The organism is Massilia sp. NP310, from assembly GCF_019443485.1.
GTDB classification, from domain to species: Bacteria; Pseudomonadota; Gammaproteobacteria; order Burkholderiales; family Burkholderiaceae_D; genus Telluria; species Telluria timonae.
Map to the genome: position 1 here is coordinate 5,173,241 of NZ_CP080379.1, position 55,453 is coordinate 5,228,693.

Sequence of the window (55,453 nt, forward strand, 5' to 3'; positions counted from 1 at the left end):
GACCTGGTGGCGGCGATCACGAGCGTCTATGGTTCGCGCGATCCCGGCGCGGCGGCGCGCGCATTCGGCGCGCTGTTTCCGCCCGCCTGAACCTACAATGGGCGCATCGCGATCACCGTCGTCCATCCATGCGCCCCTTGCTCCTGTTCGTCCACACCCGCCGCCACCCGTCCGCCATCCTGTTGCTGGTCCAGCTGATCGGCATGCTGGCCTATCCCTTCATCGAGGGCACGCCGGCCGGTCAGGTGGCCTTCAATGCCTTCGGCATCGTGGTGCTGGCCTTCACCATCCGCATGGTGCGGCGCACGCCGGGCGAGGTGCGGGTCAGCTGGGCGCTGGCGCTGCCGATCATCGCGCTGCTGCTGGCGCAGATCCTGTTCGGGCTGCGCGAACTGCTGGCCTGGTCGTCCGGTCTTGAGGCGCTGTTCTATTTCTATGCGGCGGGCAGCCTGATCGCCTACATGATGGACGACGAGCTGGCCACCACCGACGAGCTGTTCGCGGCCGGCGCCACCTTCACCCTGCTCGCATGGGGCTTCACCCACATGTACATCCTGGTGCAGGAACTCCATCCCGGCAGCTTCGCGGCTGCCGTCAACTCCGGCGCGCCGCGCACCTGGACCGAACTGAACTACCTGAGCTTCGCGCTGCTGTCGAGCACCGGCATCGGCGACGTGATCCCGCTGACCGTGCATGCGCGGGCGCTGGCCAGCGTCGAGATGCTGGTCGGGCTGATGTACCTGGCGGTGGTGGTGGCGCGGTTGATTGCGTTTACCACGCGTAACCGGATTGCGGTGGGGAGGGCGCGCAAGCGCCGCATGGAGGATTGGGAAAGGGATTAGGCCCGTCTCACTCCTTGACCGGCACCACGAAGGCGCGCAGTTCGGCCATCTTCCCATCCCGGAAGCGCCAGACGTCGCTATAGGCATTTTGCACCGTGTTGCCTTGCTCGTCCTTCGATTCGATGTCGCCCAAAGCGACCACGAGGTCGCCTTCCGCGACCAGTTCGCGCACGGTGAACTTGGGCGGCTCGGCATAGCCATCCACCATCCAGGCGCGCACTGCTTCCTTGCCGCGCAGGGTTTCGCCGCCGACCGTCGACCAGACGAGGTCGTCGGTGCAGAACGCCAGGAATCCTTCGTTGTCGCCGCGGGTCACCGCCGCATTCGCCTGTTGCAGGATGCTCTTGTTCAGTTCGGACATGAAGTCTCTCCTTGGTTAGAAGCTTCAATGTACCAATTGTCGTTCGTTAGGGGCGCTCGGCAATGAGCCGGATGCGGCCTGCTAAAATCGGTTTCCTGGAATAAACGAGAGTTCGTCATGACCCGCTCTGCATTCTCCATCAGGCCATTCGTGGCCGACGAATGGCAGGCCTACCGCGCGATCCGCCTGCGCGCGCTCGCCGACGCGCCGGACGCCTTCGGCAGCACCCTGGCCGCCGAGGAAGCGCTGGCGCCCGAGACCTGGGCCGCGCGCCTGGCGCGCTCGACCACGTCCGGCATCGACCGCGCGCTGGCCGCCGAGATGGATGGCGCCCTGGTCGGCCTGGCCTGGGCCAAGGAGGACGGCGACGACGCAACCATCGTCAACCTGTTCCAGATGTGGGTTGCTCCCGAGGCGCGCGGACGGGGCGTGGCCGGCGCCTTGCTGGATGACGCGGTGCGCTGGGCCACGGAGCGCGGCGCGCAGGCGATGCAACTGGGCGTCACCTGCACCAATGCCGACGCCCTGCGCCTCTACGAGCGCGCCGGTTTCGTCGAGGCCGGCGTGCGCGAGCCCTTGCGGCCGGGCTCGGACCTGATGGAGCAGCGCATGCGGCTCACGCTTCCCGGCCCAGCGCGCGCAGGCAGGCCATGACGCGCTTGCCCGGATAGCTCTCCGACGCAGGGCAAAGGTAGGGCCGGTAGCTGACGGTGCGGCGCTCGATCGTGTCCAGATAGCGCGGATTTTCGCGCACGAAGGCGGCGAGGGCGGCCCGCATGTCGGGCGCGAGGTCCGGCAGCGCCGCCTCGATCCGCTGCACGATCTCGTCTACGTATTCGCCCACCAGATGCACGATGAAGGGCGCCATCCAGCCTTGCGGCGCCGCCAGCAGCCGCGTCAGGCATGCTTCGCGCACATGGCCGTCGTGGTGGCGAGTGCCGAGGCACCATGCTATGCCGCGTCCGGTGGCGTCGCGGCCGGCATCGTCCCACAGCAGGCCGCGGTCAACGTAGAGTCGCAAAGGAATCGTCAGTGTGTCGCCGCCGAGCATGACGTGATAGGTATAGTGGCGTATTTCGGGGCGCCAGCCCGCGCTGTCGGTCAGCGCGGCGACCGCTGGCCGCAAGGCGGCGGGGAAGGCGAGTGACAGGTCGAGCGCAAGAAGTGCCGGTCGCGGGATCGCGGGCGTGGCGTCGAGATGCGCGGCGCGCACCTTCGCGGAATCGGGCATGGTGTTCTCCATTTGGCCCTGCAAAGGTGCAGGGAACGATGGTATCCCAAGAAATTCATCGGCGCCAGCCATTCCATGAATCTGACATTGTGTCGTTTCCAACTGGCGCGTTCACAATCTTGCGTGCTATATTTTTTTCATGCTCCAGCACGTCAGCGGCGCTGACGTCCCATGTATAGACAGGAGGAAGCATGAACCCACAACCACCAGCGCGCCGCCTGGTACTGATCGTCGACGACGATGCGCTGCTGCGCGAATACCTGGCCGAAGTGCTGCAGCACGCCGGCCACGATACCCTCGACGCCGGCACCGCGGCCGAGGCCCTGCGCACGATCGAGGAGCACGCGGACGGGATCGCCCTGGTCCTGCTCGACATCGAGATGCCCGGCATGTCGGGCCTGGCGCTGGCGCGCCTGCTGCGCGAAGAGACGACCATCCCCTTCATGTTCCTGTCGGCCAGCGACGATGCGGCGACGGCGCGCGCCGCCGCCGATGCCGGCGCGGTCGGTTACCTGGTCAAGCCGGTCGACGGCGCGCAGTTGCTGCCGGCGTTCGCCGCGGCGCTGGCGCGCGGCGACGACATCCGGCGCCTGCGCCGCAGCGAAGAAAGCCTGACCTCGGCGCTGGCGGCGGGACGCGAGACCAGCATCGCGGTCGGCGTGCTGATGGCGCGCTTTCACATCGACCGCCACCTGGCCTTCGACGTGCTGCGCGACGAGGCGCGTTCGCAGCGGCGCAAGATGGGCGAGGTGGCCGAGCAGGTCCTGGCCGCCGAGGAAACCCTCAACGGGTTACATGGCGCCATCGGCGAACGATTGCGGGGCCGCGGCCGGACGTGATTTCACAAGCTTGTTATCATGTCACCTTTGCGGCGCGCTCATGGACGCGCGGTTTTTCTTCAAGCAACGGGAATACGACATGAAAACGAAGGCAGCAATTGCATGGAAGGCGGGCCACCCGCTCACGATCGAAGAGGTCGAACTCGAAGGTCCGAAGGCCGGCGAGGTGCTGGTCGAGGTCAAGGCCACCGGTATCTGCCACACCGACTACTACACGCTGTCGGGCGCCGATCCCGAAGGCATCTTCCCGGCCATCCTGGGCCATGAAGGCGCCGGCGTGGTGGTCGACGTCGGTCCCGGCGTGACGAGTTTGCGCCGCGACGATCACGTGATTCCGCTGTACACGCCGGAATGCCGCCAGTGCAAATTCTGCCTGTCGCAGAAGACCAACCTGTGCCAGGCGATCCGCTCGACGCAGGGCCGCGGCCTGATGCCGGATGCGACCTCGCGTTTTTCGCTGGACGGCCAGCCGATCTATCACTACATGGGCACCTCGACCTTCTCGAACTACATCGTGGTTCCCGAGATCGCGCTGGCCAAGGTGCGCAATGACGCGCCATTCGACAAGATCTGCTACATCGGTTGCGGCGTCACCACCGGCATCGGCGCCGTGATCTTCACCGCCAAGGTCGAAGCGGGCGCCAACGTGGTCGTGTTCGGCCTGGGCGGCATCGGCCTGAACGTGATCCAGGCGGCCAAGATGGTGGGCGCCGACAAGATCATCGGCGTCGACCTGAACCCGGAACGCGAAGCCATGGCGCGCAAGTTCGGCATGACCCATTTCATCAACCCGACCAAGGTCGAGAACGTCGTCGACAGCATCATCCAGCTGACCGACGGCGGCGCCGACTACAGCTTCGAGTGCGTGGGCAACGTCAACACCATGCGCCAGGCGCTCGAGTGCTGCCACAAGGGTTGGGGCCAGTCGATCATCATCGGCGTGGCGGCGGCCGGCCAGGAGATTTCCACCCGTCCGTTCCAGCTGGTGACCGGCCGCGAATGGAAAGGTTCGGCCTTCGGCGGCGCACGCGGCCGTACCGACGTGCCGAAGATCGTCGACTGGTATATGGAAAACAAGATCAATATCGACGACCTGATCACCCACCACCTGCCGCTCGACCGCATCAACGAAGGCTTCGACCTGATGAAGTCGGGCGAGTCGATCCGTTCGGTCGTGGTGTACTAACTATCCGGAGGGCCGCCCGGCCTGCCGCATATGCACCGTTCCAGCGCGGCCTTCGGGCCGCGTCGTCGTTTTGGCGGCGGCTTCGGCGCCTGTACCACCGCCTGTTCCGCGATTTCGACCGTCTGTCGCAGCGCGCTGGGCGGCGCATGCCGTCTTGTCTACAGTGTTTTCATCGCCGGCCGCGCCCGGCCCACCACTGGAGACTAGCCCATGTCACGCACCGCATCGCCCCACTGGAAGCTGGCGCTTCCGCTCCTCGGCCTCGCTACCCTGGCGGCGTTCGCCATGCCGACCCAGGCGGCGGCCGACGGCAAGCCGCGCGTGGTGCGCGTGGCGGCGACGGACGAGCCCTACGCCCTGGTACGCGAGACGTCGGGCAGCTTCGACATCAGCGGCAGCAGCGACGACTGGGACGAGGTGCGCGCGGCCCAGCGCGCCATCCAGGGCGAATTCATCTGGTTCCGCGCCGACGGGCGTGGCTACGTGATCCAGGATCCGGACACGGTCAAGCGGGCGCGCGCCGCCTGGGCGCCGCTCGACCGGCTGGGCGAGCTGATGAAGGTCCACGGCAAGGAAATGGAAAAGCACGGCAAGACGATGGAAGCGCTGGGCCGTGACATGGAGCGCGCCGCAGCCAAGCCGGCGAACCTGCCGAGCGAGCGCGATATGCGCGAAGTCGACGACGGCATGCAGGCGCTGAGCAAGCACATGGACCTGCTGAGCCGGCAAATGGCGGCGGCGCGCGACGATGCGGAGCGCCGCATCATCCAGCAGAAGATGGCCGAGACCGGCAAGCGCATGTCCGACGCCGGGGAGCGCATCGGCGAAGCCTACAACGGCCCGCAGGCGCGCCAGCAGCGCGCCTCGATGGAAGACATCAGCCGCCAGATGGAAATCGCCAACCAGCCGATGGAAAGGCTGGGCAAGCGCATGGGCGAGCTGGGCAAGGAAATGGAACGCGAGAGCAAGGCCGCCGACAAGACGGTGCGCGCCCTGATCAGGGACGCGCGCGCGAAAGGACTCGCCAGGCCCGTGCCGACGGCAAGTTAATCCGCAACCGGCAGCATCGAACCGGTTTCGCGATACCGCACGTGCCACGAATACGCCTTCTCCAGCACGTGCGGCGTGTGGCCGCCGCGCGTGTTCGCTTCTTCGACGTAGTCGCGCAGCATCTGCTTGTACGGCTCGGCCACGCAGTGGTCGATGATGCGCTGGGCGCGTTCGCGCGGGGCCAGGCCGCGCAGGTCGGCCAGGCCGACTTCGGTCACCACGATGTCGACGTCGTGCTCGGTGTGGTCGACGTGCGAGACCATCGGCACGATGCTCGAGATCTTGCCGCCCTTGGCCACCGACTTGGTCGCGAACACCGACAGATAGGCGTTGCGCGCGAAGTCGCCCGAGCCGCCGATGCCGTTCATCATGTGGGTGCCGCCCACGTGGGTCGAGTTGATGTTGCCGTAGATGTCGAACTCGAGCGCCGTGTTGATGGCGATGAGTCCCAGGCGGCGGATGACTTCCGGATGGTTGCTCACTTCCTGCGGGCGCAGCACCAGGCGGTCCTTGTACTTTTCCAGCTCGGCGAACACCTGCCGTCCCTTTTCCTCGGACAGCGTGATCGACGAACCCGAGGCGAAATCGAGCTTGCCGGCGTCGAACAGGTCGAAGGTCGAATCCTGCAGCACCTCGGAATACATGGTCAGGCCCTTGAACGGACCGTCGATCAGGCCGGCCAGCACGGCGTTGGCGATGGTGCCGATGCCGGCCTGGATCGGCATCAAGCGCTCGGTCAGGCGGCCGGCAGCGATCTCGGCGTTGAAGAAATCGGTCAGGTGGCCGGCGATGGCGGCGGTGTCGTCGTCCGGCGGCTGGATGGTGGAAGCGCTGTCGTGCTTCTCGGTCATGACGATGGCCACGATCTTCTCGGGCGGGATGGCGATCGCCGTGGCGCCGATGCGGTCGCTGACGTTCATGAGCGGCATCGGTTCGCGCTGCGGGCGGTGCTTGGGGATGAAGACGTCGTGCAGGCCTTCGAGCGCCGGCGACTGCGAGAGGTTGATCTCGACGATCACCTTGTCGGCCAGGATCGCGAAGCTGGCGCTGTTGCCGACCGAGGTGGTCGGGATGATGGCGCCGCTCTCGGTGATCGCGATCGCCTCGATGATGGCGACGTCCACCGGCGCGAGCTGGCGCGTGCGCAGCAGCTCGACGGTCTCGGACAGGTGCTGGTCGGTAAACATCACCTCGCCGCGGTTGATCGCGGCGCGCAGGGTAGGGTCGGTCTGGAACGGCATGCGGCGCGCCAGCGCGCCGGCCTGGGTCAGCGCCGCATCGGTCTCGCCGCCGAGCGAGGCGCCGGTGATCAGGGTGATCGCCAGCGGCGCGCTGCGTGCGCGTTCGGCCAGCGCCAGCGGCACCGCCTTGGCGTCGCCGGCGCGGGTGAAGCCGCTGGTGCCGACGGTCATGCCGTCCTGGATCCATTCGGCGGCATGGGCGGCGCTGGTGATGCGCTCGCGCAGTTGCGGCAGGCGGACGCGGTCGTGGGCAAGGTGGTGATCGTGATGCATGGTTTCTCCTCAGGTTCAGGCTTGGTGTGGTCTTGTTTTTCTTGAAGGGGGGGATCAGGTCAGGCAGTAGGCGACCGGCTGCAGAGGAGGCGGCACGTGTTCGTCACGCAACGCGTTGCGCAGGTCGATCTCGATGGCGCGGCACATGGCGTCCAGCGGCAGGTCGTTGTGTTCGATGCCGAACGGCTCTTCCAGCTCGTCGCCCAGCGCATCCAGGCCGAAGAAGGTGTAGGCCACGATGGCGACCACGAACGGCGTCATGAAGCCGATCGAATCGACCAGGCCGAAGGGCAGCAGGAAGCAGTAGATATAGGCGGTGCGGTGCAGCAGCAGCGTGTACGAAAAGGGGATGGGCGTGTTCTTGATGCGCTCGCACGACGCGGCGGCGGCGGTCAGCGCCGACAGGGTGTTGTCGATGTTGGCCGCCAGGCAGGCCTCGATGCGACCCTCCTTGATGCAGCGTTGCAGATCGTCGCCCATGTGGCGCATCAGGCTGTCGGGCTTGTTGCGGGCGCGCGCCATGTCTTCGTATTCATCCGGCAGCAGGAAGGTGGCGACGTAGGGCGAGCCGGGCTGGTCGCGCAGATGGTCGCGCAGCACGTGGACAAAGGCGATCGCGCGGTAGATGATGCGAACCCGTGTATCCTGCAAGCCATTGCTTGCGAGGGCAGGCCGTGGGTCGTCGATCAGGCTCATGGTCTGGCGCGCCAGGTTCCGGCAGCGCAGCACCAGCTCGCCCCACAGCTTGCGGCCTTCCCAGAAGCGGTCATAGGCCGAGTTGTTGCGAAAGCCGAGGAAGATCGCGATCGGCAGCCCGATCAGCGTGAAGGGGATCGTGGTGAGGGTGATCTTGAGGTCCCACAGGTCGCCGTGCGACCAGGTGACCAGGGTCGCCACCGCAATATTGACCAGCAGGACAGGCAGGATGCGGGGCAGGACCGAGCCGCGCAACAGGAGGAACAGCTTGAGCCCGGAAGGGCGCTCTCGGATAATCACGGTACCGACCGCATTCGCAAAAAAATAGACGGAGTCAAGGAAAACTCACTAATATATTCGCAGTAAATCACTAATATCTTAGTCAGTCAAGCGCTTGTGCTTGTGCGATCATTCTTGACGTAGACACACTTAACACGGAGCACGCATTGGCCCGCCGTATCACTCACCGCAACCTGCCCCAACTTTTCCTGAAAGCGCGCGAATCGCTGATGTCGCATTTTCGCCCCATCCTCAACCACTTTGGCGTGACCGAGCAGCAGTGGCGCATCCTGCGCGTGCTGGACGAGCACGGGCAGCTGGAACCGCGCGAGATGTGCGACCTGTGCCAGATCCTGAGTCCGAGCATGACCGGCGTGCTGTCGCGGATGGAAGAACTGGGCCTGATCGAGCGCCAGCGCGTGGCGGCCGACCAGCGCCGCATCTGGGTGCGGCTGGCGCCGAAGGGCGACAAGTTGATCGACGAGATCGCACCGCTGATCGAGCAGCAGTACACATTGATCGAGGGAGCGTATGGCAGCCAGGTCGTCGACGACCTGTCGCGGGCGCTGGAGGGTTTCATCGAGGCGCAGGCGACGCCGGTGGAGAGGGTGGAGTTGCCGGCGACGACGAAGGCGGTGAATAGCCGTCGGCCGTGAACGTGCGGGATCGGCGGCCGCGCCGCCGATCCCGCGTCAGCCAGCAATCAATGCTGGTCGATCTTGCCGCGCCAGCCGCCGGTCTCGGTGCCGCGCTTCTCGAGCAGCTCCTTGAAGTTGGCCAGGTTCGAACGCGCTTCCATGCGCACGGCGCCCAGGGCGTCGCCCAGGGTTTCCAGCGGGCCTTCCGGCTCGTAGTCCATCTGCAGCGCGATGCGGGTGACGGTGTCCGAGATCTTGTGGAAGGTGACCACGCCGCCGTTCTTGACGCCGGTGACGCTGCGCCAGGCGATGCGGTTGTCCGGGATCTGCTCGGTGATCTCGGCATCCCATTCCTTGTCTTCGCCGGCCACGTTGGCCTTCCAGTGCAGGTGCTTGTCGTCCAGCTGGCGAATTTCTTTCACGCTCTTCATGAATTGCGGGAAGTCTTCGAACTGGGTGAACTGGTTGTAGGCGGTGCGCACAGGCACGTTGACTTCGATCGTCTCGACGATCGACGAGCTGGCGCCAAAGCCACGGTTTTGCTTGAGTTTCTTCGACAGCATTGCGCCGCCGACGGCCAGGGCGGCCACGGTAACTACACGACCCAACATAGTGTTCTCCTTAGGTTTCGCCCGGGCGCGTTGCGCCTGGGCTCGAATGAATGCACATGCGAACGGGGTTCGCGACCTTGTCGCGAATCTGTCATTAAAATAAGCGAAAAGACAAGGAAGGGGCGCGCGGCTGGGATGCCATTTCCGAGAAGTTGCGCGATGTTAATATGGTTTCCTGTGCGAAATCGACGAATATGCCAGCGTGGAGGAATCAGATGAGCTTGCAAGGTGGATGCTTCTGCGGGGCAGTGCGCTACGAGGCGCGCGGCGAACCTTTCAACAGCACGCTGTGCCATTGCACCGATTGCCGCAAGGCCTCGGGCGCCCCGGCCTTCGCCTGGTTCAGCGTCAAGACAACGAGCCTGCACTGGACCGCCAGCGCACCGCAGCGCTTCCGCTCCAGCGAACATGCGCTGCGTAGTTTCTGCCCGTCTTGCGGCGCCACGCTCACCTGGCACGACGAGCGCTGGCCCGACGAGATCGACCTTGCCACCGCCAGCCTGGACGACCCGGAACAGGTGCCGCCGGCCGACCACACCTTCGTGCGTAGCCGGCTGGGCTGGCTAAAGCTGCAGGACGGCTTGCCGCAATATCAGAAGACACGGTCGGAAGGCTGATTTCATGCGGCCCGCATTGTCATCCGTGCAGGAAGATGCGAGCATGGAATCACCGTAACTTCTCGGAAAGCTACCGCCATGAGCGCACCATCGTCCAACCGCAAGCGTCGCCAGCTTTGCCTCGCCCTGCCTGTTGCAGCACTCGCAGGAGTGGCGGGCTCCGCCGCGCAAGCCCGTCCCTTGCCTCCGGCCGGGATCGGGCACACCACCCGCCATACGGGATTCGAGGTGGCGCTGAAGCTGGACATGTTCGGCGAAGTCAGCAAGCCGGTCGTGGTCGCGCAGAATGCCGAGCGCATCACCTTGCGTGGCGTCCATGGCGATACGCCGTGGGCCCTGGAGTTCACGATCGCCCGCATGGACTACGAGGGCAATCTGCGTGTGCAGGCCAGGCTGACCAGCAACGACGAAGTCCTGGCGGCGCCGATCCGCACCGCCGTGATCGGCCAGCGAGTGGTCGTGCGCGCCGACGACCAGATCGACGTCGCGCTGCTCGTCAGGCGCGTCTAGCGGCGGCAAGCGCGCCGGCGTTCACACGCCATGCGCGACGCACGGGGGCGGATGGCGCAGCGCCTGCCCCATGAGCTCCAGCGCATGCTGGATCTGGTAGCGGTCGGCCATGCCGCCCACGCACACCCGCACCGCCTCCGGCGCCATGCCCGGCGCCCCGACTGCGAACGCATCGCTGGCGACCACCGCCACGCCGGCCGCGGCCATCGTCTCGGCGAATTGCCGGCGCCCCCACGGCGCGGGTAGCCGCAGCCATAGATGAAAACTGTCCGGCGTGGCGTCGACGCTCGCGTCGGGCAGGGCGCGCAGCGCGATCTTGTGGCGCACCGCGCATTCCTTGCGGATGGCGGCCAGCATCAGGTCGGCCGTGCCGTCGCGGATCCAGCGCGTCGCCAGCGCCGCCGTGATCGGCGAGACCATGGTCGTGGTGGCGCGGATGGCGGCCGTCAGGCGCGCCGTGTAATGGGCGTCAGGGGCGACCAGGAAGCCGACGCGCAGGCCCGCGCCCACGCATTTGGCGAGGCCGGCGATATAGAAGGTGATGTCCGGCCCCATGCTGGCCAGCGGCGGCGGGCCGGAACGCGGCAGGAAGCCGTAGGCGTCGTCCTCGATGATCGCCACGCCATGAAAGCGCGCCACCTCCACCAGCGCCTGGCGCCGCTGCGCCGACATCACCGCCGTGGTCGGATTGAGCAGGGTCGGGTTGCAATACAGCGCCTTCGGCGCGTACTGGGCGCAGGCGGCGGCGAAGGCGACCGCATCGATGCCTTCGCCGTCCATCGGCAACCCCACCAGTTTCAGGCCCAGCTGGCCGGCCAGCGCGCGCAACCCCGGATAGGTCAGCTCTTCGCAGCACACGACCGAGCCCGCGGGCGCGATCGCGCCCAGCACCGCCAGCAGCGCGCACTGGGCGCCCGGCGTGACCAGCACCCGTTCCTGGGGAACCACCAGGCCGCGCCGGCGCAGCCACAGCGCACCGGCCTCGCGATCGGCGCGCGAGCCGCAGAAGTCCTGGTAGCGCAGCAGGTCGCGCAGGTGGGCGCCGACTTCCGCATAGCCGGCCTGCATCAGCTGCGCCAGTTCGGGCGACGCCGGCTCGGGCGGCATGTTCATCGACAGGTCGATGTTCGGCCGTCCTTCGACCGCGCGCGGGATGGCGGGACGGCGCTTGCCGCACACGAAGGTGCCGCGCCCCACCGTTGAATCGACCAGCCCGCGCCGCTGCGCCTCGACATAGGCGCGCGCCACCGTGGTGAAGTCGATCCCGAGGCCGGCGGCCAGCCGGCGCTGTGCCGGCAAGCGCTGCTCCGGCATCAGGCGGCCGGTCGTGATGTCGTCGGCGATCGCATTCGCGATCTGCTGGTAGAAGGGCAGGGCGCCGGGCGTGTTCGCCTTCTTCAGCCTGGGCATCCAGCCATCGAATTTCTTGCTCATTGCTGCCGGCCTCCATGACGTTGTTGCGGGCGCGCGCAGGCACCGAAAAGGCTCAACGCGCACCCGGATGATGCGATATCCGCGACTTCGTGTGGCGGCCCCTGGCGCCGATTGTATGGAGCGAATGTATGGAGCCGGCGGACGACGCAAAAAGCCGCCTCCCTCGTCTGGCCCGATGCAAGGCGCGTGCCAGAAGGGGCGGGCGCGCCGTGGCCCGGAATGACCGCAGGCGCCTGCAGTCAAATCGGGGCGCCAAGGCGATTGATTGGCACGCCCCATGCATTCAATCCAGGCATCGCCCGCCAGGAGAACGATCATGATGAACGAGCTGCCCCTCGCCTATCTGCCCAGCGAGTTCCGCGTCAAATGGGTCACCCTGCCGTGGGAGGCGGAACAAGCCTACTGCCTGCGCCGCGCCGTGTTCTGCGAAGAGCAGGGCATCTTCGCGCACGACGACCGCGACGCGGTCGACGAACGCGCGCAGCTGCTGGTCGCGCTGTCGTGCCTGGCCGGCCTGCCCGACCAGGTGATCGGCACCGTGCGCATCCATGACGAAGGCGACGGCCTGTGGTTCGGTTCGCGGCTGGCCGTCGATCCCGCATGGCGCAAGCACGCCCGGCTCGGCATCACCCTCATCCGCCTGGCGGTCGCCAGCGCCGGCGCGCTGGGCTGCCGCGTGTTTCGCGCCCACGTGCAAAGCCAGAACGTGCCCCTGTTCCAGCGCCTCGACTGGCATGTGCTGCACGAGGAAACCCTGCTGGGACGGCCGCATCACCTGATGCAGGCCGACCTGGCCAGCTATCCGCCCTGCCACACCCCGCAAGCCGGCTATGCCGGGCTGGCGGCCAGACCGGCGTCGCCTTCCAACCTTCCCACCGGAGAAACCGCATGACCACCCCCACCATCCTGCCTGCGCTCGATGCGCACTACGACGTCGCCATCGTCGGCGGTGGCCAGGCCGGCCTGTCCATGAGCTACTACCTGCAGCAGGCCGGCATCGGGCACATCGTGTTCGAGAAACACGTGCAGGCGCACGCCTGGCGCACCCAGCGCTGGGACGCGTTCTCGCTGGTGACCCCGAACTGGCAATGCCGGTTGCCCGGTCATCCGTATGCCGGCGACGATCCGCACGGCTTCATGCGGCGCGAACAGATCGTCGACTACCTGGACGGCTTCATCGCCAAGGTGAATGCGCCGGTGCGCGAGGGCGTCGAGGTGCGCGAGGTGGCGCCTTTGGCGCGCGGCGGCTTCGCGCTGCGCACCAGCATCGGCGAGACCACCGCCGGCCAGGTCGTGGTGGCCTCGGGCTGCTACCAGGAGCCGATCGTGCCGCGCCTGGCCGAGCGCCTGCCGGCCGACGTCGTGCAGCTGCACTCGGCCGACTACCGCAATCCGCACAGCCTGCCCGAAGGCGCGGTGCTGGTCGTCGGCTCCGGCCAGTCCGGCGCGCAGATCGCGGAAGACCTGCACCTGGCCGGCCGCCGCGTCCACCTGGCCACCGGCGACGCGCCGCGCTGCGCGCGCTTCTATCGCGGCCGCGACGTGGTCGACTGGCTGGCCGACATGGGCTACTACGACAAGCCGGTGAGCGAACACCCCTTGCGCGAAGGCGTGCGCGACAACACCAACCACTATGTCACGGGGCGCGACGGCGGGCGCGACATCGACCTGCGCGCCTTCGCGCTGCAGGGCATGCGGCTGCACGGCACGCTGACCGGCCTGGAGGGCACGCGGCTCGACTTCGCCCCCAACCTGAAGGCCAACCTGGACCAGGCCGACGCGGTCTACAACCGCATCAACGCCTCGATCGACAACTGGATCGTGTCCCAGGGCATCGCCGCCCCGCCCGGCGCCGCCTACGTGGCGCCATGGGAGCCGGACGGCGCGCTGGCCGACACGCTCGATCTGCGCGCCGAGGGCATCGCAGCCGTGGTCTGGTGCATCGGCTTCGCGCCGGATTTCAAATGGGTCAATGCGCCGGTCTTCAACGGGCGCGGTCATCCGGTCCACGCGCGCGGCGTCAGCGGCCAGCCGGGCCTGTATTTCCTGGGCCTGCCCTGGCTGCACACCTGGGGTTCGGGCCGCTTCTCGGGCGTGGCGCGCGATGCCGAGTACCTGGCGGCGCACATCGGCGCGCTGGCTGGCGCCCCGGCGTTGCGGTATGCCTGACATGCCCCGGTGCAGCGCGCGCCGTGATGTGGCATGCGCCGCACCGCCGCGACGCAACCCCGGCACGCTGTGCTTCGATCCTGCCGCCGTCATTGACTGGACGGTTTGACCGGATCGCTGCCCCGCACCGCGCCGGCATGCCTCTTGGACGGCGGCTTGAATGGAAAACGTTCCATTCAATGTCCGCGCGCCAGGGCATTGACTGGCACGGAGCATGCAATCAATCCCCCTGTGCGGACCGCGTTTTTCCGCACCAATTCAACCACTAGACAGGAGCACTACCATGCCAGCAGTTACCCAAGCCAAGCACCAGAAAGGCGACTTCTTCGTGGACTACGAGGAGAAGGTGTTCGAGGACGTCAAGGCGAAGCCGGGCGAGAAAGCGCTGGTAACCTTCCACACGGTGGCCTATGAAGGCTCGATCGGTTTCGTCAACATGCTGCAGGCCACCCGCCTGCAGCGCAAGGGATACGAAACCTCGATCCTGATGTACGGGCCGGGCGTCACCCTGGGCATCCAGCGCGGCTTCCCGACCATCGGCGACGAAGCCTTCCCCGGCCACCAGAACTACAGCAAGCAGCTCACCAAGTTCATGGAAGAGGGCGGCAAGGTCTATGCCTGCCGCTTCGCGCTGCAGGCGCTGTACGGCCATGGCGAGCCGGCGCTGATCGAAGGCATCCGCCCCATCAGCCCGCTCGACGTGCTCGACCTGAAGCTGCTGCACCTGCGCGACAACGCGGTCGTGATCGATACCTGGACCCTGTAAGCGGCGACAGGAGGGCGGCATCATGAACCAAGCGAACAGGGTGGTCAGGGCGGCGGCGGTGCAGATCGCACCAAGCCTGGACAGCGCCGACGGCACCGTCGCGAAGGTCTGCGACGCCATCGCCGAGGCCGCGTCGCGGGGCGCGCAACTGGCGGTGTTCCCGGAGACCTTCGTGCCCTACTATCCTTATTTCTCCTTCATCCGGCCGCCCTTCGAGCAAGGTCCCGAGCACTTGCTGTTGTACGAGCGCGCGGTGGCGGTGCCGGGTCCGGTGACCCACGCCGTCGGCGCCGCGGCGCGGCGCCACGGCATCGTCGTGGTGCTCGGCGTAAACGAGCGCGACCACGGCTCGCTGTACAACACGCAGCTGGTGTTCGACGCCGACGGCGAGTTGATCCTCAAGCGGCGCAAGATCACGCCGACCTACCACGAGCGCATGGTCTGGGGCCAGGGCGACGCCAGCGGCCTGAAGGTGGTGGACAGCGCGGTCGGCCGCCTCGGCGCGCTGGCCTGCTGGGAGCACTACAACCCGCTGGCGCGCTACGCGCTGATGGCGCAGCACGAGGAAATCCATGCCGCCCAGTTTCCCGGCTCGATGGTGGGGCAGGTCTTCGCCGACCAGATGGAAGTGACCATCCGCCACCATGCGCTGGAATCGGGCTGCTTCGTCGTGAACGCCACCGGCTGGCTCACCGACGCCCAGGTCGAGGCGATCACGCCGGACCCGGAGCGCCGCAAGGCGCTGCGCGGCGGCTGCTGCACCGCCATCGTCTCGCCCGAAGGCAAGTTGCTGGCCGAGCCGCTGCGCAGCGGCGAAGGCATGGTCGTGGCCGACCTGGACCTGGCCCTGATCACGAAACGCAAGCGCATGATGGATTCGGTGGGCCACTACGCGCGGCCCGAACTCCTGAGCCTCATGATCGATCCGCGCCAGGCGTCTCCCATGCAATCGCAGGTCCAGGCGATGGCAACGCGCGGCGCGGAACCTTCTTCCCAACCACTGGAGCAGCCATGAACCCCATGAACCAGCAGTTGATTGCCGAGCTGCAGTCGGTCGGACTGCGGCTGGGCGACACCAGCGTCGGCGCGCCGAGCCGGCGCGGCGGCGCCGGCCCGACCGACCACAAGGCGGTCACGATCGACGGCCACACGGTGATGATCCCGGTGCACACGGCGGGCGCCTGGAGCTCGCCCTACGTCGCCGCGCCGCGCGCCGACGGCTCGACGCGCATCGTGCGCGACGGGGTCGAGCTGGCCGTGGTGTCCTTCCCGCGCCAGCCGCGCTTCTACAAGCTGCAGACCTACGATGGCGTGCCGTACTCGAAGATCGCCACCCTGCACGGCGCCGACGTGCTGGCGACCACGGTCCTGCAAAGCTGCATCCGCTACGAAAGCCGGCGCAAGTCCTGCCAGTTCTGCGCGATCGGCCAGTCGCTGGCGGCCGGCCGCACGATCCTGCGCAAGACGCCGGAACAGCTGGCCGAGGTGGCGCGCGCCGCGGTGCTGCTCGACGGCGTGAAGCACATGGTCATGACCACCGGCACGCCGAACGCGACCGATCGTGGCGCGCAGATCCTGTGCGAGAGCGCGTTCGCGGTCAAGGCGGCGGTGGACCTGCCGATCCAGGGCCAGTGCGAGCCGCCCGACGACGACGCGTGGTTCCGGCGCATGCGCGATGCCGGCGTCGATTCATTGGGCATGCACCTGGAAGCTGTGACGCCGGCGGTGCGCGCGCGCATCATGCCGGGCAAGGCGAGCGTGCCGCTCAAGCGCTATTTCAGCGCCTTCGAGGCGGCGGTCGCGGTGTTCGGCCCGGGCCAGGTCAGCACCTACATCCTGGCCGGGCTGGGCGACACGCCGGAGGCGATCCTCGCCATGAGCGAGCGTCTGGTGGACATGGGCGTGTATCCCTTCGTGGTGCCGTTCGTGCCCGTCACCGGCACCCCGCTCGAAGACCATCCGGCGCCCGACGCCGCCTTCATGCGCGCCGTCCTGGCGCCGCTGGCCGGGATCCTCGAGCGCGGCAATCTGCGCGCGGCCGACATCAAGGCGGGTTGCGGACGCTGCGGCGCCTGCTCGACACTGTCCACCTACGAAAAGCGGCCGGCGGCATGAGCGACTCCACACTGGAAGCGTTGGCCGCATCCCTGCGCGCGAGTCCCGGCTTCGCGCACAAGCGCGACATCGAGGGCGTGCTGCCGGCCCTGCGCGGGGCCGCGCCCAGCGGCGTCGCCATCGGCGACGATTGCGCGGCGATCCCCGACGGCGACGGCTACCTGCTGTTCGCGATCGAAGGCTTCCTGAACGAATTCGTCGAGCGCGAACCCTGGTTCGCCGGCTATTGCGGCGTGATGGTCAACGTGAGCGACATCTATGCCATGGGCGGACGGCCCACCGCCGTCGTGGATGCGCTGTGGAGCCGCGGCGGCGACGCCGCCACGCCGGTGCTGGAGGGGATGGCGGCGGCCTCCCTTGCGTATGGTGTTCCCATCGTCGGTGGCCACAGCAACCGGCGCACCGACCGCGAACAGCTGTCGGTCGCCATCGTCGGCCGCGCGCGGCGCCTGCTCACCAGCTTCGATGCGCGACCAGGCCAGCACCTGGTCGCCGCGATCGACCTGCGCGGCCGCTTCCAGGAGCCGTATGCCTACTGGAACGCGAGCCTCGGCGCGCCGCCGGAGCGCCTGCGCGCCGACCTCGAGCTCCTGCCGGCGCTGGCCGAGGACGGCCTGGCAGCGGCGGCCAAGGACATCAGCATGGCGGGCGTGGTCGGGACGGCGCTGATGCTGCTCGAATGCTCGGGCATCGGCGCCGTCATCGACGTCGACCTGGTGCCGCGCCCGGACGGCGTCGACCTGGCGCGCTGGCTGGGCGTCTTCCCCAGCTATGGCTTCCTGCTCAGCGTCGCCGACGAGCACCTGGACGCCGTGCTGGCGCGCTTCGCGGCGCGCCGCATCGCCTGCGCCGCGATCGGCCGCACGGAACCTGGCAGCGCCGTCACGCTGCGGCGCGGCGCCGAACGGGTCACGCTGTGGGATTTCGAACGGGAAGCCTTCATCGGCTGCAGTGAAGAACGCGATAGGGGAGCAAACCATGCCTGAAGTACGTTTTCTGGTCCGCTGGCCGGATGCCAGCACCGACGACTGCTATTCGCCGTCGACGGCCATCAAGGAACACCTGGACGCCGGCACGCCGTATGCGCTGGCCGAGTTCGTGGCGCGTAGCCGCCGCGGGCTGGGCGCCGCCAGTGAGCGGGTGCGCGCCAAATATGGTTTCGCCTGCTCGTCGGCCATGGACCAGCTGGCGCGCATCGAGACGAAGGCCGCAGCTTTCGAGGGCGATGGCGACGCGGTCGTGCGGGTCGAGCGGTTTTCACCTTGAGCGCGCCCTGAGCGCAGCCGGCAAACGTTGCGGCGGCGCGAACTGGATGGGCATACAGTAAATCGCGGCGGTATAATGGCCGGATGCAGACCCTTCTTCACAACCTCAATCCCGAACAACTTGCCGCGGTTACACTGCCTTCGCAGAGCGCGCTGATCCTTGCCGGCGCCGGTTCCGGCAAGACGCGCGTGCTGACCACGCGCATTGCCTGGCTGATCCAGACCAACCAGGTGTCGCCGGCCGGCATCATGGCGGTGACGTTCACGAACAAGGCGGCGAAGGAGATGCTCACGCGTTTGTCGGCCATGCTGCCGATTAATACGCGCGGCATGTGGATCGGCACCTTCCACGGCCTGTGCAACCGGCTGCTGCGCACGCACTACCGCGACGCCGCGCTGCCGCAGACTTTCCAGATCCTCGACTCGCAAGACCAGCTGTCGCTGATCAAGCGCATGCTCAAGGCGCACAACGTCGACGACGAGAAGTATCCGGCCAAGAACCTGATGTACTTCATCAACAACGCCAAGGACCAGGGCCTGCGCGCCTCGCAGGTCGAGGCGTATGACCCGATCGAGCGCCGCATGGTCGAGTTGTATGAGTTGTACGACCAACAGTGCCAGCGCGAGGGCGTGGTCGATTTCGCCGAGCTGCTGTTGCGTTCTTATGAACTGCTGGCGCGCAATGGCCCGCTGCGCCATCACTACCAGATGCGTTTCCGCCACATCCTCGTCGACGAGTTCCAGGATACCAATGACCTGCAATACAACCTGCTGAAATTGCTGGCGGGGCAGGGCGAGACCGGCGGCGGCGCCATCTTCGCCGTCGGCGACGACGACCAGAGCATCTATGCCTTCCGCGGCGCCAACGTCGGCAATATGTCGGCCTTCGAGCGCGACTACCAGGTCAAGAACCTGATCAAGCTGGAGCAGAACTACCGCTCGCACGGCCACATCCTCGACAGCGCCAACTACCTGATCGCCAATAACACCAAGCGCCTGGGCAAGAACCTGCGCACGGATGCGGGCCAGGGCGAGCCGGTGCGCGTGTACGAGGCCTCGTCCGACCTCGAAGAAGCGCAGTGGATCATCGAAGAGGCGAAAAGCCTCATGAACGAGGGCATGCCGCGCAACGAGATCGCCATCCTGTACCGCAGCAATGCCCAGAGCCGGGTGATCGAGCACGCGCTGTTCGCCGCCGGCCTGCCGTACACCGTGTACGGCGGCCTGCGCTACTTCCAGCGCGCCGAGGTCAAGCACGCCATCGCCTACCTGCAGCTGATGGATAATCCGCACAACGATTCGGCCTTCCTGCGCGTGGTGAACTTCCCCACCCGCGGCATCGGCGCGCGCTCGATCGAGCAGCTGCAGATGGCGGCCGACAGCTACGGCATTTCGCTGTACGCGGCCGTGCCCTATATGTCGGGCAAGGCCGGCACCTCGCTGGGCGCGTTCGTGAAACTGATCGAAGGCGCGCGTTTCGAGACCCAGCAATTGCCGCTGCCCGAGCTGGTGCGCGTGGTGCTCGAGCGCAGCACCCTGCTCACGCACTACGCCAACGAGAAAGAAGGCGCCGACCGCATCGAGAACCTGGAGCAGATGGTCAACGCCGCGACCCAGTTCGTGCAAGAAGAAGGCTTCGGCATCGGCGCGCCGGCCCACCTCGGCCCGCCGTCCCAGGCCCAGGCCGGCGAGGCGGTGGTGTACCAGGACGGCATCGAGGTCATCGACGGCGGCGCGCCGCTGCCGACCGTGATGTCGCCCTTGTCCGCCTTCCTGTCGCATGCCTCGCTCGAGGCGGGCGATGCCCAGGCCCAGGCCGGGCAAGAGGCATTGCAGCTGATGACGGTGCACTCGGCCAAGGGCCTGGAATTCGACGCGGTGTTCATCACCGGCCTCGAAGAAGGCCTGTTCCCGCACGAGAGCAGCGCGCGCGAAGCCGAGGGTGTGGACGAAGAGCGGCGCCTGATGTACGTAGCGATCACGCGCGCGCGCCGGCGCCTGTACATGAGCTTTACCCAGCAGCGCATGCTGCACGGCCAGACCCGCTTCAACATGAAGTCGCGCTTCTTCGACGAGTTGCCCGAAGAAGCGCTCAAGTGGCTGTCGCCGCGCGTGCAGACCGCCTGGTTCGCTGGCCGCAAGCAGACGACGGCCTGGGACGACGCCAAGTTCCGCGAAGGCGGCAGCGACAACAAGATCGCGCAGCAGATCACGCAGAAATCGGGCAATGGCACCGGCTGGCGGGTGGGTGAATCGGTGTCGCACGCCAAGTTCGGCGAGGGCGTGATCGTCAATATCGAAGGCGGCGCCGGCGCGGCGCGGGCCCAGATCAATTTCGGTTCGGCCGGGATGAAGGTGCTGGACCTGTCGATCGCGAAGCTGGAGAAGATCGGGCGCTGAGCTGACGATCTTTCACCAGATCAAGCCTGCCGGCCGGCGCATGTCTTTGTGTGCTCGCCGGTTCACTTGACCATCTTCTCGTACACATGTGCGACTCTTGTCGTACGCCTGTACGATGCCGGTGACCGTCTCATGGGTACTTCACTCATCCGCTGAAGTGGACGGCGCGATATGGCCGCTTCCCAGCCGTTTCAGCGCAGCGCGCGACGCGCTGTTTTCCCTGTTCCTCATCCCGGATTCAGCTTGATTGATCTGTGCCGCTTCAACGCGTGACAATTGCTAACGCCTTCACAGCAAGCTCGAGCAAGAATCGTTCACCAATTGTTGAATTTGCAACGGAGAACGAAATGGCGAACGATGTGTACCTGAAGATCGAAGGCATCACGGGAGAGTCCACGGACGATAAGCACAAGGACTGGATAGAGGTATCGAACGTAATGTACGCAATCCATCAGCCGAGAGCTGAATCGATGTCCACAGCCGGGGGCCACACCAGCGGGCGAGCAGAGCTGTTCCCACTCAGCTTCACGAAACTAGCCGATATCGCCTCACCCGTTCTGCTCCAGACCTGCGCGGCAGGCAAAACCATTCCGAAGGCCACCTTCGAATTCATGCGTGCTGACGGTGACGGCAAGCCTATCCCTTACTTCAAGATCGAGCTTGAGAACCTGATGCTGTCTGACATCACGCCTAACAGCGGCGAGAGTGGAACCATTGTAGAGCGCGTACACGTCGCCTATGCCAAGATCAAATGGAACTACCTGCGTCAGAGTATACGGGGCGGTACGCAAGGCAACACGAGCGGCGGTTGGGATTGCTCCGCCAATAAGGTGTGCTAATGGGTAGGGCTACCAACAGTGCGATCCAGGCGAACGCAGACAAGGTGGAACCATACACAGGCGAGATAATGGTGGTCTGCCCTATCAAGCCACCCGAGTTTTCACACACCTGCGCTGTCATCGTGTCAGGTGACGGTATTAACGTCTGTGGTCATGCACTTCTGCACACCGGCGGTGACTGGTACTTCCACGTAGCGGGCAAGAACGACTTGCCGAAATTCATGCGAGAGGATGGGTTCAAGCGGTATTTGAAAGAGAACGCCAAACGTGAAATTCGCCGCTGGATCATCAAGATTCCCAACCCTGCCGGGGCGCATCGGAAACTGGAGGAATTGCTTGCTAAACAGTGGCGCTGGCTTGTGTTGCCAAACAACTGCGTATCATTTGTAGAGGAGGTTGTGCGAGCTGGAGATAGTGATGCAGGGATGTATCTCAACTGCCCAACCCTGGAGCCTTTTGTATGAAAACAACCCTCATATCTCTCGGCGTTGCCTTGATAGTAGCTGTTCTTGTCTATCTGGCGCTTCCGGCCAAAATGTACGTCGAAACGGCTCTCAACATCATTGTTCTGTCATTTGCCGGCGCAGGAATCGCCACTTGGATACTGGTAAGAGCGCGTGGACGCAGACGGTAGGGATAGAATGGTAATCCCCCCATTTTTAGAGCACGCTAAAAGTAGAGGCTAAGCGGCCAGTGCCAATTTCTGTTTTGGCGTGATACCGCCGAGTGCCATGTTGGGCCGGTCGTGATTGTAGGTCCACAACCAGTTGGTAGCAAATTCCTGGATCTCTTCGAGCGTCTCGAACAGGTGATGCGCAAGCCAATCGTAACGCACGGTCCTGTTGTATCGCTCGACGTAGGCGTTCTGTTGCGGTTGTCCTGGCTGGATGAAATCGATGCGGATGCCGCGTTTTGCAGCCCACGCCAAAGTCACCGCGCTGATGTATTCAGGGCCGTTGTCGCAGCGGATGGCTTCCGGTTTGCCGCGCCATTCGATGATCCGGTCGAGCGAGCGTATCACGCGCTCGGACGGCAGCGAGAAATCGACTTCGATCCCCAAGCCCTCGCGGTTGAAATCATCGATGACGTTGAACAAACGGATGCTCCGCCCGTCGGCGAGCTGGTCGTGCATGAAGTCCATCGACCAGCTCTGATTGATCGCGAGCGGCACCGCCAGCGGCAGCGGCTTTTCACGTACCAGACGATGACGCGGCTTGATCCGCAGATTCAGCTCGAGCTCGCGGTAAATCCTGTAGACGCGCTTGTGGTTCCATCTGAAGCCCTTGACGTTGCGCAGATACAGGAAGCACAGCCCGAAGCCCCAGTTGCGCTGGTTGTTCGTCAGTCGCACCAGCCAGTCCGCGATGAGGACGTTTTCCGCATCCAGCTTGGCCTTGTAGCGGTAGCAGGTCTGGCTGATGCCAAACGCTTTGCACGCCAGCTTGACCGTGGCTGCCCGCTCCGTTACGGCCCATTGCGCCATCTCCCGCCGCTGAGATGGCGCTACCATTTTTTTGTGAGCGCCTCCGCGACGATCTCTGCCTTGAGGCGCTCCTCGACGTACATCTTCTTGAGCCGCCGGTTTTCCTCTTCCAACTCCTTCATGCGTGCCATCAACGAGGCGTCCATTCCGCCGAATTTGGAGCGCCACTTGTAGAACGTGGCGTTGCTGATGCCGTGCTCGCGGCACAGCTCTGGCACCGGGCTACCGGCTTCGGCTTGCTTGAGGATGGCGATAATCTGGCTGTCGGTAAAGCGGGACGTCTTCATGTAGAGCTTTCTGTGTCTTAAGTAGAAAATTCTACTTCTGAACGCGCTCTTTTTGTGGGGGGATTACCGAATAAGCAGCAGGCTCTGAACGATCAAATTTGTGTCGTATAAGAACCTGAGGGATACGCTCTTCTTGGTGCGATAGGAAGCCTTACAAGCAGCTTCCCGCTCCAGCTCCACCGCTGAGTCTTCTCATCGGTCTCTTGCCATGCCGGTTTATTTCTCGAGGCTGACCTTGTCCGCCGGCGCCGTATCCGGCTTGCCGAAAATCTCCCGATACCCCGCATACATCGCGCACTGCAGCAGCAGGATGAACAGGAAGATCACCCACATGATCACCACCCGCGCGATATTGTTTCCGCCTAGTAGCATGGCGATCACCATGCACACCGCGAAGAAGATCGCGAACCAGGCCAGCAGCAAGACCAGGAACACGCCGGCGCTGCGTTTCACCGCAAAGAAGCTGTAGAACACGGCCTTGAACGGCGGCATCTTTTGCCAGTAGGTGAGCGGGGCGGCGAAGCACAGCGAGATCAGCGCCGCGACGTCGACCGCAAAGATCAGGAACATCGCCAGCACGTCCGATCCCGCCAGCACGGCCGGAGTGCCGGTCGTGCCCTGGGCCCGGACCTGCTCCCAGAACGTTTCATCGACGGCGAGGCGGGTGATCAGCGCCAGCACCAGCGACACGGCCAGGTAGACCACCCCGACCTTGCACAATTCGCGGAATACCGGCTTGCGGAATCCCGTCAGCAGCACCGCGGGCGAGACGCGCTGCCCGCTCTCGATCATCGAGCAACCCATCATGAAAGCCATCGAGAACGACGGAATCAGGACCACCGCCACCATCGGTCCCAGCAGCGGCACGGAGCTGATCAGGATGCTGATGAGGATGTTGGCGAACAGCAGCGTGGTGAGGGCCGCGGGTTGTTGACGGAACAGGCTGGCGCCGCGTTTGAGCCAGATCCAGCCGGTGATAGCAGGCAAATTGTTCATTTAGGGCAAATTCGGCGCCGGGCAAGCGATGCGCTCGCGCAGGATGCGTTCGAAATGGGTCGGATCGTGCGGCGTCAACAGCTCGGCCGCACGGGGAAGATGCAGATCATACAGGCGCGACAGCCAGAAGCGAAGCGCGCCGGCGCGCAGCATCGGCTGCCAGGCGGCTTGTTCGTCTGCGGTAAATGGCCGCACCTCATGGTAGGCGTCCAGCAGCGCACGCACCCGTGCTTGGTCAAGAACGCCGGTCGCCAGGTCGACGCACCAGTCGTTGACGGTCACGGCGACGTCGTACAGCCAGGTGTCGACGCCGGCAAAATAAAAGTCGAAGCAGCCGCTCAGGCGCTCGCCCTCGAACATCACGTTGTTGCGGAACAGGTCGGCGTGCACTGGCCCGCGCGCCAGTTGCGCATAGGTGGCGCCGGCGGCGAACTCGCTCTGGTAGGCCACTTCGCTGCGCAGCAGCGCGGCTTCGGCTTCATTCAAGAACGGCAGGACGGCCGGCGCGGTCTCCACCCACCAGTCCAGGCCACGCAAATTGGGTTGATGCAGGGTAAAATCCCGGGCCGCCAGGTGCATGCGCGCCAGCATGCGACCCACTTCGGCGCAGTGCACCGGCTGCGGGTCGAGCTGCGAGCTGCCTTGCAGGCGGCTGACGATGATCGCCGGCTTGCCGTGCAGCGCGACCACCAGTTCGCCGTCCGCGTTCGGCACCGGCGCCGGCACCGGAATGCCGCGTTCGGCCAGGTGGGCCATCAGCTTGACGTAGAAGGGGAGCTGGTCGAAGCGCAGGTTCTCGAAGATCGTGAGCACATACTCGCCAGACCGTGGACCATGCGCGGTACTCAAGAAAAAATTGCTGTTGTCGATGCCGGATGAAATGCCTTCGAGCCCGACGGCCTGGCCGAGCGGGTACTGCTTGATCCACTGGTGAAGGTCATCCAGCGAGACCGCGGTAAATACTGCCATGTGCTAACAAAAGAGAAGGTGAGAACCCGCCGCCGCGACACAAGCGCCGCGGCTGGTGGGGTCATTGTTTGGTGGTCGGCTCCAGCGCGGGCGGCGGCGGCACGTCGGCGCGGGCGGGCACGCCCGGACGCGCGGGGGCCGGCGCGACCGGCTGATCGGCTGTGTCCTGCTTCTTGGGATTGCCAAAGTCGAATTCCATCACCGTCCATTGTGGGGCACGGATGTTGTTGCTGGTGGCATCGCCGGGTTGGGCGTTACCTGGTGCAACGTTGGGCTTCATGGTGTAGCGGCTCGGGCCGCTTTCTACCTCGACCTGGGTGACCGTGCCGTCATTGCTGCGGCGCTCCGTGATCTTGGTGCGCTGGCGTGGCGGAATCGTGGTCGCCGGCGTGTCGCTGCCCGGCTCGATGCGTTCGAGTTCGGGCGGCGCATCGCTGGGCCGCTGCTGGTTCTGCGGCGGGGTTGGCGTCGGTTGCGTCGGAGGCAACGCCGACTGCTGGGCCGCGGCCGAGCCGGCGAGCAGGCAAAGCGTCAGGAGGGCGAAGCGGGATGTCGAGCGCAGCATGATGGTCACCTAATGTCGTTTAGTCCATTGTAGCAAACAGCGTCCCTGCCCAGTGAAAAGTGTGCCAAAACCTTATGTTTACAGAGGGGCAAGTGCCTTGAAGCTCAGGCGCGGCTGCTGATGCGGATTCTGCGATAATGGCGCTTACCCTGGCGCCACCGATGGCGCCGCCTGCCGAACTCCTGAATGTCGCCCCCCTTATGGACAATACCCTGCTGCTCGTTGACGGTTCCAGTTATCTTTATCGCGCCTACCACGCGCTGCCCGACCTGCGCAGCCCGGACGGCTTCCCGACCGGCGCCATGCACGGCATGGTCAATATGCTGCGCCGCCTGCGCGCCGATTTTCCGGCCGCCTACATCGCCTGCGTCTTCGATGCCAAGGGCAAGACCTTCCGCGACGACCTGTATCCCGAATACAAGGCGACGCGCGCCTCGATGCCGGAAGACCTGGGCAAGCAGATCGAACCGATCCACGAAGTGGTGCGCTACATGGGCTGGCCGATCCTGATGGTGGATGGTGTCGAAGCGGACGACGTGATCGGCACCCTGGCGGTGCAGGCCACCGCGCGCGGCATGAAGACCGTGGTCTCGACCGGCGACAAGGACCTGGCCCAGCTGGTCAACGACAAGGTCATGCTGATCAATACCATGACCAACGAGCGCATGGACGAGGCCGGCGTGCTGGCCAAGTTCGGCGTGCCGCCGAACCGCATCATCGACTACCTGACCCTGGTCGGCGACACCGTCGACAACGTGCCGGGCGTGGCCAAGTGCGGCCCCAAGACGGCCGTCAAGTGGCTCACCCTGCACGGCTCGCTGGATGGCGTGATCGAGAACGCGGCCAGCATCGGCGGCGCCGTCGGCGCCAACCTGCAGGCGGCCCTGGAATGGCTGCCGAAGGGGCGCGAACTGATCACCGTCAAGACCGACTGCGACCTGGTCAAGCACGTGATCTCGTTCGAAGAGTCGCTGGTCGGCCGTCCGGAAGATGCCGAGGCGCTGCGCGACTTTTTCCAGCGCTATGGTTTCAAGACCATGCTGCGCGACCTGGGCGGCGCCAAGCCGGGCGACGGCAGCGTGCGTCCGGCCGCCGGCAGCGCGCCGGGCGGCGGGCCGCTGAACTCGCCGGAAGGCGCGGCGACCCTGGCCGGCATGCCGGTCATCAAGGGTGAATACGAAACGATCCTGACCGACGAGCAGCTCGACAAATGGCTGGCGCTGGTCGATGCGGCCGAGCTGACCTCGGTGGACACCGAAACCACCTCGCTCGACCCGATGGCGGCCGAGATGGTCGGCATCTCGCTGTCGGTCGAAGTGGGCAAGGGCGCCTACATCCCGGTGGCGCACCGCTACGCCGGCGCGCCGGACCAGCTGTCGCGCGAGCACGTGCTGGAAAAAATGCGCGGCTGGCTCGAGAATCCAGCCAAGCCGAAGGTGGGCCAGAACCTCAAGTACGATATGCACATCTTCGCCAACCATGGCGTGGCTTTGCGCGGCATCGTGCACGACACGCTGCTGCAATCGTATGTGTTCGAGTCGCACAAGCCGCACGATATGGACACGATGGCGATGCGCCACCTCGGCTACACCACGATTCCCTACGTGGACGTGTGCGGCAAGGGCGCCAAGCAGATCTGCTTCGACCAGGTCGAGCTGGCGCGCGCCACCGAGTATGCCGGCGAGGATTCGGACATCACCCTGCGCCTGCACCAGAGCATGCTGCCGGAAGTCGAGAAGGACAAGGGTCTCGCCTACATCTACCGCGAGATCGAGATGCCGACCATGGAAGTGCTGCACAAGATCGAGCGCAACGGCGTGTTGATCGACAGCGCGCTGCTCGACGTGCAATCGGGCGAGCTGGGCAAGCGCATGATGGAACTGGAGCAGCAGGCCTATGAAGCGGCCGGCGGCCCGTTCAACCTGGGTTCGCCGAAACAGATCGGCGAGATCTTCTTCGGCAAGCTTGGCCTGCCGGTGATCAAGAAAACCGCCACCGGCGCGCCGTCGACCGACGAAGAGGTGCTGCAGAAGCTGGCCGAGGATTATCCGCTGCCGAAGATCCTGCTCGAGCACCGCGGCATGTCGAAGCTCAAGTCGACCTATACCGACAAGCTGCCGAAGATGGTCAACCCGAACACCGGCCGCGTGCACACGAACTACGCCCAGGCGGTGGCGATCACCGGCCGCCTGTCGTCGAACGAGCCGAACCTGCAGAACATCCCGGTGCGCAACGCCGAAGGCCGCCGCATCAGGGAGGCCTTCATCGCCGCCCCGGGCCACGTGATCGTCTCGGCCGACTATTCGCAAATCGAGCTGCGCATCATGGCGCACATCTCGGGCGACGCGGCGATGCTGAAAGCCTTCGCCGACGGCGAGGACATCCACCGCGCCACCGCCGCCGAGATCTTCGGTATCCCGCCCGCCGACGTGCAGAGCGAGCAGCGCCGCTACGCGAAGGTGATCAACTTTGGCCTGATCTATGGCATGAGCGCCTTCGGCCTGGCCCAGAACCTGGGCATCGAGCGTTCGGCCGCCTCGAGCTACATCGACCGCTATTTCGCGCGCTTCTCGGGCGTGAAGCAGTACATGGACAACACGCGCCTGGAAGCGAAGGCGCGCGGCTACGTCGAGACCGTGTTCGGCCGTCGCCTGTGGCTGCCCGAGATCAATTCGCCGAACGGTCCGCGCCGCGCCGGCGCCGAACGCGCGGCGATCAATGCGCCGATGCAGGGCACGGCGGCCGACCTGATCAAGCTGGCGATGATCGCGGTGCAGGGCTGGATCGAGAACGAGAAGCTGGGCACCCGCATGATCATGCAGGTGCACGACGAACTGGTGCTCGAGGTGCCGGAAGGCGAGCTGGAACTGGTGCGGGTCAAGCTGCCGGAGCTGATGGCGGGTGTGGCCAAGCTCGACGTGCCGCTGCTGGCCGAGACCGGTGTCGGCAAGAACTGGGAAGAGGCGCACTGATAGCGTACTGATGTAGGGACGCGGCCAGGCGCCTGCACATCGTCCATGGGGGACTCTTGAAACTCTATATAGACGAGCATTGCCCTTCTGCAGCCGCGCGCGGCTGGCCCTGGGCATGAAGAATCTGCCCTTCGAGATCATCGCCGTCATGGAAGACGATGCCGAGACGCCCACGCGCCTGGTCGGCAAGAAGGCCGTGCCGATCATCGGCGACGTCAAGCTGTGGCCGATTCTGCGTTCGCTGAGCATCGTCGACGGGCTACAGTTCCCGCCGGCGGTGCGCAGCGATATGGAACGGCTCGCAGTCGACGGCGAGATGCCGCTGCTGTTCGACCAGGCCAGGTAGGCGCCGTTCCGATCATTGTTGATCAAGGGCGGCAGCCACGATCTTTTCCATATCGGATTGCGCCGCCTCGCAGTTCGCCAGCTGGATGACCGACATGCGGTGGGCCGGTATCCTGAGGATCAGCGTGTCGAATCCCCACAGGCCGCCGCTGTGGAATACGACGTCATGGCCTGCGCGCTGGATCACCTCCAGCCCGAAGCGGTAAGCCGGCACCGAACCGTCCAGCAAGGGCGAAGCCTGCAGCATCGCGCGCAACAGACTCGCTGGATCGGCCCATTGGCGATGCCATTCTTTTTCCCAGCGCAGCAGTTCATTGACGCTCGCGTAGACGCCGCCATCTCCAACCGTGTTGGCATTGCCCAGGTGCTGCTTGTAGCCGAAGGGACGCGCGCGATCGGCTTCATAGCTGAAGACCCGGTGTTCGATGATACTGAAGCGGTCCTCGTCGAACGCGATGCGCCGCATTCCCAGCGGATCGAACAGCTTTTCTCGCGCATAGCGGCCGAGCGACCTGCCGCTCAGGCGCTCCACCAGGGTGGCAAGCAGGATGTAGTTGCTATTGCTGTAGCGGTATCCGGTCGACGTGGGGAAGGTGACGGTGTCGAGACGAGCGATCACCTGCAGGATCATCCGGTTGTCGAAATAGTCGGCCTCGTGGCGCGACAACTGGGATTCGATGAACTGGAAATAGTCCGGGATGCCGCTGCTGTGATTGAGCAGGCTGCGCAGCGGGAAGGGTTGTTCGAACTTCGCCAGTTCCGGCAGGTGGATGCAAACGTCGTCATCGAGCCCGATGGCGCCCGCGCGCACCAGCGACAGCACGCAGGCGGCGGTGAACTGCTTGGATTCGGAGGCGAGGTAATACGCCGAGTCGGAGCCCAAGGGCACCTTCAGTTCGAGCGAGGCCATGCCGTGGTGAAGCTCGAATACGGCCTTGCCGTCGCACAGGACGGCGGCGCTGAAGCCCGGGCCGTCCGGCGGTAAGGTCGATTGCAGTTGCGTGAAATGGTCTTCCAGCCGGTGCACGAAAATCCCTGTCTTGTCCACTATGAGCCGACAAGTATAAGCTCAGCCGCCTGACGCTCGTCCGTGCCGCGCGTGCAGTCGCCGCAAGCGATGCTAAACTGGCAAGCCTGTCCAACTCTGACCAGAAAGGGGATGTCCATGAAAGATCTCGTCAACGATGCCCACAGCCTGCTGGGCGCCAGCGCCTACGACGACGGCGTGAAGCGGCGCGACTTCCTGAAGGCGGCGGTCGGCACCGGTTTCGCCGCGGCCGCGCTGCCGGTGGTCGCGCAGACCCGGATCCAGACCGATGCCGAGGGCCTCGACGCCGCTGACAGCATCCTGGTCATCGAAGGCCAGGACGTGCCCGTCTACCGCGCCCAGCCGCGCGGCAAGACCAACGTCCCGGTCATCCTGGTGGTGTCCGAGATCTTCGGCGTGCATGAGCACATCAAGGACGTGGCGCGCCGCTTCGCCAAGCAGGGCTATATGGCGATCGCGCCCGACCTGTTCGTGCGCCAGGGCGACGCGACCAAGGTCGAGGCCATTCCGGACCTGATCAAGAACATCGTCTCCAAAACGCCGGACGCGCAAGTCATGTCCGACCTCGACACCGTCGTGGCCTGGGCCAAGCAGCGTGGCGGCGACACCACCAAACTGGGGATCACCGGTTTCTGCTGGGGCGGACGCATCACCTGGCTGTACGCGGCGCACAACCTGGACGTCAAGGCGGGCGTGGCCTGGTACGGCCGCCTGGTGGGCGAGGCGACCCCGAACACGCCGAAACACCCGATCGACGTGGCTCAGAACCTCAAGGTGCCGGTGCTGGGCCTGTACGGCGGCAAGGACGGCGGCATCCCGCTGGACACGGTCAAGCGCATGCAGGCCGCCCTCGAAAAGGGCAACAGCCGCTCGACGATCCACGTGTATCCGGACGCCGACCACGCATTCCACGCCGACTACCGCCCGACCTACAACGAGGCTGACGCCAAGGATGGCTGGAACCGCGCGCTGGCGTGGTTCCGCAAGCACGGCGTCGCCTGACGGGTGACAGCCCGCGAGCCTGCCGCTTTGGGCGGGCTCTTGGACGAGCGCCGGCCGGGAGCGGTACAATGCCCGGTTTGCGGATCGTCGCAAGAACAGAACAAGAGGCTTTCAAATCGACCCGCTTATCGACCCGACCCTGAGTTCCATCCTGCTGGCGACCGTGATCGCCGGCGTCGTCAGCATTTCCGGGGCTGCGCTTTTCTCGTTCGCCCTGCTGTCGAAAGTGGTCGAAAAGATGGTCAGCCTGTCGGTCGGCATCATGCTGGCGACGTCGCTGCTGCACGCGCTGCCGGAAGCGTTCGAATCGGGCGCCGACATCAAGAGCCTGTTCGCCACCCTGCTGGCGGGCCTGCTGGCGTTCTTCTTGCTGGAAAAGGTGGCGCTGCTGCGCCATTCGCACCACCACGAGGGCGACGGACACCACCACGCCCACGGCCATGACGCGCGCGAGGCCGGCAAGTCGGGCTGGATGATCCTGCTCGGCGACGGCATGCACAACTTCACCGACGGCATCCTGATCGCGGCGGCCTTCCTGGCCGACCCGGAAGTGGGCATCGTGACCGCGCTGGCCATCGTCGCCCACGAAATCCCGCAAGAGATCGGCGACTTCATCGTGCTGCTCAACGCCGGCTTCTCGCGCCTGCGCGCCTATGTGTTCAACCTGCTGTGCAGCCTGCTGGCGGTGGCGGGCGGCCTGCTGGGCTACTTCACGCTGGACCAGGCCAGCGGCCTGATTCCCTACGTGCTGGTATTCGCCTCGTCGGGCTTCATCTATATCGCGGTGAGCGACCTGATGCCGCAGATGCAGCGCCGCGCGACCCTGAAGGAGTCGGTGCCGCAGGTGTTCCTGATCGCCCTCGGGGTGGCGATCGTGGTGGCGCTGCACGCCTTCTAAAGAAAAAGGGCTTCGCGAAGAAGCCCTTTTTTTCGTTCAATCCGCGCCTTTCGCGACCGGCCGCAAGGCGTCGCCCACCCACTCGCTCCACGATCCCGGATACAGGCTGGCGCCCGGCATGCCCGCCACTTCCAGCGCCAGCAGGTTGTGGCAGGCGGTCACGCCCGATCCGCACTGCATGATGGCGCGCTCTGGATCGTCGACCAGGGCGCCGAACTCCGCGCGCAGGTCTTCCGGGGCCTTGAAGCGGCCGTCGGCCTGCAGGTTGTCCTTGAAGAAGCGATTCCTGGCGCCCGGGATGTGGCCGCCCACCGGGTCGATCGTTTCGTTCTCGCCGCGGAAGCGGTCGGCCGCGCGGGCGTCGATCACGATGCGCTGGCCGCTTTCCAGGTTGTCCATCACCTCGCGCACCGTCACGGTCGGCACGAAGGGCGCGCGCACGCTCAGGCTGCCGCGCGGCCTGGCGGGCGTCTCGGTCGACAAGGGCTGGCCCAGCGCCTGCCAGGCCGCCATGCCGCCGTCGAGCACCGCCACCGCCTCGTGGCCCAGCCAGCGCAGCAGCCACCACAGGCGCGCCGCGAACATGCCGCCGTGGGCGTCGTAGGCGACCACTTGCGTGTCGTCATCGATGCCGAACGCCTGCAGGGCTTGCGCCAGCGCTTCCTTCTCCGGCAGCGGATGGCGGCCGAGGAACACGCCGTCGGGCCCGCGCTTGGCGCCCGACAGCACGGTCTCGATGTCGGCGAACACCGCGTTCGGCAGGTGGCCGGCGGCATAGCCTTCGCGCCCGGCGGCGAGGTTCACCAGGTCGTGGCGGCAGTCCACCACGACCCATGTCGGGTCGTCGATATGGGCGGCCAGCTGGCTGGCCGAAATCAGGGTCTTGAACATGGCGTTAAGTCTCCTTCTACGATTCGCTGACCACGGGGTCCTGGTCCTTGACGACGGCGCCGCGCGCCGTCTTGCGGGTATTGTAGAACGTCGCGGCCAGTCCTGAGAGCAGGATCACGCCGATGCCCAGCCACACATGCCAGTCGAAGGCGTCGCCCCACAGGATCAGGCCCCACAGGGTGGAAAACACGATGCCGGTGTACTGCAGGTTGGCCACCACCAGCACCTTGCCCACGCGGTAGGCGCGGGTCATGCACATCTGGGCGATCAGGGCGGCGCTGCCGATTCCCAGCAGCAGCACGAAGCCGTAGGCCGTGTGCGCATGGAACAGGGCGCCTTGCGGGCCGTCGCCGGCCAGGGTGGCGACGAGGCCGACCAGGGTCGTGGTCAGCGAGAAGTAGAACACCACGCGGTATTCCGGTTCGCCCAGTTGGCCGAGCTTGCGCACCTGCATATAGGCCATGGCCGAGATCATCGACGAGCACACGCCGGCCAGGCCGCCCAGCCACTGGTTGCTCTCGACCGCCGGCTGCAGCACCATGGTCACGCCGAAGAAGCTGGACGCGATCGCCACCACCAGCGGCCATTCGGCATGCTTGGTCTTGGTCCACCAGCCCATGACGAACATCCCGGCCGCGATCCAGATCGGCGCCATGTAGTTGAGCGTCATCGCGGTGGCCAGCGGCAGGCGGCCGATCGCGAAGAACCACAGCCACAGCGAGGTCACGCCGACCAGGCTGCGCCACAGGTGGGCCTTGCCGAAATCCGTCTTGAAGGTGCCGCCCTGGCGGCGCACCATGAACAGCAGGATGAGGGTGCCGATCAGGCCCCGGTACATCAGGAGTTCGGAGGTGGAATAGAACTCGGAAGCCAGCTTCACGCCCGCGCCCATGGCGGTGAACGCGAAGCTGGCGTACAACATCCAGAGGGAAGCCATCGGATTTCCAGTGAAGGACCGTGCGGCATTGGCGCCGCGCGGTCCGGGCGCCGGAGTGCGGCGCCGGTTTTACGACTTGAAGGTTAGAATGTGATCCTGCTGCGATACCACTCATGGAAGTGCTGCATGCCGTCTTCCATGGGCGACTGGTACGGACCGACCTCGTTGACGCCGCGCGCCAGCAGGATCTTGCGGCCGGCGTCCATGCGCAGGCCGATCTCGTCGTCCTCGACCGCCGTTTCCATATAGGCGGCGCGCTCGGCCTCGACGAATTCGCGCTCGAACAGCACGATCTCTTCGGGGTAGTAGAACTCGACCACGTTGCGGGTCTTCTGCGGGCCGTCCGGCCACAGGGTCGACACCACCAGCACGTTCGGATACCACTCGACCATGATGTTCGGGTACAGCGTCAGCCAGATCGCGCCGTACTTCGGCGGCTGGCCGTTGTTGAACTTCAGCACCTGCTCCTGCCAGCGTTTATAGGCCGGCGAGCCGGCCTTCTGCAGCGCGCGGTTCACGCCCACGGTCTGCACGCTGTAGTCGCTGCCGAATTCCCATTTCAGGTCGTCGCACGAGACGAAGTTGCCCAGGCCCGGGTGGAACGGCTCGACGTGGTAATCCTCCAGGTAGACCTCGATGAAGGTCTTCCAGTTGTAGTCGCACTCGTGGATCTCGACGTGGTCGAACATATAGCCCGAGAAGTCGAGGTCCTTCGTCACCGACAGCTTGCCGAGCTTTTCCATCACGTTGTAGCCGTTCTGTTCGAACAGCAGGCCGTTCCAGTTCTGCAGCGGGGTCCTGGACAGGTTCAGGCACGGCGTGTCCGCGAAATGCGGTGCGCCGATCAATTCGCCCTTCAGGTCATAGGTCCAGCGGTGCAGCGGGCACACGATGTTCTTCGCGTTGCCGCGGCCATTGAACATCAGCGCCTGGCGGTGGCGGCAGACGTTGGAAAGCACTTCGATGCCGCCCGCGTTACGCACCAGCATGCGGCCTTCGTGTTCGGAGGCGAGCGTCGCGAAGTCCCCGGTTTCCGGCACCATCAATTCATGGCCGATGTAGCGCGGGCCATTGTGGAACAGTTGCTGCATCTCGCGCTTGAGGAGCGCGTCGTCAAAATAAACATTTACCGGAAGCTGTGCGTTCGAGCGCGCCAGCTTGGCGTGGGTAGCCAGATCGGACATCCCAACCCCCCTTTAAGTAAGCTTCCAAAGAAGAGAAAGAATCCAAAGACCAGTATTTAAGTAGAGGAATACGGTATTTCGGACAGAACCGGAGATTATACTGCGTAACAGGCTCTACCGTCTTGGGCCGGCGCGAGATTGTGGTGCGCGGCGCTTGATGTGTTGCCGATGAGGCATGGTTTTCATATTGGAAAAGGGGCAGCGAGGGGACAAATAAAGGGCGTCGGCCGGATTCCTGACGCACCTGCCAGTTGTGAATGCTGCAATGTGCGCCCCCCGTGGGGTGGGATTGATCTAAAATACGCGATTGGACTGACCCACGGCGCACAACTGGGCGCCTTCACGAAACCGACTTATGGCAAAGAATATGACAGCGGACAGCGCGCCGGCAGCAGCCGCGGCGCCTCCGCAATCCTTCGAGCAGGCGATGACCGAACTGGCCCAGCTCGTGACACAGATGGAATCCGGCGCCTTGCCGCTGGAAGCCTCGGTCGCGGCCTATGCGCGCGGCTCCGAACTGGTCAAGTATTGCGCCGCCCAGCTCGAAAAAGTCGAGTCCCAGGTCAAGGTGCTCGAGGGCGACATGCTCAAGCCATTCAGCGACGACGAGGTCACGCAATGACGGTGCAGGATTTCAGCGCCTGGACCCGCGAGGTCCAGGCCAGGGTCGAGGAAGCGCTCGACGCCTTCCTGCCGCCCGCCGACCGGGTGCCGCACAAGCTGCACGAGGCGATGCGCTACACCACGCTCGGCGGCGGCAAGCGCGTGCGCCCGCTGCTGGCGTATGCCGCCGGCGCGCTGTTCGACGCCGACCCCGCGGCGCTGGCCCGGGTCGCGAGCGCGGTCGAGATGATCCATGTGTATTCGCTGGTGCACGACGACATGCCGTGCATGGACGACGACGCCCTGCGCCGCGGCAAGCCGACGGTGCACGTGGCCTATGACGAAGCGACCGCGCTGCTGGTCGGCGACACCCTGCAGGCGCAAGCCTTCGAGGTGGTGGCCAGCCTTGATGCCGCGGCGGTGCCGCCGGCGCGCCAGTTGACGATGGTGCGCCTGCTGGCGCAGGCCGCCGGCTCGAACGGGATGTGCGGCGGCCAGGCGATCGACCTCGATAGCGTCGGCCTGTCGCTCACCCGCGAACAGCTCGAGCGCATGCACCAATTGAAGACCGGCGCCATGCTGCGCGTGTCGGTGCTGCTCGGCGCGCTCGCCGGGCGCGACCTGGCAACGCACGAACTCGAAGCGCTGGATGCGTATTCCGCCGCTGTAGGCCTGGCGTTCCAGGTGGTCGACGACGTGCTCGACGCCACCGCCGATTCGGCCACGCTGGGCAAGACCGCCGGCAAGGACGCGGCCGACAACAAACCGACCTATGTGTCGATCCTCGGCCTGGAGCCATCGCGCGCGCTGGCCGAACAACTGCGGCGTGACGCGCACGAAGCGCTGGCGCCATTTGGAGACAAAGCACAGCGTCTGCGCGAACTGGCAGACCTGATCGTGCAGCGGAAGGCCTAAATGAACCTGCTAGAAAAAATCAACGACCCATCCGACCTGCGCAAGCTGCCGCGCACCCAGCTCACCCCGCTGGCGCACGAGCTGCGCCAGTTCCTGCTCGAGTCGGTGTCCAAGACCGGCGGCCACCTGTCGTCCAACCTGGGCACGGTGGAGCTGACGATCGCGCTGCACTACGTGTACGACACGCCGCGCGACCGCATCGTGTGGGATGTCGGCCACCAGACCTATTCGCACAAGATCCTCACCGGTCGCCGCGGCCGCATGCCCACCTTGCGCCAGCTGAACGGCCTGTCGGGCTTCCCGAAACGCGACGAGAGCGAGTACGACACCTTTGGCACCGCCCACTCGTCGACCTCGATCTCGGCGGCGCTGGGCATGGCCACCGCGGCCAAGATCAAGGGCGAGGACCGCCATGCGATCGCCGTCATCGGCGACGGCTCCATGACCGCCGGCATGGCGTTCGAGGCGCTGAATAACGCGGGCGTCGAGGACGACGTCAACCTGCTGGTCATCCTGAACGACAACGACATGTCGATCTCGCCGCCGGTCGGCGCCCTGAACCGCTACCTGGCGCGCCTGCTGTCGGGCCAGTTCTACGCCGCCGCCAAGAACGTGGGCAAGAGCGTGCTGCCGGCGCCGGTGCTGGATCTCGCGCGCAAGCTCGAAGAACACGCCAAGGGCATGGTGGTCCCGGCCACGATGTTCGAGGAATTCGGCTTCAATTACATCGGCCCGATCGACGGCCACGACCTCGATTCGCTGATCCCGACGCTGGAAAACATCAAGAAGCTCAAGGGCCCGCAATTCCTGCACGTGGTGACCAAGAAGGGCCAGGGCTACAAGCTGGCCGAGGCCGAGCCGATCCTGTACCACGGCACCGGCAAGTTCAACCACCTCGAGGGCATCAAGCCGTCCACCGCGCCGGGCAAGATCACGTATACCGAGGTATTCGGCAACTGGTTGTGCGACATGGCCGCCGCCGATAAACGCCTGGTCGGCATCACGCCCGCCATGCGCGAAGGCTCGGGCATGGTGCGCTTCCACCAGGAGTACCCGCAGCGCTACTTCGACGTCGGCATCGCCGAGCAGCACTCTGTGACCTTCGCGGCCGGCATGGCCACGGAAGGCGTGAAGCCTGTCGTGGCGATCTATTCGACCTTCCTGCAGCGCGCCTACGACCAGCTGATCCACGACGTGGCGCTGCAGAACCTGGACGTGACCTTCGCGCTGGACCGCGCAGGCCTGGTGGGCGCCGACGGCGCGACCCACGCCGGCAACTACGACCTGGCCTACCTGCGCTGCATCCCGAACATGGTCGTGATGGCTGCGTCGGACGAGAACGAGTGCCGCCAGATGCTGACCACGGCCTACCACTATCCCGGCCCGGCCGCGGTGCGTTATCCGCGCGGCGCCGGCGTCGGCGCCCAGATCGCCGAGGCCCTGACCTCGATCGAGATCGGCAAGGGCGAGGTGCGCCGCACCGGCAAGGGCGTCGCGATCCTGGCCTTCGGTTCGATGGTGGCGCCGAGCCTGAAGGCGGGCGACGAACTCGATGCGACGGTGGCCAATATGCGCTTCGTGAAGCCGCTCGACGTCGAGCTGGTCAAGCGCCTGGCGCAGGAGCACGAGTTCCTGGTGACGGTGGAAGAGGGCTGCATCATGGGCGGCGCCGGCGCCGCCGTGATGGAAGCGCTGGCCGCCGCCGGCATCGCCAAGCCGGTGCTGAACCTGGGCCTGCCCGACAACTTCATCGACCAGGGCGATCCGCAAGCGCTGCTGGCGTCGGTGGGCCTGGATGCCAAGGGCATTGCAGCCTCCATTCGCGCGCGCCTGGTGGCGCAGGGCGAGCCGCGGCTGGTGGTGAATAACGGCTGATTGCGCGATACGCGCAGGCACGAAAGAAAAACCGCTTTCCGTAGAAAGCGGTTTTTTTATCCCGGCTGCCCGAACAAGGCCTCGGCGCGCTGGTACAGGATCCAGGAAGTAGCGATGTACTTGTCGCCGCTCCTGGCCACATTGCCGCGGTGGGTATGGGTGAAGCCCGCCGGCGCGATCACCAGCCGCCCTTTTTTTGGCGCGATCTTGCGGCCCTGGTACAGGAACTCGGTCTCGCCGCCATCGTCCACGTCGTTGAGATAGAACATCCACAGCAGCACGCGGTGCAGCGAATCGCAGCTGGCGTTCTGCGGATAGATCTCGGAATGCCAGTGGTGGTAGCCGCCGCTATTCTGCCGGTACTTCTGCAGGTTGATGGTGCCGGGGCGGTACAGCACGCGCACCAGGTCTTCGATATACGGGCGGCCCACTTCCTCGAAGTTGTCCATCGATAGCACCGTCGGCGCGCCGGTCTGCGGGTGCTCCAGGGTCGGCGACAGGGACCCCATCAGCAGCATGCGGTAGCGATCGACGTACTGCACCAGGTGGCGCGACATCGTCTCGAGCAGCAGCTGGGTGACGTCGTCCCACTCGCGGTGCAGGTTGATGGTGATGTCGTAGCTGTCCTTCTTGTCGACGTCGACGCCGTTGCCGGTGCGCCCGCGCACGACCTTGTCGCTGGCCTCGAAGCGCGCCAGCAGGGCGTCGCACTGCTGCGCGCTGAGCGCGTCGTCATAGACGCCGATGAAGTCATCCATCACCTTGTCGTCCATGGATCAGCCCCGCTTGCGTTCGTGCTGCCACAGCACGTCGCTGCCGCCGGCATGGCGGTTCAGCACGCGCGCCAGCACGAACATCAGGTCGGACAGGCGGTTGACGTACTGGCGCGGGTGGGCGTGGATCTGCTCCGCCTTCGACAGCGCCACGATGGCGCGCTCGGCGCGCCGGCATACGGTGCGGCAGACGTGGGCGGTGGACGCTGCGCGCGAGCCGGCCGGGAGGATGAATTCCTTCAGGACCGGCAGGTCGGCGTTGTATTTCTCGAGCAGGCCGTCCAGGCGCGCCACGTGTTCTTCCTTGATCATCTGGTAGCCGGGGATGCACAGCTCGCCGCCCAGGTCGAACAGGTCGTGCTGGATCGACACCAGCTCTTCGCGCAATGCAGCCGGCATGTCTTCGCACAGCAGCAGGCCGACGAAGGAGTTGAGTTCGTCGACTTCGCCCAGCGCGTGGATGCGCGCGCTGTCCTTGCCGGTGCGGCTGCCGTCGCCCAGGCCGGTGCTGCCATCGTCGCCGGTGCGGGTCGCGATTTTCGAGAGGCGGTTGCCCATGATGTTGCCTTATGCGTTGGTGAGAAAAAACGATGGGACGAGCATACGACAAAACGTGGTAATTGTGCTTACAATCGAAGCATGCACGACCTCGTCTCCCATCCAGGCCCAGTCGCCACGCATGACCCCACCGAGCGGCGCAATCAGGTGGCGGCGGCCCTGCGCGCGCGCCTGCCGGCGGGCGCTGTCCTGTCCGACCCCGAAGACACCCGGCCCTATGAATGCGACGGCCTGGCCGCCTACCGCCAGCTGCCGCTGGTCGTGACCCTGCCGACCGACGAGGCGCAGGTGCTGGCCATCCTCGACGTCTGCCGCGAATTGCAGGCGCCGATCGTGCCGCGCGGCGCCGGCACCGGGCTGTCGGGCGGCGCGCTGCCGATCCGCGACGGCGTCGTGCTGTCCACTGCGCGCATGAGCCAGATCAAGCGCGTCGACCCGCTGGCGCGCACCGCCGTCGTCCAGCCTGGTGTGCGCAACCTGGCGATCTCCGAAGCCGCCGCCCAGTTCGGCCTGTACTACGCGCCCGACCCGTCGTCGCAGATCGCCTGCACCATCGGCGGCAACGTGGCCGAGAACTCGGGCGGCGTGCACTGCCTCAAATATGGCCTGACGGTGCACAATGTGCTGCGGGTGCGGGTCGCCACCATCGAGGGCGATATCATCGAACTGGGCGGCGCAGCGCTCGATGCGCCGGGCCTGGATTTGCTGGCGGTGTTCATCGGTTCCGAAGGCATGCTGGGCATCGTCACCGAGGTGACCGTGAAGCTGGTGCCGAAGCCGGCGCTGGCCCAGGTCATCATGGCGTCGTTCAGCGATGTGGTCACGGCCGGCAATGCGGTGGCCGACGTGATCGCGGCCGGCATCATCCCGGCCGGCCTCGAAATGATGGACCGCACCTCGGTGCGCATGGTCGAGCCCTTCGTGCAGGCCGGCTACGACCTCGACGCCGCCGCCATCCTGTTGTGCGAGGCCGATGGCACGGCGCTCGAGGTGGCCGAAGAAATCGCGCGCATGAGCGCGGTGCTCGAGCGCGCCGGCGCCACGGCGATCACGGTGTCGCAGAGCGAAGCCGAGCGGGTGCGCTTCTGGTCCGGCCGCAAGAACGCCTTCCCGGCGGCGGGCCGCATCTCGCCAGATTACTACTGCATGGACGGCACCATCCCGCGCAAGCAGCTGGCGCGGGTGCTGGCCGGCATCGCCGCGATGGAACAGACCTATGGCCTGCGCTGCTCGAACGTGTTCCACGCCGGCGACGGCAATATGCATCCGCTGATCCTGTTCGACGCCAGCGCGCCCGGCGAATTCGAGCGCGCCGAAGCCTTCGGGGCGGCGATCCTGGCGCTGTGCGTCGAAGTGGGCGGCACCATCACCGGCGAGCATGGCGTGGGCATGGAAAAGATCGACTCCATGTGCGTGCAATTCGGCCGCAAGGAACTCGACGCCTTCTTCGCGGTCAAGCATGCCTTCGACCCGGTCGCGCTGCTCAATCCGGACAAGGCGATCCCGACCCCGCACCGCTGCGCCGAATTCGGCAAGCTGCACGTGCACCACGGCGAGGTTCCGTTCCCGGACCTGCCGCGTTTTTGAACGAGAGCCGATATGGGAACGATCGAACGATTCCAGGAACGGGTGCGGGCCGCGGCGAGTGATCGCCAGCCGCTGTGCATCCGCGGCGGCGGCAGCAAGGACTGGTATGGCGGCGCGCCACAGGGCGCGGTTCTCGACACCCGCGACCACGCCGGCATCGTCGACTACGAGCCGACCGAACTCGTGGTCACGGCGCGCTGCGGCACGCCGCTGGCCGAGATCGAGGCGCTGCTCGCACGCCACAACCAGATGCTGGCCTTCGAGCCGCCGCATTTTTCGGCTACCGCCACCGTGGGCGGCACGGTCGCGGCGGGCTTGTCCGGTCCGCGGCGCGGCAGCAGCGGCGCCACGCGCGACTTCGTGCTCGGCGCCAGGCTGCTGGACGGGAAGGGCGACGTGCTGGCGTTCGGCGGCAAGGTGATGAAGAACGTGGCCGGCTACGACGTCTCGCGCATGCTGGCCGGTTCGATGGGCACGCTCGGCCTGCTGCTGGAAGTGTCCTTGAAGGTGCTGCCGCGGCCCTTCGCCGAGGCCACGCTGCGCTTCGAGATGAGCGAGATCGACGCCATCCGCCGCCTGAACGAATGGGGCGGCCAGCCCTTGCCGCTGTCGGGCAGCGCCTGGTGCGGCGGCCAGCTGGCGCTGCGCCTGTCCGGCGCCGAGGCGGCGGTCGACGCCGCGATGCGGCTGCTGGGCGGCGAAGCGGTGCCGCATCCGGATGCGGCGGCGTTCTGGACCGACCTGCGCGAACAGCGTCATGCCTTCTTCACAGGGAGCGAACCCCTGTGGCGCCTGTCGGTGCCGTCGACCACCGGCGCGCTGGTGCTCGGCGGCGACCAGCTGATCGAGTGGGGCGGCGCCCAGCGCTGGCTGCGCACCGGTGGCGATGCCGCCACGGCCGACACGGTCCGGCGCACGGCACAAGCCTGCGGCGGCCATGCGACCCTGTTCCGTGGCGGCGACAAGGGCAGCGGCGTGTTCCAGCCGCTGGCGCCGGTGCTGGCGCGCATCCATGCGCGCATGAAGGATGCCTTCGATCCCGCCCACATCTTCAACCCGGGCCGCCTGTATCCCGAAAGCGCCTGACCCATGCAAACGACATTAGCCGACTTCATCAAGGGCACGCGCGAAGGCGCGGAAGCTGAAGCGATCCTGCGCGCCTGCGTGCACTGCGGCTTCTGCACCGCCACCTGTCCGACCTATCAACTGCTGGGCGACGAACTCGATGGCCCGCGCGGACGCATCTACCTGATCAAGCAGGTGCTCGAAGGCGCGCAGCCGACCCGCAAGACCCAGCTCCATCTGGACCGCTGCCTCACCTGCCGCAACTGCGAGACCACCTGTCCGTCCGGCGTCAAGTATGGCCGCCTGGTCGACATCGGCCGCAAGCTGGTCGACGAGCGCGTGCCGCGTCCCTTGAATGAAAGGATCAAGCGCACCACGCTCAAGGAATGCCTGCCGCGCGCCGGCGTGTTCAGGCCGGCCTTCCGGGCAGGCCAGGCGCTGCGGCCGCTGTTACCGGCCGCTCTGCAGGACAAGCTGCAGCCGGGGCGCGCCGCCGGCCACTGGCCGGCGCGGGTCCACGCGCGCAAGATGCTGCTGCTGGACGGCTGCGTGCAGCCGGCGATGGCGCCGAACATCAACGCTGCCACCGCGCGCGTGCTCGATTCTCTCGGCGTGCAGCTGCTCGTGGCGCCCAAGGCCGGCTGCTGCGGCGCGCTGCGCTACCACATGAACGACCAGGACGGCGGCCTGGGCGACATGCGGCGCAACGTCGATGCCTGGTGGCCCTACGTGGAACAGGGCGCGGTCGAGGCGATCGTGATGACCGCCTCCGGTTGCGGCGTCACCGTCAAGGAGTACGGCCACCTGCTCGCGCATGATCCGGATTACGCCGACAAGGCGCGCCGCATCAGCGAGTTGACGCGCGACCTGTCCGAGATCCTGCCGCAATTCGAGGAGCAGATCAGGACGCGGGCGCAGGGGAGAAGCGCGCCGCGCGTGGCCTACCACCCGCCCTGCACCCTGCAGCACGGCCAGCAGATTCGCGGCAAGGTCGAAAGTATGCTGCACGCGGCCGGCGTGGACGTGGTGCTGTGCGCCGACAACCACCTGTGCTGCGGCTCGGCCGGCGCCTATTCGGTGCTGCAGCCGGAGATCGCGCACGCGCTGCGCGACCGCAAGCTGGCCAGCCTGGCGGCGACCGGTGCCGAGGAGATCGTGTCGGCGAACATCGGCTGCCTGACCCACCTGCAGTCGGGCACGGACAAGCCGGTGGCGCACTGGATCGAATTGCTCGAGCGGGCATTGCGCTGATTGCGCGCGCGGGCGCAACGCCGATTTCCTGGCCGTGTTAGGATCGCGCCGAACCCGTCAATCGGCGGGAACCAGTGGCAATCTACAGGAACGATCTTGAGCTTCACCTTCCAACTCGTGCGCGACGACGAGGGCGGCCCGGCCGCCGTGGTCTTCGAAGACAGCAGCAGCCCCGGCCTGGTCCCGGTCTGGGAAGCCGCCGGCGTCTACGACGCGCTGTACAACAGCGACGGCCGCATGGCGCGCGACGTCTCGCGCGCCATCGCCTACGGCCTCGACCAGCTGAACGAGAACGCCGCGCTGGGCAGCCTGCTGCCGCCGGGCGTCTCGATGACCGAGGCGATCCGCTTCCTCGACAACGTCAGCCGTGGCTGCACCATCCACGGCGTGGCGCGCATCCAGACGCGCTGACGACGAATCCGTGCGCTTGTCACAAGAGGTTACGACGGCGCTATGGTGTTCAAGTGCAAGGGCTTGTACCATGTGAGCGTTTTGCTCGACAACGAAAGCCTCTTATGACCTTGCCAATCTTTTCACGTTCCATGTGCCTGGGCCTGTTCGCCATCGCCTGCGCCATCCCGGTCCATGCCGAGAGTTTCGCCTCGTCGGCCTCCAGCGCCGGCTCTGCGTCGTCGGCCAGCATTTCGGATTCGATCAGCGATTCGAGCAACAGCTCGAGCGGCGACGACAAGGTGGCGGCCGGCGACTACCGCGTGATCGATATCGCGCAAGCCCCGAACAAGCCCGACACCACCCGCCTGACCCTGCGCGCCGAAGCCGGCCAGGCCCGCACCTTCTTCCTTGACGTGCCGAACCGCGCCATGGCCCAGCGCCAGGTCAATGCCGGCGACGTGGTGCGCGTGAACGAGCGCGTCTATGGCTACGAATTCGCCCATGCCGACACCCAGCGTCCGTTCTTCCTGGCGCTGCAGGACGACTGGCAGCGCGACCTGGCGTCGCGCAAAGTCGTCATCTGATGCGGCTGCGCAGGGCGACCGCCGCGCTGGCGCTCGGCCTCTGCGCCAGCAGCGCCGCGTGGGCTGGCCTGCCGACCTTCTGCGAGCGCGAGAGCGACATCACCGCGCTCGAACAGGACCGCGTGCTGCGCTTTGCCGGCGTGGTCCGGCAAGAACTCGAACGCTCGGGCGGCAAGGTCGCCCTGATTTCCCGCGCCGGTGTGGACCTGAGCCGCTTCGGCCTGCTGTATTCGCATGCCGGCGTCGCCCTGCGCGACGATGCCGACGGCGCCTGGGCGGTGCGCCAGCTGTACTACGCCTGCGACGACGCCCGTCCGCACCTGTTCGACCAGGGCATCTCGGGCTTCGCGCTCGGCGCCGATGCGCCATCCAGCGGCCATGTGTCGCTGCTGCTCCTGCCCGAGCAGGACAGCGCGCAGCTCGAACGCGCCGCGCGCGACAAGCGGCTGGCGCTGGCGCTGCTGGCAGGGAAGTACAGCGCCAACGCCTATGCTTTCGGCACCGATTACCAGAACTGCAACCAGTGGGTGGCCGAACTGCTGGCGGGCGCCTGGGGCGGCGTATCGGGACACGGCGCAGGGCAGGCAGGACAGGTGCGCGAGCGGGCGCAGGACTGGCTGCGCGCGCAGGGCTACGTCGCCGGGCCGGTCAGGGTGCCGGGACACTTGCTGATGTTCGCCGGGCAGTTCGTGCCGCTGGTGCACGTCAACGACCATCCGGTGGACGACCTGCACGCCCTCGCGCTGCAGGTGAGCGTGCCGGCCTCGATCGAAGCCTTCGTGCGCCAGCGCGCGCCGCAGACGCAACGCGTGGAGATCTGCCACGACGAGGGCCGCATCGTCGTGCGGCGCGGCTGGGAGCCGCTTGGCGCGGCGTGCGAGCCGGGGCCGGACGACGAAGTGACCGTCCTCGCCAACTGAGCGTTTCGCGATACGCCCTTGGGCGGCGTCAGGCCGCCAGCAGCTTCTCGATATCGCCCTTCAGTTCTTCCGGCTTGGTGGCCGGCGCGTAGCGCTTGACCACGGCGCCTTCCTTGTTCACCAGGAACTTGGTGAAGTTCCACTTGATTCCCTCGGTGCCCAGCACGCCCGGCGCCTCGCCCTTCAGGAAACGGAACAGCGGGTGGGCGTCGTCGCCATTGACGTCGATCTTGGCGAACATCGGGAAGGTGACGCCGTAGTTCTTTTCGCAGAAGGCGCCGATCTCGGCCTCGCTGCCCGGCTCCTGGCGGCCGAACTGGTTGCACGGGAAGCCGAGCACCACCAGGCCCTGGTCCGCATAGCGTTGCTGCAGTTCCTCCAGGCCCTGGTATTGCGGGGTGAAGCCGCAGGCGCTGGCGGTATTGACGATCAGGAGCGCCTTGCCGCGATAGCGTGCCAGGTCGACCGGCTGGCCGTCGAGAGCGGTGGCGTTGAAATCGTAGGCGGTCATGGCGTTCTCCTTGTGGTTGAATCGCCAAGTTTACGCGAAGGCGGCGCGACGTGCACGGCATCCCGACGCGACCTTCCGGCACGAATCATGGCGGTGACTTTTATTGCGTCTTAGCATTTCTTAACGTATTTTGGGCACAGCGCGTGCGACAATTACGCTCGTCCAATTGTCCAGCATCCCGGGTTGTCATGCCACGTCACCGTTCTTCCGTCTTGCTGCTCGCGCCGATCGTGGCGGGCACGCTGCTCGCCCCTGCCAGCGCCAGCGTCCAGCAGCCTCCCGCGGTCCCCGCACCTGCCGCGCCTGCGCCAGCTACCCCCGTACCGGAAGCCGAGGTTCCGGTCCAGTCGACGGTCTCGGTCAGCGCGGTACGCTCGTCGAACCGCATCGACCGCCAGGCCTATGACGTCAAGAGCGATTCTGCCGCCACCAACGACACCATCGCCGATACCCTGAACAAGGTGCCGTCGGTCGCGGTCGACCCGGACGGCAACGTGACCCTGCGTGGCCGCAGCAATGTGCAGATCCTCATCGACGGCAAGCCGTCCGCCATGATGCAGGGCGAGAACCGCGCCGCCGCCCTGGGCGCGCTGCCGGCCGCCGACCTCGAGTCGGTGGAGGTGATCAACAATCCCGGCGCGCAGTTCGGCAACGAGGGCGGCGGCGGGCCGATCATCAACCTGGTGATGCGGCGCGAGCGCACGCCGGGCAGCTTCGGCGTGGTCAACGCCAACGCCGGCGCCGAGGGCCGCTTCAATGCCTCGACCTTCGGCAGCTACACGGGCGGACGCCTGAGCGTGCAGGGCGCGCTGTTCGGCCGCCGCGACAGCCGCGGCTCGACCGGCGAGACGACGCGCGACCGCATCGATCCGGCCACCGGCGCCGTGGCCAGCAGCGTGCAGACCTCGACCAGCGAGAACGACACCGAGTCGGCCGGCTTCAACGGCTCCCTCAACTACAACCTGGGCGAGAAGGACGTGGTGTCGCTCAAGGCCAGCTTCAACGCCAACCGCCAGGATGGCCTGTCGTCCGAGCGCTACCGTGGCACCGACGCATCCGGGGCGGTCGAGAGCGACTACCTGCGCTCGACCGTGCGCGACACCGACAACCGCAGCTACAGCCTGGGCGCGAGCCTCGACCACAAGGGCGAGCTGCCGGGAGAGATCTTCAAGACCGACCTGCGCCTGTCCGGCACCCGGGGCGAGGGCGACACCCGTTACGCCAGCGACTACACGGTGCGTCCGATCAATTCGTCCGATCCGCTGACCCGCCAGGACAACCTGAACGAGACCCGCATCATCGACCTCACCGGCGATTACGAGCGTCCGGGTGAGGCCGGCGTGCTCAAGCTGGGCTACAAGGTCATCCGCAACAGCAGCGTGATCGACACCCGCTTCCTCGACGTCGATCCGGGCACGCTGTTCGAAACCGTGAACCCGGCGCGCACCAACCGCTTCGAGCTGGTCGACACCACGCTGGCGCTGTACGGCACCTACCAGATGCGCCTGGGCGAGAAGTGGGGCGTGCTGGGCGGCCTGCGCACCGAATACACCGATCTGGACATGGACCAGGTCACGACCGGGATCAAGGCCGGCAACCACTACCTGGAAGCGATCCCCAGCGCCTTCCTTACCTATGACCTGTCCGATAGCACGGCGCTGCGCCTGAGCTATGCGCACCGCATCCGCCGTCCGGGCGCCTCGGACCTGAATCCCTTCGTGATCTACCGCGACGAAACGAACGTCTCGTCGGGCAATCCCGAGCTGATGCCGACCGAGTCCGACTCGCTCGAGCTGGGCGTCGAGACCAAGCTTGGCAACGTCGAGACCAATGTGCGCCTGTATGCGCGCCGCGACACCGACCTGATCTCGGAGCGCCGCTACTTCATTTCGGACACCGTGCTGCTGACCACGCGCGAGAACGCGGGCACCAGCCGCTCGGGCGGACTGGAATTCACCTTCAGCGGTCGCGCCACGTCCAAGCTGACGATCAATGCCAGCGGCAATATCGGCTATTCGGAGCAATCGGTGCTGGGCAGCGTGAACGACGACAAGCGCAGCGCGACCTCGATCGCCGGCCGCGCGCGCTTTAATTACCAGTTCAATCCGGCCAACAGCCTGCAGCTGGTGCTCAATGCCCAGGGCAAGACGCTGTTCGGCGAGGGTTATCGCCAGCCGACCCGCACCGCGGACCTGAACTACCGGCACAACCTGAGCCAGGCCCTGAGCCTGGTCGTCAACGTCAACGACGTCTTCGATTCGCAGAAGTCGGAGTCGATCACCGAAACCGACAGCCTGCGCGAATACAGCCTGCGCCGCCAGGACGGGCGCCTGGTCTACGTCGGCCTGTCGTACCGCTTCGGCACCTTTGGCGGCGGACGCGGCCCGCGTGGCCCGGGCGGGCCGGGCTTCGGTCCACCGGGCGGCGGCATGGGGCCGCGGTAAATACAGCCCGTCAGTACAGGCGATATGCCGGATGAATAATTCCGGCAAAGCGGCTTTCGGCGCAACAAGCTGTGACAGAATACGGGGACTTTTGTCCACTGCGTTCCCGATCCCATGCTCCGACCAACGCTCATCGCGCTGACCCTCGCTGCGCTGCCGGCCGCCGCCCAAGTCAGCCCGCCATCCGACCCGCCGCCGGTCAGCCCGGATGCCATGCAGAAGGTCGAGGTCAAGGCGGACGCCAACAGCTACGACCCGCGGCGTGACGACACCGCCAGCCGCATCGTGGTCTCGAACGAAGAGATCAAGCGCTACGGCGACACCTCCGTGCTCGACGTCTTCAAGCGCCTGCCCGGCATCACCGTCGGCGGTGGCGGCGGCCGCGGGGCGGGCGAAATCCGCATGCGCGGCCTGGGCAGCGGCTATACGCAGATCCTGATCAATGGCGAGCGGGCCCCGGCCGGCTTCGACATCGACCAGCTGTCGCCCGACGTCATCGAACGGATCGAGATCCTGCGCGCGGCCAGCGCCGAGTTTTCGACCCAGTCGATCGCCGGCACCATCAACATCGTGCTCAAGCGGGTGGTGCGAAAGGCGCAGCGCGAACTGCGGGTCGGCTACGGCAAGAGCGAGGACGCCAGCAACCCGAGCGCGAGCCTGAACATGTCGGACCGTCTCGACGCGCTGTCGTACTCGCTCGGCGCCAGCGTCTGGCGCTTCAACTTCGACCGTCCGCAACCGTACGAGGAAACGCAGATCGATCCGCAAGGCCGCCTGACGCAGCTGCGCCGCACCGAGCAGAACGACAGCGGCAGCCCGAAGGGCTTCAACCTCACGCCACGCCTGAACTGGACGCTCGAGAACGGCGACACGGTCAGCTGGCAGACGATGGTCTCGTACAATCGCAACGACTACCAGGGCAATGCGGTGACCACGACCGAGCTTGGCGCGCCGCCGCCGTACGACGTGCGCGACATGAACAACGAGGGCAACCACACGATGCTGCGCACGGACGTGAACTGGGTGCACAACCTGGAAGAGGGGGCGAAGCTCGACCTCAAGCTCGGCGCCAACGGCATGCGCAATCGCGGCGACTGGCGCGAATTTGACTACAACCTGGATCGCTTGGCGCGCGACTCCACCGTCCTGAGCGCGACCGACGAACGCGGGCTGACGCTGGTCGGCAAGTACACGACGCCGTGGAAGAAGGACCATGCCTTGTCGATGGGCTGGGATGCCGGCTACACGCAGCGCGAGGACGAGCGCGGCGAAATCGAGGTGTTGCCGCTGGCCGGGCGCGAGCTGATATCGAACGAAGAGTATGACGCCACCATCAAGCGCCTGGCGCTGTACATCCAGGACGAGTGGAACGTGAGCAAGCAGTGGTCGATGTATGCGGGCCTGCGCTGGGAAGGACTGGAGACGACCAGCGAGGGCAATACGTTCGAGACCAGCACCAACCGCGCCAGCGTGTTCTCGCCGCTGGCCCAGACCCTGTACAAGATTCCGGACAGCCGCGACCAGGTGCGCCTGGCGCTGACCCGCACCTTCAAGGCGCCGTCCGCGAGCAACCTGATCCCGCGCCGCTTCACGACGCCGAACAACAGCCAGACCGAACCCGACTACCGCGGCAATCCGGACCTGCAGCCGGAACTGGCGACCGGCATCGACGCCGCCTACGAGCACTGGTGGGCCGAGAAGGCGCTGCTGAGCGCCAGCGTGTCGGTGCGCCGCATCGAGGACTACACGCGCCAGGGCCTGATCCTGGAAGACGGCCGCTGGATCCAGACCCCGGTCAACGACGGCGACGCGCTCACGCGCAGCCTGGAACTGGAGGCGAAGTTCCCGCTGTCGGCAGTCATGGAAGACGTGCCGGAGATCGACCTGCGTGCGAGCGTGTCGCGCAACTGGTCCGAGGTGGACGCGGTGCCGGGCCCTGATAACCGCCTGGACCAGCAGGTGCCGTTGTCGGCGACGCTGGGGATCGACTACAAGACCCGCGACGGCAAGCTCAGTACCGGCGCCAGCTTCGCGTTCAAGGACGGCGGCCCGGTGCGGGTCAATGTGGAGCAGTCGCGCTACCAGAGCGTGCGGCGCGATCTGGACGTATATGCGTTGTGGAAGTTCAATCCGAAGTACCAGCTGCGGCTGGCCGCGTCGAACCTGCTGCGCCAGGATGGGGTGTCGGATTCACGCTATACCGATGAATTCGGGACGCTGCGCAGGACCAGTTTCAGTGAAGGACACACGATGGCGCGGGTGACGCTGGAGTCGCGGTTCTAAGCTGGCTGGCCGACGGCGGCATTATTCGTTCGCTGGCCTCAAAACGTCGTTCCCGCGAAGGCGGGAACCTAAGCCTTCAGCGCATCCGCTCGAGCAAATATCGGTGGGGATGCATGTACACTTGGGTTCCCGCCTGCGCGGGAACGACGTGTGGGAGGTGGTGGTGATTGCCGAGGGTCGCAGTATGCCGGTCGTCAGATCAACCCCAGCTTCTCCGTCCCACTCGAAAAATCGCGGTTCTTCGCGTGCTTGCTATTGAGCTTGATGTTCAAGCGCAGGTCATTCACCGAATCCGCATTGCGCAGCGCATCCTCATAAGTGATCTTGTCCGCCTCATACAGGTCGAACAGCGCCTGATCGAAAGTCTGCATCCCCAGCTCGCGCGACTTCTTCATGATCTCCTTGATCTCGTGCACCTCGCCCTTGAAGATCAGGTCAGAGATCAAGGGAGAGTTCAGCAGGATCTCGATCGCCACCACGCGCCCCTTGGCTTCCTTCTTAGGAATCAGCCGCTGCGAGATCAGGCCCTTGAGGTTCAGCGACAGGTCCATCAGCAGCTGCTGTCTGCGCTCTTCAGGGAAGAAGTTGATGATGCGGTCAAGCGCCTGGTTGGCGCTGTTGGCGTGCAGGGTGGCCAGGCACAGGTGGCCGGTTTCGGCGAAGGCGATCGCGTGTTCCATCGTCTCGCGGTCGCGGATTTCGCCGATCTGGATCACGTCCGGCGCCTGGCGCAGCGAATTCTTCAGCGCCGCTTCGAAGCTGTCGGTATCGACGCCCACTTCGCGCTGCGTGATCACGCAGTTGCGGTGCGGGTGGACGAATTCCACCGGGTCCTCGACCGTGATGATGTGGCCGTAGCTGTTCTCGTTGCGGTAGCCGACCATCGCCGCCAGCGTGGTCGATTTGCCCGAGCCCGTGGCGCCGACCATGATCACCAGGCCGCGCTTGGTCATCACGACGTCCTTGAGCGTGTCGGGCAGGGCGAGGTCTTCGAACTTCGGGATCGCGGTGGTGATCACGCGCAGCACCATGCCCACGCAACCCATCTGCATGAAGCTTGATACGCGGAAGCGCCCCAGGTCGCCCGGCGTGATCGCGAAGTTCGCTTCGCGCGTGAGCTCGAAGCCGGCCGCCTGCTTGTCGTTCATGATCGCGCGCGCCAGGTCGGCCGTGTGGCTGGCGGTGAGCGCCTGGCTCGACACCGGCGTCATGCGGCCGTCGATCTTGATCGCCGGCGGGAAGCCCGCCGTGATGAACAGGTCGGAACCGCCCTTGCTGACCATCAGGCGCAGCAGGTCGAACATGAACTTGGATGCCTGGTCGCGTTCCATCTGGATGATCCTTAGCCGAGGAAGTTTTCCGGGATCTTGGCCGCGGCGCGCGCGGCGCCGGTCGAGATCACGTTACGGCGCACCAGCTCCGTCAGGTTCTGGTCCAGCGTCTGCATGCCGGCATTGCTGCCGGTCTGGATGGCAGAGTACATCTGGGCGATCTTGGCTTCGCGGATCAGGTTGCGGATCGCCGGGGTGCCGATCATGATTTCGTGCGCCGCCACGCGGCCCGAGCCGTCCTTGGTCTTGAGCAGCGTCTGCGAGATCACGGCCTGCAGCGATTCGGACAGCATCGCGCGCACCATCTCCTTCTCTTCGGCCGGGAACACGTCGACGATACGGTCGATGGTCTTGGCGGCCGACGAGGTGTGCAGGGTGCCGAACACCAAGTGACCCGTCTCGGCCGCCGACAGCGCCAGGCGGATGGTTTCCAGGTCGCGCAATTCGCCGACCAGGATCGCGTCCGGGTCTTCGCGCAGCGCCGAACGCAGCGCGTTGTTGAACGACAGCGTGTGCGGGCCGACTTCGCGCTGGTTGATCAGGCACTTCTTGGACTCGTGCACGAACTCGATCGGGTCTTCGATGGTGAGGATGTGGCCGTACTCGTTCTCGTTCAGGTGGTTCACCATCGCCGCCAGCGTGGTCGATTTACCAGAGCCGGTCGGGCCGGTCACCAGCACCAGGCCGCGCGGCTTCATGGCCAGGTCGGCGAAGATCTTCGGGGCGTTCAGCTCTTCGAGGGTCAGGATCTTGGACGGAATCGTGCGCAGCACGGCCGACGCGCCGCGCTCCTGGTTGAAGGCGTTGACGCGGAAGCGCGCAAGACCAGGGATCGCGAACGAGAAGTCGCACTCGAGCACTTCTTCGTACTGCTTGCGCTGGCCGTCGTTCATGATGTCATAGATCATGCCGTGCACGTCCTTGTGCTCGAGCGGCGGCAGGTTAATGCGGCGCACGTCGCCATGCACGCGGATCATCGGCGGCAGGCCGGCCGACAGGTGCAAGTCTGAAGCCTTGTTCTTGACCGAGAAGGCGAGTAATTCCGAAATGTCCATTTATAATCCCTGTGGCTCGAGGTGCGCCTTTGTCATCATCGCGGCTCGAAAAATATTTCCTATAGAAAATCATTATGTCCACAATCGCCGCCAACTTGCAAGCTGTCGAAGCGACAATCGGGGAGGCTGTGCAAGCCGCTGGACGCGCCCGGGACGAGGTGCAATTGCTCGCTGTTTCCAAGACATTTCCTGCTCAAGCGGTGCTGGATGCGATGGCGTCCGGACAACGTGCGTTCGGCGAAAATTATCTGCAAGAAGCGCTCGACAAGATCGCGAACGTCGCGCAGACGCAACCCGATGCGCTGGTCGAATGGCATTTCATCGGCCCCATCCAGAGCAACAAGACGCGCCCGATCGCGGCCAGCTTCCACTGGGTGCACACGGTCGAGCGCCTTAAGATCGCCCAGCGCCTGTCCGAACAGCGCCCGCCCGAACTCGGGCCTTTGAATATCTGCCTGCAAGTGAACATCAGCGGCGAGGCCAGCAAGAGCGGCGCATCCGAGGCTGAATTGCCGGAACTGGCGCGCGCCGTGGCGCAGTTGCCGAACCTGCGCCTGCGCGGCTTGATGGCGATCCCCGAACGCGCGACCGAACCCGAGCAGCAGCGCGCCGCCTTTGCCCGCCTGCGCAAGCTGCACGACGCGCTGCGCGCCGACGGCCTGGCGCTCGATACGCTGTCGATGGGCATGTCGGGCGACATGGCGGCGGCGATCGCGGAAGGCGCGACCATCGTGCGCATCGGCAGCGCCATCTTTGGCGCACGCAATTACGACTAACAGGAAAACACATGAAGATCACGTTCATTGGTGGCGGCAATATGGCAGCCGCGCTCATCTCGGGCATCGTCCGCCAGGCGGGTTCGGGCGCGAACATCCACGTCGTCGACCGTAACCCCGAAGCGCTGGAGCGCCTGTCGCAACAGTACGGTGTGCGCACCGCGACGGCGATCGACGAACAGGTCGGGGAAAGCGAAGTCGTGGTGCTCGCGATCAAGCCGCAGCAGATGCGCGAAGTCGCGGCCGAGCTGGCGCCGCTGTTGAACCGCCAGCTGGTGCTGTCGATCGCCGCCGGCATCCGCAGCAGCGATCTGTCGCGCTGGCTCGGCGGCTACGACGCGATCGTGCGCACGATGCCGAACACGCCGGCGCTGATCGGCATGGGCGTGACTGGCCTTGTTGCGCAGACGGGCGTGAGCGAGGCCCAGCGCGCGCAGGCCGACACGGTGATGCGCGCGGTCGGCAAGACCGTGTGGCTGGATGACGAGGCGCAGATCGATCCGGTGACGGCGGTGTCGGGCAGCGGTCCGGCCTATGTGTTCTTCTTCCTGGAAGCGATGCAGGAGGCGGCACTGCAAATGGGCTTGAACGCGGAGCAGGGCAGGGAGCTGGCGCTGGCCACTTTCACCGGCGCGGCGCAGCTGGCGGCGCAGTCGGATGAGCCGGTCGAGGTGCTGCGGCAGCGGGTGACCTCGAAGGGTGGGACTACGCATGCGGCGATCAGTAGCATGGAGGCGGCTGGCGTCAAGGAAGCCATTGTCGCGGCGATGAAGGCGGCGGCGGCGCGTGGGCGTGAGCTGGGTGAGGAATTGGGTAGCAACTGAGCGCGGCTGGCAAAACTGTTCAGCATATCGCAAACGGATGAGCGAGTGCCCCATATGATTCGACGGTGCACGCGGAGCAGTTGCAGAAGCGCCTCGTGGATACGCTGCCAAACACCAACCTGCATCCATTCGTGAATGTTGACGCCAAATATATTATGCGACTGCCGCATCCGGCTTCACACGGCAGGTAGTCACAGAGACTCCGGTAATGAGACAAGCATGACCACGCTCAGGTTGCGCGAACATTGATACGTGGCGCCTCCCTTTGGACGATCAGCTGGAGGCAAAGAGATGATCTACCATGCGTGGCCAAAAGGTCTTCGGGAAGAAGTACTTAAGCCACGGCATCAGTTCTTCTGCAAAGCGCCGCAATTTTAATGCTCGGACTGAGCATGGGTACGTCCGCTATCGACCCTAAGCAGTCATTGCATCTGCACGCTGGACTGTAATATAAGTTTGGTAGTGGCACCCATAATTGGTTGAAGCACTGAACTCGACTTCAAATGTCTTGAGGAATCTCCTCTCCGGTCAGATCTTTGTATCGTGCTTCGCAGGCAATTTGCGCGATTACCATTCCTCGAAGACAACCGTGCATTACTTCATAGATACCGTCAACAATTATGTGGGGCGAGTCGAGCCCTTCATTCTCCGCGCGCGTCAGCAGAAGGGCAGCCTCAAACTTCGACGCAGTTCGGAAGACCAGCGTCCACGTCAGCGCCTCCTTCAAATCGATTTTCCAATGCGGAACGGTGACGGCGTGCTCCAT

Annotated in this window: 56 protein-coding genes and 2 pseudogenes (2 of these 58 cut by a window edge); 38 read left to right on the top strand and 20 right to left on the bottom strand. The window is 65.7% G+C overall.

The genetic code is table 11. The annotated features are described in order from the left end of the window. Window positions 1–90, top strand: partial view of a thiamine phosphate synthase gene (gene thiE, locus KY496_RS22825; RefSeq protein WP_219862580.1) — the final stretch only. Its footprint begins 525 nt before the window's first position; only the last 90 of its 615 coding nucleotides appear in the window; its start codon lies off the left edge, out of view; the stop codon is at window positions 88–90. A 38-nt stretch (window positions 91–128) separates the two neighbouring features. Continuing rightward, entirely contained in the window at window positions 129–842 is a 714-nt protein-coding gene (locus KY496_RS22830) for an ion channel (RefSeq protein WP_219862581.1), read from the top strand. Between the two features lie 7 nt (window positions 843–849). Here KY496_RS22830 and KY496_RS22835 read toward each other — a convergent pair whose 3' ends face one another. Continuing rightward, window positions 850–1,203 (bottom strand): nuclear transport factor 2 family protein, encoded by a 354-nt coding sequence (locus KY496_RS22835; protein WP_005667968.1) that lies wholly within the window; start codon window positions 1,201–1,203, stop codon window positions 850–852. A gap of 117 nt (window positions 1,204–1,320) precedes the next feature. On the opposite strand from KY496_RS22835, the gene KY496_RS22840 reads away from it, so the two are divergent. Then, window positions 1,321–1,857 (top strand): GNAT family N-acetyltransferase, encoded by a 537-nt coding sequence (locus KY496_RS22840; RefSeq protein ID WP_005667969.1) that lies wholly within the window; start codon window positions 1,321–1,323, stop codon window positions 1,855–1,857. Here the strand turns inward: KY496_RS22840 and KY496_RS22845 are convergent. After that, entirely contained in the window at window positions 1,820–2,446 is a 627-nt protein-coding gene (locus KY496_RS22845) for a hypothetical protein (RefSeq protein WP_219862583.1), read from the bottom strand. The genes KY496_RS22840 and KY496_RS22845 overlap by 38 nt on opposite strands. A gap of 179 nt (window positions 2,447–2,625) precedes the next feature. Here KY496_RS22845 and KY496_RS22850 point away from each other — a divergent pair, with 179 nt between their 5' ends. From KY496_RS22850 to KY496_RS22860, 3 genes are all read left to right on the top strand, one after another. Then, on the top strand, window positions 2,626–3,273 hold the full coding sequence (locus KY496_RS22850; protein WP_184239650.1) for an ANTAR domain-containing response regulator: 648 nt from the start codon (window positions 2,626–2,628) through the stop codon (window positions 3,271–3,273). Between the two features lie 79 nt (window positions 3,274–3,352). Further along, window positions 3,353–4,459: an S-(hydroxymethyl)glutathione dehydrogenase/class III alcohol dehydrogenase gene (locus tag KY496_RS22855; protein WP_219862585.1), complete on the top strand. Its 1,107-nt coding sequence runs from the start codon at window positions 3,353–3,355 to the stop codon at window positions 4,457–4,459. A gap of 210 nt (window positions 4,460–4,669) precedes the next feature. Beyond that, a complete protein-coding gene (locus KY496_RS22860) occupies window positions 4,670–5,509 on the top strand; it encodes a hypothetical protein (RefSeq protein WP_219862587.1) in 840 nt (279 codons plus the stop codon). Here KY496_RS22860 and KY496_RS22865 read toward each other — a convergent pair. Together KY496_RS22865 and KY496_RS22870 are read right to left on the bottom strand one after the other, a co-directional pair. Then, a complete protein-coding gene (locus tag KY496_RS22865; protein ID WP_219862589.1) occupies window positions 5,506–7,023 on the bottom strand; it encodes an acetyl-CoA hydrolase/transferase family protein in 1,518 nt (505 codons plus the stop codon). The two genes, KY496_RS22860 and KY496_RS22865, sit on opposite strands and share 4 nt — an antisense overlap. Before the next feature lie 54 nt (window positions 7,024–7,077). Beyond that, window positions 7,078–8,019, bottom strand: a complete 942-nt coding sequence (locus tag KY496_RS22870) for a bestrophin family protein (protein WP_184239645.1) — start codon at window positions 8,017–8,019, stop codon at window positions 7,078–7,080. 146 nt (window positions 8,020–8,165) lie between these two features. Between KY496_RS22870 and hpaR the strand changes: the two genes are divergently transcribed. Then, on the top strand, window positions 8,166–8,654 hold the full coding sequence (gene hpaR / locus KY496_RS22875; protein WP_005667982.1) for a homoprotocatechuate degradation operon regulator HpaR: 489 nt from the start codon (window positions 8,166–8,168) through the stop codon (window positions 8,652–8,654). Between the two features lie 47 nt (window positions 8,655–8,701). Here hpaR and KY496_RS22880 read toward each other — a convergent pair whose 3' ends face one another. Beyond that, window positions 8,702–9,247 (bottom strand): SRPBCC family protein, encoded by a 546-nt coding sequence (locus KY496_RS22880; protein ID WP_005667984.1) that lies wholly within the window; start codon window positions 9,245–9,247, stop codon window positions 8,702–8,704. A gap of 215 nt (window positions 9,248–9,462) precedes the next feature. On the opposite strand from KY496_RS22880, the gene KY496_RS22885 reads away from it, so the two are divergent. Next, the gene (locus KY496_RS22885; protein WP_005667986.1) at window positions 9,463–9,864 is read left to right on the top strand and encodes a GFA family protein; all 402 of its coding nucleotides are present in this window, start codon (window positions 9,463–9,465) and stop codon (window positions 9,862–9,864) included. 150 nt (window positions 9,865–10,014) lie between these two features. Next, window positions 10,015–10,374, top strand: coding sequence for a hypothetical protein (locus KY496_RS22890; RefSeq protein ID WP_219862590.1), 360 nt, complete (start codon window positions 10,015–10,017; stop codon window positions 10,372–10,374). Window positions 10,375–10,395: 21 nt separating this feature from the next. Here KY496_RS22890 and KY496_RS22895 read toward each other — a convergent pair whose 3' ends face one another. Then, a complete protein-coding gene (locus tag KY496_RS22895; RefSeq protein ID WP_005667989.1) occupies window positions 10,396–11,808 on the bottom strand; it encodes a PLP-dependent aminotransferase family protein in 1,413 nt (470 codons plus the stop codon). Window positions 11,809–12,124: 316 nt separating this feature from the next. Here KY496_RS22895 and KY496_RS22900 point away from each other — a divergent pair, with 316 nt between their 5' ends. From KY496_RS22900 to KY496_RS22950, 11 genes are all read left to right on the top strand, one after another. After that, window positions 12,125–12,700 (top strand): MSMEG_0567/Sll0786 family nitrogen starvation N-acetyltransferase, encoded by a 576-nt coding sequence (locus KY496_RS22900; protein WP_219862592.1) that lies wholly within the window; start codon window positions 12,125–12,127, stop codon window positions 12,698–12,700. Beyond that, entirely contained in the window at window positions 12,697–13,977 is a 1,281-nt protein-coding gene (locus KY496_RS22905) for an MSMEG_0569 family flavin-dependent oxidoreductase (protein ID WP_219862594.1), read from the top strand. Before KY496_RS22900 ends, KY496_RS22905 begins: the two co-directional genes overlap by 4 nt. A 283-nt stretch (window positions 13,978–14,260) precedes the next feature. Continuing rightward, window positions 14,261–14,743 (top strand): MSMEG_0572/Sll0783 family nitrogen starvation response protein, encoded by a 483-nt coding sequence (locus tag KY496_RS22910; RefSeq protein ID WP_005667995.1) that lies wholly within the window; start codon window positions 14,261–14,263, stop codon window positions 14,741–14,743. Window positions 14,744–14,765: 22 nt separating this feature from the next. Further along, entirely contained in the window at window positions 14,766–15,758 is a 993-nt protein-coding gene (locus KY496_RS22915; protein WP_219862596.1) for a Nit6803 family nitrilase, read from the top strand. Continuing rightward, window positions 15,755–16,858 (top strand): MSMEG_0568 family radical SAM protein, encoded by a 1,104-nt coding sequence (locus KY496_RS22920; protein WP_219862598.1) that lies wholly within the window; start codon window positions 15,755–15,757, stop codon window positions 16,856–16,858. Before KY496_RS22915 ends, KY496_RS22920 begins: the two co-directional genes overlap by 4 nt. Next, window positions 16,855–17,844, top strand: coding sequence for a sll0787 family AIR synthase-like protein (locus tag KY496_RS22925; RefSeq protein WP_219862600.1), 990 nt, complete (start codon window positions 16,855–16,857; stop codon window positions 17,842–17,844). The genes KY496_RS22920 and KY496_RS22925 overlap by 4 nt, the downstream gene beginning before the upstream one ends. Beyond that, on the top strand, window positions 17,837–18,124 hold the full coding sequence (locus KY496_RS22930) for an MSMEG_0570 family nitrogen starvation response protein (protein WP_071360392.1): 288 nt from the start codon (window positions 17,837–17,839) through the stop codon (window positions 18,122–18,124). Before KY496_RS22925 ends, KY496_RS22930 begins: the two co-directional genes overlap by 8 nt. Window positions 18,125–18,207: 83 nt before the next feature. Beyond that, on the top strand, window positions 18,208–20,523 hold the full coding sequence (locus tag KY496_RS22935; RefSeq protein WP_071360391.1) for a UvrD-helicase domain-containing protein: 2,316 nt from the start codon (window positions 18,208–18,210) through the stop codon (window positions 20,521–20,523). Window positions 20,524–20,870: 347 nt separating this feature from the next. Beyond that, window positions 20,871–21,362 (top strand): type VI secretion system tube protein Hcp, encoded by a 492-nt coding sequence (locus KY496_RS22940; RefSeq protein WP_219862602.1) that lies wholly within the window; start codon window positions 20,871–20,873, stop codon window positions 21,360–21,362. Beyond that, window positions 21,362–21,826 carry a hypothetical protein gene (locus KY496_RS22945; RefSeq protein WP_219862604.1) on the top strand — a complete coding sequence of 155 codons (465 nt, stop codon included), beginning with the start codon at window positions 21,362–21,364 and terminating at the stop codon, window positions 21,824–21,826. Before KY496_RS22940 ends, KY496_RS22945 begins: the two co-directional genes overlap by 1 nt. After that, complete coding sequence (locus tag KY496_RS22950; protein WP_219862606.1) at window positions 21,823–21,996, top strand: hypothetical protein; 174 nt, start codon at window positions 21,823–21,825, stop codon at window positions 21,994–21,996. The genes KY496_RS22945 and KY496_RS22950 overlap by 4 nt, the downstream gene beginning before the upstream one ends. 48 nt (window positions 21,997–22,044) lie before the next feature. Here the strand turns inward: KY496_RS22950 and KY496_RS22955 are convergent. The 4 genes from KY496_RS22955 to KY496_RS22970 form a co-directional block, all read right to left on the bottom strand. Further along, window positions 22,045–23,132, bottom strand: a protein-coding gene (locus KY496_RS22955; protein WP_085986720.1) for an IS3 family transposase whose coding sequence is annotated in 2 segments (ribosomal slippage) — window positions 22,045–22,880 and window positions 22,880–23,132 — 1,089 coding nt in all. Because the reading frame shifts where the segments join, the coding sequence is not laid out codon by codon here. Between the two features lie 216 nt (window positions 23,133–23,348). Beyond that, the gene (locus tag KY496_RS22960; protein WP_005668006.1) at window positions 23,349–24,128 is read right to left on the bottom strand and encodes a BPSS1780 family membrane protein; all 780 of its coding nucleotides are present in this window, start codon (window positions 24,126–24,128) and stop codon (window positions 23,349–23,351) included. Beyond that, window positions 24,129–25,097 carry a homoserine kinase gene (locus tag KY496_RS22965; protein ID WP_219862607.1) on the bottom strand — a complete coding sequence of 323 codons (969 nt, stop codon included), beginning with the start codon at window positions 25,095–25,097 and terminating at the stop codon, window positions 24,129–24,131. It lies immediately after the preceding gene. A gap of 61 nt (window positions 25,098–25,158) precedes the next feature. Continuing rightward, complete coding sequence (locus KY496_RS22970; protein ID WP_005668010.1) at window positions 25,159–25,662, bottom strand: hypothetical protein; 504 nt, start codon at window positions 25,660–25,662, stop codon at window positions 25,159–25,161. Window positions 25,663–25,862: 200 nt separating this feature from the next. Between KY496_RS22970 and polA the strand changes: the two genes are divergently transcribed. Both polA and KY496_RS22980 read left to right on the top strand, forming a co-directional pair. Then, a complete protein-coding gene (gene polA, locus KY496_RS22975; protein WP_219865160.1) occupies window positions 25,863–28,634 on the top strand; it encodes a DNA polymerase I in 2,772 nt (923 codons plus the stop codon). A 79-nt stretch (window positions 28,635–28,713) separates the two neighbouring features. Then, the gene (locus KY496_RS22980; RefSeq protein WP_267877507.1) at window positions 28,714–28,980 is read left to right on the top strand and encodes a glutathione S-transferase N-terminal domain-containing protein; all 267 of its coding nucleotides are present in this window, start codon (window positions 28,714–28,716) and stop codon (window positions 28,978–28,980) included. 12 nt (window positions 28,981–28,992) lie between these two features. Here KY496_RS22980 and KY496_RS22985 read toward each other — a convergent pair whose 3' ends face one another. Continuing rightward, window positions 28,993–30,006 carry a serine hydrolase gene (locus KY496_RS22985; RefSeq protein WP_219862611.1) on the bottom strand — a complete coding sequence of 338 codons (1,014 nt, stop codon included), beginning with the start codon at window positions 30,004–30,006 and terminating at the stop codon, window positions 28,993–28,995. Between the two features lie 138 nt (window positions 30,007–30,144). On the opposite strand from KY496_RS22985, the gene KY496_RS22990 reads away from it, so the two are divergent. Then, window positions 30,145–31,029, top strand: a complete 885-nt coding sequence (locus KY496_RS22990; protein ID WP_219862612.1) for a dienelactone hydrolase family protein — start codon at window positions 30,145–30,147, stop codon at window positions 31,027–31,029. Between the two features lie 163 nt (window positions 31,030–31,192). Then, the gene (locus tag KY496_RS22995) at window positions 31,193–31,927 is read left to right on the top strand and encodes a ZIP family metal transporter (RefSeq protein WP_005668018.1); all 735 of its coding nucleotides are present in this window, start codon (window positions 31,193–31,195) and stop codon (window positions 31,925–31,927) included. A 36-nt stretch (window positions 31,928–31,963) separates the two neighbouring features. On the opposite strand, the gene KY496_RS23000 is transcribed toward KY496_RS22995, so the two are convergent. Continuing rightward, window positions 31,964–32,818 carry a sulfurtransferase gene (locus KY496_RS23000; RefSeq protein ID WP_219862614.1) on the bottom strand — a complete coding sequence of 285 codons (855 nt, stop codon included), beginning with the start codon at window positions 32,816–32,818 and terminating at the stop codon, window positions 31,964–31,966. Between the two features lie 461 nt (window positions 32,819–33,279). Between KY496_RS23000 and KY496_RS27490 the strand changes: the two are divergent. Further along, window positions 33,280–33,411 (top strand): annotated as a pseudogene (locus KY496_RS27490) (hypothetical protein); the annotation flags it as partial. Here KY496_RS27490 and KY496_RS27495 read toward each other — a convergent pair. Both KY496_RS27495 and KY496_RS23010 read right to left on the bottom strand, forming a co-directional pair. Then, window positions 33,363–33,755 (bottom strand): annotated as a pseudogene (locus KY496_RS27495) (EamA family transporter); the annotation flags it as partial. The pseudogenes KY496_RS27490 and KY496_RS27495 sit on opposite strands and share 49 nt — an antisense overlap. Before the next feature lie 83 nt (window positions 33,756–33,838). Continuing rightward, window positions 33,839–34,939 (bottom strand): aromatic ring-hydroxylating dioxygenase subunit alpha, encoded by a 1,101-nt coding sequence (locus KY496_RS23010; protein ID WP_219862618.1) that lies wholly within the window; start codon window positions 34,937–34,939, stop codon window positions 33,839–33,841. A 367-nt stretch (window positions 34,940–35,306) separates the two neighbouring features. Between KY496_RS23010 and KY496_RS23015 the strand changes: the two genes are divergently transcribed. The 3 genes from KY496_RS23015 to dxs are packed head-to-tail and all read left to right on the top strand — an operon-like array spanning window position 35,307 to window position 38,332. Beyond that, a complete protein-coding gene (locus tag KY496_RS23015) occupies window positions 35,307–35,561 on the top strand; it encodes an exodeoxyribonuclease VII small subunit (RefSeq protein WP_229520344.1) in 255 nt (84 codons plus the stop codon). Next, entirely contained in the window at window positions 35,558–36,457 is a 900-nt protein-coding gene (locus KY496_RS23020; protein ID WP_005668028.1) for a polyprenyl synthetase family protein, read from the top strand. The genes KY496_RS23015 and KY496_RS23020 overlap by 4 nt, the downstream gene beginning before the upstream one ends. Further along, entirely contained in the window at window positions 36,458–38,332 is a 1,875-nt protein-coding gene (dxs, locus tag KY496_RS23025; protein ID WP_219862621.1) for a 1-deoxy-D-xylulose-5-phosphate synthase, read from the top strand. It abuts the gene before it with no gap. A gap of 56 nt (window positions 38,333–38,388) precedes the next feature. On the opposite strand, the gene KY496_RS23030 is transcribed toward dxs, so the two are convergent. Both KY496_RS23030 and KY496_RS23035 read right to left on the bottom strand, forming a co-directional pair. Further along, complete coding sequence (locus KY496_RS23030) at window positions 38,389–39,105, bottom strand: 2OG-Fe(II) oxygenase (protein ID WP_229409837.1); 717 nt, start codon at window positions 39,103–39,105, stop codon at window positions 38,389–38,391. 3 nt (window positions 39,106–39,108) lie between these two features. Then, window positions 39,109–39,663 (bottom strand): cob(I)yrinic acid a,c-diamide adenosyltransferase, encoded by a 555-nt coding sequence (locus tag KY496_RS23035; protein WP_005668037.1) that lies wholly within the window; start codon window positions 39,661–39,663, stop codon window positions 39,109–39,111. Window positions 39,664–39,744: 81 nt separating this feature from the next. Between KY496_RS23035 and KY496_RS23040 the strand changes: the two genes are divergently transcribed. The 6 genes from KY496_RS23040 (at window position 39,745) to KY496_RS23065 (ending at window position 45,463) form a co-directional block, all read left to right on the top strand. Continuing rightward, on the top strand, window positions 39,745–41,250 hold the full coding sequence (locus KY496_RS23040; protein WP_184239616.1) for an FAD-linked oxidase C-terminal domain-containing protein: 1,506 nt from the start codon (window positions 39,745–39,747) through the stop codon (window positions 41,248–41,250). Window positions 41,251–41,262: 12 nt separating this feature from the next. Further along, the gene (glcE, locus tag KY496_RS23045; protein WP_005668039.1) at window positions 41,263–42,336 is read left to right on the top strand and encodes a glycolate oxidase subunit GlcE; all 1,074 of its coding nucleotides are present in this window, start codon (window positions 41,263–41,265) and stop codon (window positions 42,334–42,336) included. Window positions 42,337–42,339: 3 nt separating this feature from the next. Next, a complete protein-coding gene (glcF, locus tag KY496_RS23050; RefSeq protein WP_005668041.1) occupies window positions 42,340–43,566 on the top strand; it encodes a glycolate oxidase subunit GlcF in 1,227 nt (408 codons plus the stop codon). A gap of 96 nt (window positions 43,567–43,662) precedes the next feature. Next, a complete protein-coding gene (locus KY496_RS23055; protein WP_005668043.1) occupies window positions 43,663–43,977 on the top strand; it encodes a hypothetical protein in 315 nt (104 codons plus the stop codon). A gap of 104 nt (window positions 43,978–44,081) precedes the next feature. Beyond that, window positions 44,082–44,543 (top strand): hypothetical protein, encoded by a 462-nt coding sequence (locus tag KY496_RS23060; protein ID WP_051205124.1) that lies wholly within the window; start codon window positions 44,082–44,084, stop codon window positions 44,541–44,543. Continuing rightward, the gene (locus KY496_RS23065) at window positions 44,543–45,463 is read left to right on the top strand and encodes a DUF2145 domain-containing protein (protein WP_219862623.1); all 921 of its coding nucleotides are present in this window, start codon (window positions 44,543–44,545) and stop codon (window positions 45,461–45,463) included. Before KY496_RS23060 ends, KY496_RS23065 begins: the two co-directional genes overlap by 1 nt. A gap of 28 nt (window positions 45,464–45,491) precedes the next feature. Here the strand turns inward: KY496_RS23065 and KY496_RS23070 are convergent, their stop codons facing one another. Continuing rightward, window positions 45,492–45,974: a glutathione peroxidase gene (locus KY496_RS23070; RefSeq protein WP_005668047.1), complete on the bottom strand. Its 483-nt coding sequence runs from the start codon at window positions 45,972–45,974 to the stop codon at window positions 45,492–45,494. 188 nt (window positions 45,975–46,162) lie between these two features. Here KY496_RS23070 and KY496_RS23075 point away from each other — a divergent pair, with 188 nt between their 5' ends. Continuing rightward, window positions 46,163–48,418: a TonB-dependent receptor domain-containing protein gene (locus tag KY496_RS23075; protein WP_005668048.1), complete on the top strand. Its 2,256-nt coding sequence runs from the start codon at window positions 46,163–46,165 to the stop codon at window positions 48,416–48,418. Between the two features lie 114 nt (window positions 48,419–48,532). Next, entirely contained in the window at window positions 48,533–50,701 is a 2,169-nt protein-coding gene (locus KY496_RS23080; protein WP_005668049.1) for a TonB-dependent siderophore receptor, read from the top strand. Between the two features lie 194 nt (window positions 50,702–50,895). Here KY496_RS23080 and KY496_RS23085 read toward each other — a convergent pair whose 3' ends face one another. Together KY496_RS23085 and KY496_RS23090 are read right to left on the bottom strand one after the other, a co-directional pair. Further along, window positions 50,896–52,032, bottom strand: coding sequence for a PilT/PilU family type 4a pilus ATPase (locus KY496_RS23085; protein WP_005668051.1), 1,137 nt, complete (start codon window positions 52,030–52,032; stop codon window positions 50,896–50,898). A gap of 11 nt (window positions 52,033–52,043) precedes the next feature. Further along, window positions 52,044–53,087: a type IV pilus twitching motility protein PilT gene (locus tag KY496_RS23090; protein ID WP_005668052.1), complete on the bottom strand. Its 1,044-nt coding sequence runs from the start codon at window positions 53,085–53,087 to the stop codon at window positions 52,044–52,046. 74 nt (window positions 53,088–53,161) lie between these two features. Here KY496_RS23090 and KY496_RS23095 point away from each other — a divergent pair, with 74 nt between their 5' ends. Next, the gene (locus KY496_RS23095; RefSeq protein WP_040776914.1) at window positions 53,162–53,863 is read left to right on the top strand and encodes a YggS family pyridoxal phosphate-dependent enzyme; all 702 of its coding nucleotides are present in this window, start codon (window positions 53,162–53,164) and stop codon (window positions 53,861–53,863) included. Window positions 53,864–53,874: 11 nt separating this feature from the next. Further along, window positions 53,875–54,687, top strand: coding sequence for a pyrroline-5-carboxylate reductase (proC, locus tag KY496_RS23100; RefSeq protein ID WP_005668054.1), 813 nt, complete (start codon window positions 53,875–53,877; stop codon window positions 54,685–54,687). 499 nt (window positions 54,688–55,186) lie between these two features. Here proC and KY496_RS23105 read toward each other — a convergent pair whose 3' ends face one another. After that, on the bottom strand, window positions 55,187–55,453 hold the 3' portion of the coding sequence (locus KY496_RS23105; protein ID WP_040776918.1) for a hypothetical protein. It continues 201 nt past the right edge of the window; only the last 267 of its 468 coding nucleotides appear in the window; the start codon falls outside the window, past its right edge; the stop codon is at window positions 55,187–55,189.

What these genes read in the sequence shown, in the direction of transcription:
- KY496_RS22830 (WP_219862581.1), top strand. Translation starts at nt 129, where the DNA reads ATGCGCCCCTTGCTCCTGTTCGTCCACACCCGCCGCCACCCGTCCGCC.
- KY496_RS22835 (WP_005667968.1), bottom strand. Translation starts at nt 1,203, where the DNA reads ATGTCCGAACTGAACAAGAGCATCCTGCAACAGGCGAATGCGGCGGTG.
- KY496_RS22840 (WP_005667969.1), top strand. Translation starts at nt 1,321, where the DNA reads ATGACCCGCTCTGCATTCTCCATCAGGCCATTCGTGGCCGACGAATGG.
- KY496_RS22845 (WP_219862583.1), bottom strand. Translation starts at nt 2,446, where the DNA reads ATGGAGAACACCATGCCCGATTCCGCGAAGGTGCGCGCCGCGCATCTC.
- KY496_RS22850 (WP_184239650.1), top strand. Translation starts at nt 2,626, where the DNA reads ATGAACCCACAACCACCAGCGCGCCGCCTGGTACTGATCGTCGACGAC.
- KY496_RS22855 (WP_219862585.1), top strand. Translation starts at nt 3,353, where the DNA reads ATGAAAACGAAGGCAGCAATTGCATGGAAGGCGGGCCACCCGCTCACG.
- KY496_RS22860 (WP_219862587.1), top strand. Translation starts at nt 4,670, where the DNA reads ATGTCACGCACCGCATCGCCCCACTGGAAGCTGGCGCTTCCGCTCCTC.
- KY496_RS22865 (WP_219862589.1), bottom strand. Translation starts at nt 7,023, where the DNA reads ATGCATCACGATCACCACCTTGCCCACGACCGCGTCCGCCTGCCGCAA.
- KY496_RS22880 (WP_005667984.1), bottom strand. Translation starts at nt 9,247, where the DNA reads ATGTTGGGTCGTGTAGTTACCGTGGCCGCCCTGGCCGTCGGCGGCGCA.
- KY496_RS22885 (WP_005667986.1), top strand. Translation starts at nt 9,463, where the DNA reads ATGAGCTTGCAAGGTGGATGCTTCTGCGGGGCAGTGCGCTACGAGGCG.
- KY496_RS22895 (WP_005667989.1), bottom strand. Translation starts at nt 11,808, where the DNA reads ATGAGCAAGAAATTCGATGGCTGGATGCCCAGGCTGAAGAAGGCGAAC.
- KY496_RS22900 (WP_219862592.1), top strand. Translation starts at nt 12,125, where the DNA reads ATGATGAACGAGCTGCCCCTCGCCTATCTGCCCAGCGAGTTCCGCGTC.
- KY496_RS22905 (WP_219862594.1), top strand. Translation starts at nt 12,697, where the DNA reads ATGACCACCCCCACCATCCTGCCTGCGCTCGATGCGCACTACGACGTC.
- KY496_RS22910 (WP_005667995.1), top strand. Translation starts at nt 14,261, where the DNA reads ATGCCAGCAGTTACCCAAGCCAAGCACCAGAAAGGCGACTTCTTCGTG.
- KY496_RS22915 (WP_219862596.1), top strand. Translation starts at nt 14,766, where the DNA reads ATGAACCAAGCGAACAGGGTGGTCAGGGCGGCGGCGGTGCAGATCGCA.
- KY496_RS22920 (WP_219862598.1), top strand. Translation starts at nt 15,755, where the DNA reads ATGAACCCCATGAACCAGCAGTTGATTGCCGAGCTGCAGTCGGTCGGA.
- KY496_RS22925 (WP_219862600.1), top strand. Translation starts at nt 16,855, where the DNA reads ATGAGCGACTCCACACTGGAAGCGTTGGCCGCATCCCTGCGCGCGAGT.
- KY496_RS22930 (WP_071360392.1), top strand. Translation starts at nt 17,837, where the DNA reads ATGCCTGAAGTACGTTTTCTGGTCCGCTGGCCGGATGCCAGCACCGAC.
- KY496_RS22935 (WP_071360391.1), top strand. Translation starts at nt 18,208, where the DNA reads ATGCAGACCCTTCTTCACAACCTCAATCCCGAACAACTTGCCGCGGTT.
- KY496_RS22940 (WP_219862602.1), top strand. Translation starts at nt 20,871, where the DNA reads ATGGCGAACGATGTGTACCTGAAGATCGAAGGCATCACGGGAGAGTCC.
- KY496_RS22945 (WP_219862604.1), top strand. Translation starts at nt 21,362, where the DNA reads ATGGGTAGGGCTACCAACAGTGCGATCCAGGCGAACGCAGACAAGGTG.
- KY496_RS22950 (WP_219862606.1), top strand. Translation starts at nt 21,823, where the DNA reads ATGAAAACAACCCTCATATCTCTCGGCGTTGCCTTGATAGTAGCTGTT.
- KY496_RS22960 (WP_005668006.1), bottom strand. Translation starts at nt 24,128, where the DNA reads ATGAACAATTTGCCTGCTATCACCGGCTGGATCTGGCTCAAACGCGGC.
- KY496_RS22965 (WP_219862607.1), bottom strand. Translation starts at nt 25,097, where the DNA reads ATGGCAGTATTTACCGCGGTCTCGCTGGATGACCTTCACCAGTGGATC.
- KY496_RS22970 (WP_005668010.1), bottom strand. Translation starts at nt 25,662, where the DNA reads ATGCTGCGCTCGACATCCCGCTTCGCCCTCCTGACGCTTTGCCTGCTC.
- polA (WP_219865160.1), top strand. Translation starts at nt 25,863, where the DNA reads ATGGACAATACCCTGCTGCTCGTTGACGGTTCCAGTTATCTTTATCGC.
- KY496_RS22990 (WP_219862612.1), top strand. Translation starts at nt 30,145, where the DNA reads ATGAAAGATCTCGTCAACGATGCCCACAGCCTGCTGGGCGCCAGCGCC.
- KY496_RS23000 (WP_219862614.1), bottom strand. Translation starts at nt 32,818, where the DNA reads ATGTTCAAGACCCTGATTTCGGCCAGCCAGCTGGCCGCCCATATCGAC.
- KY496_RS23010 (WP_219862618.1), bottom strand. Translation starts at nt 34,939, where the DNA reads ATGTCCGATCTGGCTACCCACGCCAAGCTGGCGCGCTCGAACGCACAG.
- KY496_RS23015 (WP_229520344.1), top strand. Translation starts at nt 35,307, where the DNA reads ATGACAGCGGACAGCGCGCCGGCAGCAGCCGCGGCGCCTCCGCAATCC.
- KY496_RS23020 (WP_005668028.1), top strand. Translation starts at nt 35,558, where the DNA reads ATGACGGTGCAGGATTTCAGCGCCTGGACCCGCGAGGTCCAGGCCAGG.
- dxs (WP_219862621.1), top strand. Translation starts at nt 36,458, where the DNA reads ATGAACCTGCTAGAAAAAATCAACGACCCATCCGACCTGCGCAAGCTG.
- KY496_RS23030 (WP_229409837.1), bottom strand. Translation starts at nt 39,105, where the DNA reads ATGGACGACAAGGTGATGGATGACTTCATCGGCGTCTATGACGACGCG.
- KY496_RS23035 (WP_005668037.1), bottom strand. Translation starts at nt 39,663, where the DNA reads ATGGGCAACCGCCTCTCGAAAATCGCGACCCGCACCGGCGACGATGGC.
- KY496_RS23040 (WP_184239616.1), top strand. Translation starts at nt 39,745, where the DNA reads ATGCACGACCTCGTCTCCCATCCAGGCCCAGTCGCCACGCATGACCCC.
- glcE (WP_005668039.1), top strand. Translation starts at nt 41,263, where the DNA reads ATGGGAACGATCGAACGATTCCAGGAACGGGTGCGGGCCGCGGCGAGT.
- glcF (WP_005668041.1), top strand. Translation starts at nt 42,340, where the DNA reads ATGCAAACGACATTAGCCGACTTCATCAAGGGCACGCGCGAAGGCGCG.
- KY496_RS23060 (WP_051205124.1), top strand. Translation starts at nt 44,082, where the DNA reads ATGACCTTGCCAATCTTTTCACGTTCCATGTGCCTGGGCCTGTTCGCC.
- KY496_RS23065 (WP_219862623.1), top strand. Translation starts at nt 44,543, where the DNA reads ATGCGGCTGCGCAGGGCGACCGCCGCGCTGGCGCTCGGCCTCTGCGCC.
- KY496_RS23070 (WP_005668047.1), bottom strand. Translation starts at nt 45,974, where the DNA reads ATGACCGCCTACGATTTCAACGCCACCGCTCTCGACGGCCAGCCGGTC.
- KY496_RS23075 (WP_005668048.1), top strand. Translation starts at nt 46,163, where the DNA reads ATGCCACGTCACCGTTCTTCCGTCTTGCTGCTCGCGCCGATCGTGGCG.
- KY496_RS23080 (WP_005668049.1), top strand. Translation starts at nt 48,533, where the DNA reads ATGCTCCGACCAACGCTCATCGCGCTGACCCTCGCTGCGCTGCCGGCC.
- KY496_RS23085 (WP_005668051.1), bottom strand. Translation starts at nt 52,032, where the DNA reads ATGGAACGCGACCAGGCATCCAAGTTCATGTTCGACCTGCTGCGCCTG.
- KY496_RS23090 (WP_005668052.1), bottom strand. Translation starts at nt 53,087, where the DNA reads ATGGACATTTCGGAATTACTCGCCTTCTCGGTCAAGAACAAGGCTTCA.
- KY496_RS23095 (WP_040776914.1), top strand. Translation starts at nt 53,162, where the DNA reads ATGTCCACAATCGCCGCCAACTTGCAAGCTGTCGAAGCGACAATCGGG.
- proC (WP_005668054.1), top strand. Translation starts at nt 53,875, where the DNA reads ATGAAGATCACGTTCATTGGTGGCGGCAATATGGCAGCCGCGCTCATC.